The organism is Histidinibacterium aquaticum, from assembly GCF_008710275.1.
Taxonomy (GTDB): Bacteria; Pseudomonadota; Alphaproteobacteria; order Rhodobacterales; family Rhodobacteraceae; genus Oceanicola; species Oceanicola aquaticus.
Window position 1 is genome coordinate 447,704 of record NZ_VYQE01000004.1, and the last position, 53,993, is coordinate 501,696.

Here is a 53,993-nt window from a genome sequence, read left to right on the forward strand (position 1 = left end):
GCCGCCGCCTCGCCCGGCCGGACTCCGGGACGATCCTCATCGTCGGGGCGGGCACTGTCGGGCGCTCTCTCCGCCAGGCCTACGAAGCGGCCTTCCCCAAGGCGCGGTTCCTGGTCTGGAACCGGTCGCCGGACAAGGCCGAGCAGTTCTGCGACGAGTTTCCGCGAACCGAGGCGGTGACAGACCTCGAGGCAGGCGTGGCGGAGGCGGACATCGTTACCTGCGCGACCATGTCCAGCGAGCCGGTCATCAAGGGCGAATGGCTCCGGCCGGGACAGCACCTCGATCTCATCGGCGCCTACCGGCCCGACATGCGCGAGGCCGACGACGAGGCGCTGGCCCGGTCCCGCATATTCGTAGACAGCCGCGACACGACCATGGGTCATATCGGCGAGCTGAAGATACCGCTCGAAGCCGGGACGATCTCCCCGGATGCCGTGATCGCGGACTACTACGAGGGTCCGTTCACGCGCGCGAGCGACGACGAGATCACGCTCTTCAAGAATGGCGGCGGCGCTCACCTCGACCTGATGACCGCGCGCTACATCCTTCAGGCCTGGGAGAGGGGCTGACCTGAAGGCCGGCTCAGTACTCGACGCCCAGCTGTGCCTTCACGCCGGACCGGAAAGGGTGCTTCACCAGCTCCATCTCGGTGACCAGGTCGGCGATTTCGATCAGGTCCTCGTGCGCATTCCGGCCGGTCAGCACGACATGGGTCGAGTCCGGTTTCTCGGTCGCCAGGAACTCGACGACCTCCGCGATGGGCAGGTAATCGTAACGGATCGCGATGTTGATCTCGTCCAGAAGGACCATCCGGATCTCGGGGTCCCGGATCAGCTCCTTGGCCTTCTCCCAGGCGGCCCGCGCCATCTCGGTGTCGCGGCTGCGATCCTGGGTCTCCCAGGTGAAGCCCTCACCCATGGTGTGGAACTGGCACAGGTCGGAGAACCGTTCGAGGATCAGGTCGCGCTCGCCGGTCGACATGCCCCCCTTGATGAACTGGACGACGGCCGAAGGCATCCCGTGGGCGATGTGGCGGAAGATCATGCCGAAGGCGGCCGTGCTCTTGCCCTTGCCCTTGCCCGTATGGACGATGATCAGGCCCTTTTCCTCGGTCTTGGTGGCCATGATCTTGTCTCGCGCGGCCTTCTTCTTGGCCATCTTCTGCGCGTGGCGCTCGGCGTCGTCGGACATCTGCGCTGCTCCTTGCCTGGTGGGGCCGCCACTGTCGCGCGGGGCGGTCTCGCGGGCAAGGGCTCAGCCGATCCGAACCGAAGGGTGGAGCGCCTTGCCGATGTAGTAGCGAGTCAGTTGCGGATCGGGCATCTCGAGTCTGCCGAACACGGTGTAGCCGAGCTTTTCGTAGAACTTCGGCGCCTGGAAACCGTAGGAGTCGATGAAGATGCCGAGGATCCCCTCGGCCCGCGCCTTGTCTTCCGCCGCGCGGACCAGCTTGGCGCCGTGTCCGCGGCCGCGAGCCTCCGGGGCGACGGCGATCCACTGGACGAAGAGCCAGTCGTAGAGGCGGTAGCCCACGTATCCGGCGACAGTCTGTCCGTCCTCCGACAGCTGCAGCTGGAAGGGGCTGTTATCGAAGGGGTGACCGGCGTCGCGGGCATGTTCCGAGAGCCAGCCCGTGAGGCGCCGGCCGAAACTCTTCTCATCTTCCGTCGGCGCTCCGATCTCGATTGACATCGCGTCAAGCACTCCCTCGGCTGGTCGGCAGGTCAAACACGGTGCCGGTGGCGCTCCTGCCTCGTCCGGGACCCACGGAACAGCGATGCGCGGCTTCTGGCCGATCTGTGCCACATGTGCCCGGTATCACATTCTTGTGTGCAAGATGTGCCATCATCCTGTGGGAAACTCTTCCTGGCCCCGAAGGCCGCGAGCCGTCCGCGAAAGGAGTGCGAAGGTGAAACTCTCCCCCCGTTTGTCCATCGCACTCATCTGCGGTTTTCTGGCCATAGCCGGTCTTTCCGGGTTGATCGGGTGAAACCGGAAGGGGGTCAATCCGCTTATGCCTCCGAACGCGCACCGCGCGACACTCTTTCGGAGACCGGAAATGCAATATTTTACCCTTGGCCTACTCGTCTGCTACTTCGGCGTCGCGGCCCTCTCGGTTGTGTAAGCCAGCTGCAATAGACGTGATTCGCGACCGCGCCGAGTTCGAGCGCGGTCGCCACATCCCCCGGTCGATTGCTTCCTGAAGACGCTCCGCGATCTCCCGCAAGGCCGGCGCATTCACCTCTCCGATAAACTCCCGCACATCGTCATCTTCGAGATAGGCCGCTTCGACGAGATCGAAGTGGTGGTTCCGCACGGCACCGGTCGTGGCAGCGAAAGCGAAGAGATAGTCGACGGTCGCCGCGATTTCGAAGGCGCCCTTGTAGCCGTGGCGCGTCACTCCCTCGATCCATTTCGGGTTCACCACGCGTGAGCGCACCACCCGAGCGATCTCGTCCTCGAGCGTGCGGATGCGGGGGCTTTCGGGTCGCGAGTGGTCATTGTGATAAACAGGCCGGTCTCGTCCCTGAAGGGTCGCGACCGCTGCCGCCGCCCCGCCTTCGAACTGGTAGTAGTCGTCCGAGTCGAGCAAGTCGTGTTCCCGGTTGTCCTGGTTCTGGACGATCGCCTCGGCCTCGCCGAGCCTCGCCTCGAGGCCCTGCCTGTCGCGGCGGCCCTCCTGCCCGGCGGTGTAGGCGTATCCACCCCATTCGAGATAGGCCTCGGCCAGGTCAGACCGGTCCGACCAGAGCCGTTCGTCGATCATGGCCTGGAGCCCCGCACCGTATGCGCCGGGCTTCGAGCCGTAGACGCGCGGACCGGGGCCGGTCTCCTTCGCCCGGGCGGCCGCCGGGTTGAGATCCTCCGGCTCTTCGAGCTCTTGCACCGCGCGCGCGGCGCTGTCGAAGAGGTCGATAAGGGCGGGAAAGGCGTCCCGGAAAAAGCCCGAGATCCGCAGGGTCACGTCGACGCGTGGACGGTCGAGCACGGTGAGCGGCAGGATCTCGAAGCCGGTCACCCTCCGGTTCGCCGCGTCCCAGGTCGGCTTCACGCCCATGAGCGCAAGCGCCTGGGCGATGTCGTCCCCTCCGGTCCGCATGTTCGAGGTGCCCCAGGTCGTCAGGAGCAGCGAGCGTGGCCAGTCGCCTTCGCGTTGGAGGTGCGTATCGATCAGGAGGTTCGCGCTCTTCCACCCGAGCGCCCAGGCCGTCGGTGTCGGCACCGCGCGGCTGTCGACCGCGTAGAAGTTGCGCCCGGTCGGCAGCGTGTCGAGCCGACCGCGCGTCGGCGCGCCAGAGGAACCCGGCGCAATCGCGCGGCCGGAAATCGCGGCAAGGAAAGCGCGGCCTTCCTCCGGTCCGCAGTCCTGCACGATGGGAAGAATACGAACCCTGAGCTCGTCCAGGACCGCCTTGGTCGCGGGGCCGGGCACCTCCGGGCCGTCGTCGGAGATCAATCGCTGGGTGAGGACCTCCAGCCGCTCGACCGTGTCGCCGCAGGTCCGCCAGGTGTCTTGGGACACCTCCGCCAGCGCAATGGGCCTCTCGGTCACCGGCGCTGCCATGTCGCAGTCGAGCGGGTCGAACGACAGCCCGAGGTCCAACGCCATGGCGCGGAGCAGGGAGGCGTTCCGGTCCTTGCCGTCTCCCCGCGGAATCCGGGCCAGGGCGATAGCGAGATCGCGCGCCTGCTGGCCCTCCGGCGAGACGCCGAAGACGTGCAGCCCGTCGCGGATCTGAGCCTCTTTCAACTCGCAGAGCCAGGCGTCGAGCTTGGCGAGATCGCTGTCGGTGTCGCCGACGAAGCCCGCGTCGGAGGCGAGCCCCGTTGCCTCGGAGAGTGACAGGATCTCCTTCCGGAGGTGCTCGACCCGCCGCGGGTCCACGCCCGCCGCTTCGTAGTATTCGTCCACCAGCGCCTCGAGGTCCCGCATCGGGCCGTAGCTTTCGGCGCGCGTGAGCGGGGGCGTCAGGTGGTCGACGATCACGGCCTGCGCCCGGCGCTTGGCCTGGGTGCCCTCGCCGGGGTCGTTCACGATGAAGGGGTAGATGTGGGGCGTCGGCCCGAGGGCGATCTCTGGCCAGCAGGTCTCCGAGAGCGCGACCGCCTTGCCGGGAAGCCATTCGAGGTTGCCGTGCTTGCCCATGTGAACGACGGCCTGGGCGCGCCAGCGCTCGCGAAGCCAGAGGTAGAAGGCCAGGTAGTTGTGTGGCGGCACGAGGTCGGGGGCGTGGTACGTCGCCTCCGGGTCGACGTTGTAACCTCGGGCGGGCTGCAGTCCGACGACGGCGTTGCCGAAGCGGTGGATCGACAGCGCGAAGCCCTCGCCGTCGACGAAGGGATCGTCTTCCGGCGGGCCCCAGCGTTCGAGCACCTGCTGCTTGGCCTCCCAGGGCAGGCCGTCGAACCAGGCGCGATAGGTATCGAGCGGGAGACGTTCACCGCCCTGGCGGTCGGCCCTGTCGGTGAGCCAGTTCGTCGGCCCCGCCATGAGCCGCTCCATCAACGCGGCACCGTCCTCGGGCGGCGCGACGGCATAGCCCGACTCGGACATGAGCCGCAGGACGTGGGCCGTGCCGGCCGGCGTGTCGAGGCCGACGCCATTGGCGAGGCGGCCGTCCTTGTTGGGGTAGTTGGCGAGAACCAGGGCAACCCGGCGCTCGGCCTCCGGCGTGCGGCGCAGGCCCGCCCAGCGGGCGGCAAGTTCGGTCACGAAGTCGATCCGGTCGCCGCGCGGCTGGTAGGCCGCGATATGGCACTCGGTCGCCTCGTCGAAATAGGCGGCGTCCTTGAAGCTGATTGCACGCGAGAGCAGGCGGCCGTCGACCTCCGGCAGCGCCACGTTCATCGCGATGTCCCGGGCCGACAGCCCCGCGAGACCCTCCTGCCAGGCGTCCTCGGTCCCGCCCGAGAGAACCACCTGGAAGACCGGCGCGCCGTTCGCCGAGGGGGCTGAGAGCGGGTTCTCCGCCCCGCCCCCATCCGGCGTTCCGGTCGCGAAAGCCGTCGTGTTGAGGATCACCTCGGGTTTCGTTTCGGCAAAGAGACGGTCGAGCAGCGCACGGCTCAGATCGTCCTTCAGCGAGGCCACGAAGACCGGCATGGGGTTCAGCCCCGCGCGCAGGAGGCTGCGGGTCACACGATTGATCGGCGCCAGCCCCGCGCCCTGAACCAAGGCCCGGTAGAAGACGACCGGCACGACCGGCGCGCCTTCCGTCCAGGCGGCGCGGAGCGTGTCGAGGTCGGGGGCGGCGGCTCCGGGCCAGTAGAGCCCGGCGCGCAGCAGCGGGCGCGCGGCGGGCGGGCGCTCGCCCTCGTCCCTGACGATCGACCGGGCGGCGTGAAGGAAACGTTGCGCGTTCTCCGGTCCGCCTTCTACGAGGTAGGACCAGAGGGCGTCGTAGTCCGACCCGGAGACGGTCGAGAGGCTGCGCAGCTCGGGGTCCGGCTTGTCGTCGCCGGGCAGGAAGGCCACCGGGACCCCTGCCGCATGCAATCCGGCCGAATACTGCGCGAGCCCGTAGCGCCAATACCCCGCCCCCCCGAGCAGCCGGGCGACGACAAGGCCGCATTTCGAGGCGCAGGCCTCGAGGTGCAGGTCCACGCTCATCGGGTGGCGCAGGTGGGCGAGGTTGGCGAGACGCAGGTCCGGCGGGTCCTGCATCTCGGCCCGTGCCTCGGATAGGGCGGCAAGCTCTGTGTCGGCGGCGGAGAGGACGAGGACCTCGGCCGGGGTCTGGCCGAGGTCGACTGCGTCCTGCCCGTCGTCAATCTGTCCGGGGGTGGCGGCGAGTAGATGCATGAGGCTCCGGTCCGGGGCAGGTCGGGTCCGCGTTAAGGCAGCGGTTTCTCCATGAAGATGCTCGAGGTCTCCTCCGGATACTCCCCGAAGGCGCCGCAGGAGACGAAGCCCGCCCGCGCATAGAGCCGGTGGGCGGCGTCGAGCGTGTTGCCGGTTTCGAGCCGCATGAGGGGCAGGCCGAGCGCTCGCGCCTCCTCCGCCAGCTTGACGAGGATCATCGCGCCCACGCCGCGCCCGCGAGCGGCTTCGGCGGTGAACATCGACTTCACCTCGCCGTAGCCCTCTCGGATCGCGAGCGCGCCGGTGCCGAGTACGTCGTCCCCTTCCGTCGCGGCGAAGAAGCGGATGTCGTCACTCGTCAGCTCCTCGACCGAGAGGTAGTGGTTGTGCTCCGCCGGATAGAGGCTCTGCATCAGGGCGTGGCTCGCCTCCAGCAGCGCGCGCGGGCCGGGGTCCCGCGGGTCCGACGGGCCGACGCGGATCACGGCGCCAGCGCCGCCGAGATGGCGTCCCGGTCGAGGCCGGCCTCGCCGATCACTACGAGACGCGTTTCCCGGGCGGTCCCGGCGCTGCGGTCGAAGTAGGTCTCGATCCGGGGCCCGACCGCCTGGATGGTCAGGCGCATCGGCTTGCCCGCGACGGCGGCAAAGCCCTTGAGACGCAGGATGTCGTGCGTGCGGATCACCTCTGCGACCTTCTGCGCATAGGCATTGGGGTCGGCGATCTCTCCCAGCGTGACCACGAAACTCTCGAAATCGTCGTGGTCGTGATGGTGATGATCGTCATCCTCGTCGTCGTGATGATGGTGGTGCACCTCGCGCCGCGCCTCGAGGCTGGCCTCGGAGCCGACATTCTGGCCGAGCAGGATCTCGACCGGCAGGGCCCCCATGGCGGTGCGGATCACCTGGACCCCTGAACGCGCCTCGGACTTCAGCTTGCCGGTCAGGTCGTCGGCCTCCGGCTCTCCGAGCAGGTCGGACTTGTTCACGACGATCATGTCGGCACAGGCGATCTGGTCCTCGAAGAGCTCCGACAGCGGGGTCTCGTGGTCGAGGTTGTCGTCTGCCGCGCGGAGCCGGTCGACGGCGGCCTCGTCATGGGCGAAGCGGCCCTCCGCCACGGCCTTGCCGTCGACGACGGTGACCACGCCGTCGACGGTGACCTTCGTCGACAGCCCGGGCCAGTTGAAGGCGCGCACGAGCGGCTGAGGCAGGGCCAGGCCCGAGGTCTCGATCACGATGTGATCCGGCGGCAGGTCGCGCGCCAGCAGCTTCTCCATCGTCGGCACGAAGTCTTCGGCCACGGTGCAGCAAATGCAGCCGTTCGAGAGTTCCATGATGTCGTCGTCGGTACAGGTCTCGTCGCCGCAGCCCTTGAGGATGTCGCCGTCGACGCCGAGGTCGCCGAACTCGTTGATGATGAGCGCGATCCGCTTGCCGCCGGCGTTCTGCAGCATGTGGCGGATCAGGGTCGTCTTGCCGGCCCCGAGAAAGCCGGTGACGATGGTCGCTGGGATCTTGGCCATGAAGCCTCCTCAACGCGGGAGAGGCGACCCGAAGGCCGCCTGCCGCAAGTCATGGGTAATGGGTCAGGCGCCGGTGAGCGCCGCGACGATGGGACCTTCGAGCGTCTCGAGCGCGAGGAAGACCCCGACGCCTGCGACCGCCGCGCCGGCGAGGCGGGCATTCACGGAAGAGGCGTCGGTCGCGCCCAGAACCGTGCGCGCCACGAACTGCGCCCCAATGGCGATGGCGTACTGCGTGATCGCGAGGAAGATCAGGTAGCCGGCGAGGACCGAGGCCCCCGCGCCGCCTTCCTGCGCCGAGAGAGCGCCCGAGAAGGCCGCGCCGTGGAACAGTCCGAAGCCCGCGAAGAGCACAAGGGCCGGAGCCAGCGACAGCGCGCGGCCCGAGAGGATCACGCCGCCGATGGCGAGGATCGATACGACGATGACGGTTTCGACGGCGGGAAGGGCGAGGCCCGCGTAGGCCGCGGCACAGCCCAGGACCATGGCCGCCACATAGGCGAGCGGCGCCGTGAGCCGGGCGGAGGTGAAGAGGGCGGCGATGCCCATCGCGGCGATGAAGAAGAGATGGTCGAAGCCGAGGATCGGGTGGCCGACGCCCGAGAGCGCGCCATGGGCGAAGGTCTCCATCGGGAGACCGCCGAGCGGATGGTGGGCGAGGGCCGGCGTGGCGGTGAGCGTCGCGGCGGCGGCGAGAAGGTAGCGGTTCATGTCTGTCCCCTTCGGTTCCAAAGGGGGGTCTTACGCGGGCGGCCTCGGCGATCGGCTCTGGCAGACCCTACGGAACACCCCGTCCGTTTCTGTCTCCGGAGCTGTCCGGCTCCGGTGCATGGCAGGTCTCCTGGCTTGCGGGTCGTCGCGTCCTGCCGCCTTCCCGGGAGTGTCCCAGTGGCTGATTGGCAGGCCGCTCTCCGCCGACAGTCGCGGGGGCGGCTGCGGATTTGGGCCTCCGGCATGGATCGGCCCGGACCGCATTCCCTTTTGAGCCCCGACCGTATCCGGTCTTCGCGGGGCACCATGCTGAGCCATTGATGCGCAGCGGGACGCGCCTGCGTCAAGCGCGATTGCGACCGGGTGTCGCTCGGCTGCGGCGAGGTTAAGCGGCAGCAAGCGCAATATCTTGGGGATAAATCCGCCTGCTCGACCGCATGTGGTGGCGTCGCCGTTGACTCCGGACCTTCGCCTTCGCCAGTCTGGATTTCGAGCAGAATCGGAGAGTGCAGGTGAAGTTCACGCGGCTGAGGCTCAACGGCTTCAAGTCCTTCGTCGACCCCACGGACCTCGTCATCGCGGACGGGCTCACCGGGGTCGTCGGGCCGAACGGCTGCGGCAAGTCGAACCTGCTCGAGGCGCTGCGCTGGGTGATGGGCGAGAACCGCCCGACGGCGATGCGCGGCGGTGGGATGGAGGACGTGATCTTCGCCGGCGCCTCGTCGCGCCCGGCGCGGAACCACGCCGAGGTGTCGCTGGTGCTCGACAACACGGAGCGCACAGCGCCCGCCGGGTTCAACGACGCCGACATCCTGGAGATCACCCGCCGCATCACCCGCGACGTCGGCTCGGCCTACAAGCTGGCGGGCAAGGACGTGCGGGCGCGGGACGTCCAGATGCTCTTCGCCGACGCGTCGACGGGCGCGCATTCGCCGGCCCTGGTGCGCCAGGGCCAGATATCGGAGCTGATCAACGCCCGCCCCAAGGCGCGCCGCAAGGTTCTCGAGGACGCCGCCGGGATCGGCGGTCTCTATCAGCGGCGGCACGAGGCGGAACTGAAGCTCAAGTCGGCCGAGCAGAATCTCGCCCGGGTCGATGACGTGATCGAGCAACTGGCCAGCCAGCTCTCGCAGCTGGCCCGCCAGGCCAAGCAGGCGGCGCGCTACCGCGAGATCGGCACGGCGCTGCGCCAGTCCGAAGGCGCGCTGCTCTTCGTGCGCTGGCGCGAAGCCGACGAGGGCCGCGCGGCCGCCGAAAGCGCCCTGCGCGAGCTGACCACGGGCGCGGCTCAGGCGGAAAGCGATGCCCGCAAGGCGGCGACGGCCCGCGAGGCAGCCGAAGAAGCGCTGCCGCCGCTGCGCGAGGAAGAGGCCATCGCCGCCGCGGTCCTGCAGCGCCTCACAGTCGAGCGCGACGGCCTGGCCGACGAGGAGGCGCGGGCCCGCGAGACCATCGAGGCGCTCGATGCCCGCATCGCCCAGCTCAGCCGCGACATCGAGCGGGAGACGGGCCTCAACCACGACGCGGGCGAGACGATCGAGTCGCTCCGGACGGAGGCGGAGGAGCTCGAGGCGGCGGGCCAAGGCCACGCTGGCAAGCTGGAGGAGGCCGCGTCGCTCTCCGCCGAGGCGGCTGAGGTCCTTCAGGCCCGGGAAGGCGACCAGTCCCGCCTGACCGAAGACATGGCGCGCCTCTCGGCCCGTCACCAGGCGGCGCATCGGCTGGTCGAGGATCACCGCAAGACGCTCGCCCGCGCGGAGGGCGAATCGTCCAAGGCGCGGGCTGCCCGCGAATCCGCCGAACGGGCACTGGCCGAGGCCGAGAGGGCCATGGAACAGGCGACCGAGAAGGAGAGCGTCGCGCGCGGCACCGCCGAGAACGCGGAGAACACGCTGGCCGAGGCCGACGCCGCCCGCTCCGACGCGCAGGGACGCGAGGCCGAGGCGCGCGCCGCCCGCTCCGCCGCCGAGGGCGAGGCCTCGGCTCTGAGGGCCGAGGTTGCCGCGCTCGAAAAGCTGGTGAACCGCGACGGCCAAGACGGCCAGCAACTCCTGGACCGCGTGGAGGTCCGGAGCGGGTACGAGAAGGCACTCGGTGCCGCGCTCGCCGACGATCTGCGGGCTCCGGTGGTCGCCCCCGATGCCCTGTCCGGCTGGGTCCCGCTCCCCGGCTACTCCGACGCGGCCCCCCTTCCGGAGGGCGCACAGCCCCTGTCGGAGGTCGTCACGGTGCCGGAGGTGCTGGTCCGCCGTATCGGCCAGATCGGTCTTGTCGCGCCGGAGGACGGCCCCCGGCTGCAGGCAGCCCTTCGCCCGGGCCAGCGGCTGGTCTCGGTGGAAGGGGATCTCTGGCGGTGGGACGGCTACCGGGCGGGGGCCGCCGACGCCCCGACGGCCGCCGCGCTGCGCCTGCAGCAACTCAACCGCCTGACGGAGCTCAAGCGCGATCTGGAAGAGGTCAAGGCACGCGCTGACGGCGCGACCCGGGCGCACGAACACCTCTCTGCCCGCCTCGAAGAGCTCACGCGGGCCGACAAGGCGGCCCGCGAGGCGCGCCGGGACGCCGACCGGCTCGTGGCCGAGGCGGCACGCGCCCTCAGCCGCGCCGAGGCCGACCGCAACCTCTCGGCGGGCAAGCTGGAGACCGCCGGTCTCGCGCTGGAACGCTACGAGGCCGAAGCCGAGGAGAGCCGCCGGTCGCTGGCCGAGGCGGAACGCGCCATCGGCGACCTGCCCGACCTCGAGGGCGCCCGGCGCGAGGTCGAGCAGGTCCGCACCGCCGTCGAGGCCGCGCGGATCGCCATGATGTCCCGCCGGTCCGCCCACGACGAGTTGCGTCGCGAGGGCGAGGCGCGGGCCAAGCGCCTCCGCACCCTCGAAGCCGAGATCAAGACCTGGACGACCCGCCTCGAGACGGCGGGTCAGCGGTCTGCCGAGCTGGAGGCGCGGCGCCGGGATGCCGAAGCGGAGCTCGAAGGCGCCAAGGGCGCGCCGGAAGAGATTGCCGCGAAGCGCGAGAAACTCGCCGACTCGATCGGAGAGGCCGAGGCCCGCCGCAATACTGCGGGCGACCGGCTCGCCGCGGGCGAGACCGCCCTGCGCGAGGCCACGGTCGCAGAGCGCGAGGCAGAACGCGCGGCGTCGGAGGCGCGCGAGGCGCGGGCCCGGGGCGAAGCCCGGCTGGAGGCGGCGCGCGAGGCGGTGGCGTCGGCCGCCGCCCGCACCGCCGAGGCGCTGGAGATGCCGCCTCAGCAGCTGCCCGAGGCGCTGGGGCTCGAAACCGACAGCCTTGGAAGTCCGGATGCCATCGAGGCCGAGGTGAACCGCCTGAAACGCCAGCGCGATGCGCTGGGTGCGGTGAACCTGCGCGCCGAAGAGGACGCCCGCGAGGTTCAGCAGGAGCACGATACGCTGGTGGCGGACAAGGAGGACCTGGAAGAGGCGATCCGGACGCTTCGCTCGGGCATCGCCAGCCTGAACCGCGAAGGGCGCGAGCGTTTGCTGACCGCCTTCGAGGAGGTGAACCGCAACTTCGGCACGCTCTTCACCCACCTCTTCCGTGGCGGCGAGGCCAAGCTGGAACTGGTGGAAAGCGACGATCCCCTCGACGCGGGGCTGGAGATTCTCTGCCAGCCCCCGGGCAAGAAGCTCTCGACCCTGTCGCTTCTGTCAGGCGGCGAACAGACGCTCACCGCGCTGGCGCTGATCTTCGCGGTCTTCCTCGCCAACCCGGCGCCGATCTGCGTGCTCGACGAGGTCGACGCGCCCCTTGACGATGCCAACGTCACCCGCTTCTGCGACATGCTCGACGAGATGACCCGGCGGACCGAGACGCGCTTTCTGATCATCACACACCACGCGGTGACCATGAGCCGGATGGATCGCCTGTTCGGCGTCACGATGGGGGAGCAGGGCGTGTCCCAGCTCGTCTCGGTGGATCTCAAGAAGGCCGAGGCGATGGTGGCCTGAGGCGCCGATGCGCGCCGTCAGATCTGCTGACGAGCTACAGGCTGTCCCGCTTGGGCATGTCGACCGTCACGATGGTCCCGGTCGCGCCGCGGGCGACGGACAGGGAGCCATTCAGCGCCTCGACAAGCTGCTGAACGATGCGACCGCCGAGGCTGCCCTCGGAGGGCCAGTCCGTTTCCTCCGGGATGCCGATACCGTCATCGCTCACCTGGACCCGGACCGTTCCGTTGGAGAGCTCCTTCAGGCGCATCTCGACGATGCCCTGGTCGCGCCCGACGAAGGCGTGCTGCATGGCGTTGGTCATGATCTCGGAGGTGATAAGTCCCAGGCGCGTCGCATCCTCGAAGGGGATGGTGATGGCGTCCGCATCGATATTGACCCGCACGCCCCGGCGCCCGTCGAGATGGGCGATCGCGTTCGCCACCCGCGACAGGTAGGAGCCGAGCGACACCGGGTTGTCGTTCGACGCCCCGGACTTCACCGCTTCCGACATCTCCTCGTAGAGAAGCTGCAGGGCCTCGATCCGGTGGGACAGGGTCTCGAACTCCTCGCGCGCGCTCGATGTCCGTGCCTGCACGCGGATCATACCGACGATCATCGAAAGGTGGTTCTTCACCCGGTGCTGAATCTCGGAGAGGGCCGAATCAAGCTCGCGCGAGCGGATTGCCGGCGGCTTCTCGCCCGACTCCGGCAGGGCCATCTGGACGCCGAGGAAGTAGCGGACCTTGCCCCCGTCGTCGGTCAGCGGGGCGATCATCAGGCGGTTCCAGAACGGCGTCCCGTCCGCGCGGTAGTTGCGGATATCGGTCGTGATCTGATCACCGCGCCCGACCGCGTCACGGATATCCTGCAGAGCATCTTCCTGGGTTTCGGTGCCCTGGAGGAAGCGGCAGTTGCGCCCGATGGCGGCCGCGCGGGAATAGCCCGTCACGTCGGTGAAGGCATCGTTGACGTAGACGATGGGATTGTCGTCCCGGCTGGGGTCCGTGATGACCATGGCGAAGGGCGCCTTGGTCAAAGCGCTCATAGCGATTTCGCCCGCGTCGAGCGGAAACTGAAATTCGAGCGGAGTTGTCACCGGAGTCCTGGCCTCGTCACTGTCCTCGTCGGGTGTCAGCCGACATTCCGGAAGGTCCAACGCCTCATGCCAATCCGCGGTTCCGGCCGCAAGAACAAGAGTTGACCCTACGTTCAGAAAACGGTGAACAGGGTGACTGCTGCGAGGCCGAGCGCCCAGGCTGACCACAACTTGCGCACCGCTGCATCGATGGTGTCCGGTCCCGGGTCGCGGTTGCCCTCGGGGTGGACGAAGGGAAAGTCGCGCCGCTCGCCGTGGTAGCTGCGCGGTCCCGACAGCGTAGTGTCGAGCGCGCGCGCCATGGCAGCTTCGGGCCAGCCCGCATTCGGCGACCGGTGCAGGCGGGCGTCTCGCGCGAGCGAGGACCAACGGGGCGCGCCGCTTGCGAGCCAGAGCAGGAGCGCCGTCAGCCGAGCCGGAACCAGGTTGACGAGGTCGTCCGTGCGCGCGGCGGCCCAACCGAAGGCTTCGTGGCGCGGGGTCCGGTAGCCGATCATGCTGTCGGCGGTGTTGATCGCCTTGTAGGCCAGCATGCCCGGCAGCCCGGCCACGAGAAACCAGAAGGCCGGCGCGATGACGCCGTCGGAGAGGTTTTCCGCCGCGCTCTCGATCGCGGCCCGGGAGATGTCGGCTGACGTCATCCCGGTCGTGTCGCGCCCCACGATGAGCGCGACCGCGCGGCGGCCTTCGCCAACAGAGATCCGAAGATCGCGCGCGACGGCGGAGACGTGGTCGCAGAGCGATCGCTGCGCGAGGAGGACGGCGGCAACGAGGATTTCGGCGACCCGGCCGGGCAAAAGGGTCAGCAGCGCACCAGTGCCGACCGCCCCGCCAGCCAGCACGAGAAGAGCGAGACAGCCGCGAAGGCTCCGCGCCTCTCCCCGGTTCAGGCGGTCGTCCAGAAAGGCGACTGCCCGACCCATGAGCACCGCCGGATGCGGAAGACGGGACCAGAGCGCCCGCGGTTCTCCGAGGAGCGCGTCGAGCAGCATCGCCGCGGCGAGGGCGCCGCTCATGTCCGACCCGGGACGTCGGCAAGCGCCTCTTCGACGCGCGCCCATTCGGACGGGGCGGGCAGGCCGAGGCGCAGCAGTCGCCCGGACCACGGGAAGACCCGGGACCAGATGCGGTGGCGGGCAAGCGCATCCTGCCAGGCGCGGCCTTCGGCCGTCTCGATCAGGCGGAATAGCGATGTCCCGCCCATGACCGTTGCGCCGCGGTCCGCGGCCAGTTCGTCGAGCCGGCGGGCATCGTCTTCGAGCCTTTCCCGGGTCTCGTCCGCCCAACCGATATCCTCCAGCGCCCGCGCGCCGATCTCGAGCGCGGGACCGGAGACAGCCCAGGGCCCGAGGCGCTCCGCCAGGTCGGCCAGAGTCTCCGGGTGCCCGATGGCGAAACCCAGCCTGACCCCGGCGAGGCCCCAGAACTTCCCGAAGCTCTTGAGGACGATGGTGCCCGGCCGGTCGGTCAGCGCAACATGGCTCCGCGCAGGGAGCGTGTCGCAGAAACTCTCGTCGATGATCGTCAGCCTCTGCTCTGAAACCTCATCGAGGGACCAGAGGCGCCCGTCGGGGTTGTTCGGATGTACCAGAACGGCGACCGGGGCCGACCCCTCCTCGACCACCTCGCGCCCTTGCATGCAGAATGCCGCCGCGTGTTCGTTGTAGGTGGGCCCGGGAATAAGGACCCGCCCCGGGGGCGCAAGCTCGGGCAAACGCACGATCAGCGACGAGGCACCAGGCGCGGCCACGAGGCTCGCGGTGTCGGGAACCCCCCAGAACAGCCGCGCGGCGGCCTCAAGGCGGTGAAGCGCGGTCGCATCGGGCAACGCCGTCCAGCTCTCGGATCCGACGTGGCCGGACGGGTAGGGCACCCGGTTTATCCCGGTCGACAGGTCGATCCAGTCCGCGCGACGGCCGCCGTAGCGCGCGACCGCCGCGTCCAGCCCACCACCGTGGTCGCGGGCGGCTCCGCTCATCCCGGTGTCTCGTCGGGAAGCGGCGGGTGCCTGGTGACGAAGTGCCCCTTCACGGTCTGCGGCCAGGTCCGATAAGGCACCTGCCCGGTCTCGGAGGCAGCATGAAGCACCGCGTAGGAGACGATTCCGTCAGCAGAGTCCGGCGTGGGCTCGAACCGGCCGAGCGTGTAGCAGAGCTTGCCCGACGCCTGGATCGCAACGTTGCAGCCGTGGCTGCACCCCATGAGGCAGGAAACCCTCCGAACCGAGACCGTTTCCCCCTCGGCCCGCGCCTCGACGAGGGCGGCGAGCCGTTCGCCGTCGGTCTGCAGGGCGGCACCGGGCTGCCAGTCGTCGCGCTTGCATGTGTCGCAGACGGTGATCCAGGTGGTCGGCATGGGGCCTCCATTCGTTCCGCGGCTTGAAACCGCAAGCGACCGCCACTGACAAGCCCGTCAGTCGGCAGCGCGACCGGGCATAGCCAGCCCGGGAGGCCGGAGTTGGTAATCTTTCGTTAAGATTTTCGTGTCAATCGTTGAGGCGGGGCAGGATCGGACTTCGGACGAGAGTCGGAAACCACGGCCATTTGGCCACCTGCCTTGGAATCGCCGCCTTGAAACAAAAACCGATCCGCCTCCTGATCGTGGAGAGCGATCCGAGCCTGGCCTCCTTCTGGGCCCGGCACCTCTCCGCGCTCGGACACTCGGTCGAGGTCTGCGCCTCGGCCTGCGACGGCATCGCCTGGCTTTCGCGCCACCCGGCCGATGTCCTCGTCCTCGATGCCGAGCTCGAAGAAGCCTCCGGCCTCGCGGTCGCCGACTATGCGGCTGTCGCTCGGCCGGAGACCAGGGTCATCGTCGTCACCTCCGCCGGCGTCCTGTCCGACGGATCGATCTTTTCCCTCAGCACCAACACATGCGCACAGGTCAGCGCCGGCGCCCGGCTCGACGATCTCGTGGCACTGGTCGAGCACCACGGAAATCGGGCGTCGGCCTCTAGGCCGCTGCCTTGAGGCCCTCGCGACCGTGCGGCGTATCGTAGTCGATGTCCGGCCCCACCGGCACGACCCGATGCGGATTGATCGACTCGTGGCTGTAGTAATAGTGGTGCTTGATGTGGTCGAAGTTGACCGTGTCCGCGACGCGCCCGCCGTCCGGCGTCGGCCACTGGTACAGTTCCCGGGTATAGGCCCAGAGGTTGGGGTAATCGATCAGCCGGTGCCGGTTGCACTTGAAGTGGCCGTGGTAGACCGGATCGAACCGGACGAGCGTCGTGAACAGCCGCCAGTCGGCCTCCGTGATCCGCTCTCCCATCAGGTAGCGCCGGGTCGAAAGACGCTCCTCCAGCCAGTCCATGGTCTCGAAGAGCGGATTCACCGCCTCCTCGTAGGCCTGCTGCGTGGTGGCAAAGCCCGACTTGTAGACCCCGTTGTTCAGCGTGTCGTAGATCCGGGCGTTGACCGGCTCCATCTCCTCCCGAAGCTCTTGGGGCCAGTAGTCGTCGGTGTTGCCGGTGATCTCGTTGAAAGCTTCGTTCAGCATCCGGATCACTTCCGAGCTTTCGTTCGAGACGATGGTCTCGCGTTCCTTGTCCCAGAGGATCGGCACGGTCACGCGGCCGGTCACCTGCGGGTCGGCCTTGATGTAGAGGTCGCGCGCGAAGGGGAACCCGTAGACATCGTCGCCCGTCGCTCCGGGCCAGTCGTCACCGAAGGTCCAGCCATCGTCGAGCATCTCCGGGTGAACCACGGAAAGCCCGATATGGGGCTCGAGGTCCTTGAGCTTCCGCATCACCAGCGCCCGGTGGGCCCAGGGGCAGGCGTAGCTGACATAGAGATGGTAACGGCCGGATTCCGCCGGGAAGCCGCCCTCGCCGGAGGGTCCGGGCGACCCGTCCTTGGTGATCCAGTTGCGGAATTTCGAGGTGGCGCGCTTGAAGCTGCCGCCCTCGGCGAGCTTCTCGAGACCTTCCACCTTCCATTTGCCGTCGACGAGCTGGCCCATGCCGGCCTCCTTTCCTGCGTTGACCCGAAGATAAGACGTCCGACGCTTCTGCACACCCCGGCGGCCAGGCGCAGCCGCCTCGGCAGGAATGCACAGGTCCGGCCTGTCGGTGCTGTCCGCCGGGGCGTCGGGAATCGGGTGGCGTCCGGCAGCGGCGCCTAGTATCGGGAAGAGGACGACGCCCCGAACCGGGCCGGACAGGAGGCGCCGCGTCGGGTCGACCCATTCCGGGGGCCACCGCGGTGCATCGTCGAACGCGCAATGCGGGGCGGACTCCGGCCGAAGAGAGTGGAGACGCCGATGCGCGCCGTAATCCTGCCCCTGCTGTTCACCGCCGGAGCCGCGGAGGCCCATCCCGGACATATCGCCGAGGTCGCGGGCCACGGTCACTGGATCGCCGCTGGGGCCATCGGCATCGCCGTGGCGGTCGGCCTCTGGACCAAGTGGCGCGACCGCGACACTGATCCGGCGGACGAGGCCGAGGACGAATCCGCCGAGGAGCAGTCCGCATGACCACCGGTGTCCTGCTCTGCGGTCACGGCTCGCGGGCCCAGTCCGCCGTGGACGAATTCGCGACACTGGCCCGGAAGCTCCCGCCGCTGCTGCCGCCGGACTGGCTGACGGACTACGGCTACCTCGAGTTCGCCAACCCGGTTCTGCGCGACAGCCTCGACCGGCTGCGCGAGAAGGGCTGCGACCGGATCCTCGCCGTCCCCGGCATGCTCTTCGCCGCGATGCACGCCAAGAACGACATTCCGACGGTGCTGAATACCTACGCCGCCGAGCACGGGATCGAGGTGCAGTACGGCCGCGAGCTCGGCGTCGATCCCAAGATGATCGCCGCCGCGGCCGCCCGTATCGAGGAGGTGCTCGAGGACGACGTGCCGCGTCACGAGACCTGTCTCGTGGTGATCGGGCGAGGCGCCTCCGACCCGGACGCCAACGGCAACGTCGCCAAGATCGCCCGGATGCTGCACGAGGGTCTGGGCTTCGGCTGGTGCGAGGTGGGCTATTCCGGCGTGACCTTCCCACTGGTCGAGCCTTGCCTCTCCCACGTGGCGAAACTGGGCTACCGGCGCGTGGTCGTCTTCCCCTATTTCCTCTTCTCCGGCATCCTCATCGACCGGATCTACGGCTTCACCGACGAGGTCGCCGCCCGGCACCCCGAGATCGAGTTCCGCAAGGCACCCTACCTCGGCGACCATCCGCAGGTGCTCGAGACCTTCGCCGAGCGCGTGACCGAGCTGGTGGGCGAAACGCCGCCCCCGAACTGCGCGATGTGCAAGTACCGCACGCAGGTCCTCGGCTTCGAGCACGAGGTCGGCGCGGTCCAGGAGAGCCATCACCATCACGTCGAAGGCCAGGGCGCCGCGGCGCCGGGCTCGAACGTTGCGGACTGCGATCTCTGCGGCGACTTCTGCACCGGCCTCTGTCGCCTCGACCAGGCGCATGACCACCATCACCACGGCCACGATCACCACCACGACCACGGCGACCATCACCATCACCACCATGCGCCCTATCCCCATGCCGACCATCCGCATGGACCCGAAAGCGCGCGCCGGACGGCGAAGTCGCGATGATCCCTCTTCTGGGGCGAAATATCCCGGGGGGAGTCGGCCCCTGGCCGACGGGGGGCAGGCCCCCCATTGCCCGGCCATGAGGCCCTACCTTACCGATCCCGCGGCGATCTACGCCGAGAGCTTCGCGACCGTCCGTCGGGAAGCCCGGCTCGACCGCTTCCCGCCCGCGATGGAGCCCGTCGTCGTCCGCCTCATCCATGCCTGCGGCATGGTCGAGATTGCCGACCGCCTTGCCTTCTCCCCTCGCGCGGCCGAGGTCGGCCAGGCCGCCCTCGCTGCCGGGGCCCCGGTCCTCTGCGATTGCGAGATGGTGGCCTCCGGGCTCATCCGGCGGATATTGCCCGATGGCACAGAGGTCCGCGTCACCCTCAACGACCCCTCTGTCCCCGATCTCGCCCGGCAGCTGGGCACGACCCGGTCCGCCGCGGCCGTCGAGCTCTGGCGGGAGCATCTGGCCGGGGCGGTGGTCGCGATCGGCAACGCCCCGACGGCCCTTTTCCACTTGCTCGAGAGGCTGGACGAGGGCTGGCCCAAGCCCGCCCTCATCCTCGGGTTTCCCGTCGGCTTCGTGGGCGCCGCCGAATCCAAGGCCGAGCTCGCCTCGGACCCCAGGGGCTGCGAGTTCATCGCGCTTCGCGGCCGCCGCGGCGGCTCGGCCATGGCGAGTGCAGCCGTCAACGCCCTCGCCAGCGAGGTCGCGCGCCGCGCGGACGAGCGCCCGTGACCGCGCCCTGGCTCCATATCGTGGGCATCGGCGAGGAGGGTCTCGACGGCCTGACGCCCGCCACACTCGCCGTGGTCGAAAGCGCCGAGGTCATCCTTGGCGGCGATCGACACCATGATCTCTCACGGTCGGTCAAGGCGGAGCGTATCGCCTGGCCCTCCCCCTTCGACGCGATGATCGACACGATCCGCGGGTTGAAGGGCCGCCGCGCCGTGATCCTCGTTACCGGCGACCCGCTCTGGTTCTCTGTCGGCGCGCGTATCGGCCGTGCGATCGATCCGGACGAAATCGTCTACCACCCGCAGCTTTCGGCCTTCCAGCTCGCCGCCGCGCGCATGGGATGGAGCCTCGCCGACGTGGAGACGCTCACCGTTCACGGACGGCCGGTCGAGCAGATGATCGCCTTCATCCAGCCTGACGCGCGCCTGCTGATCCTCACGACAGGAGAGGACACGCCCGCCCGGATCGCCCGCTTCCTCGCAGAGCGCGGTTTCGGCGCATCCCGCCTGACGGTGCTCGCGAGCATGGGCGGGGCCGAGGAAGCGCGGTTCGACGGCCGGGCAGACAGCTGGGATCACGCGGTCCCCGCCTTCAACACGCTCGCCGTCGAATGCATCGCGGCTCCCGATGCGGCGCTTGTCCCTCGTGTGCCCGGTCTCGATGACACGCTCTTCCGTTCCGACGGCACCATGACGAAGCAGGAGGTCCGCGCGGCCACGCTCGCGAAGCTGATGCCCATGCGCGGGGCCCTGCTCTGGGACATCGGCAGCGGCAGCGGCTCGGTCGGCATCGAATGGATGCGCGCCGCCCGCTACGCCCGCGCCATCGGGATCGAGCCGCGCGCGGATCGCCGCGCCATGGCGGCGGAGAATGCCCTCGCGCTTGGCACGCCGCGGCTGGAGCTGGTCGACGGCGAGGCGCCAGCCGCCCTGGAGGGGCTCGATGCCCCCGACGCGATCTTCATCGGCGGCGGCCTCTCGCCGGAGGTCTTCGAGGCGTGCTGGTCCGCGCTCCGCCCTCTCGGTCGGCTCGTGGCCAATGCCGTGACCCTCGAATCCGAGGCCGAACTCGTCGCCCTGCACGCCCGCCACGGAGGCCAGCTCGCCCGGATCGCGGTGCACCGTGCCGAGCCCGTCGGACGGCTGACCGGCTGGCGGCCCTTCATGCCGGTCACCCAGTGGAGCCTGGTGAAGCGATGACCGGAACGCTCTACGGCGTCGGCCTCGGTCCCGGGGCCCCGGACCTTCTGACCCTGCGCGCTGCGCGGCTGGTCGAGCGCGCCCGCGTCGTGGCCTATCCCACGCTGGCGGGCGCGCCGAGTTTCGCCCGCTCCATCGTCGCTGACCTCCTGCCCGGGGGCATCCCAGAGATCGTCATCGACCTGCCGATGCGGGCCGGTGACCGCGCCCCCGCGCAGGCCGCCTACGACGCGGGCGCCGACCGGATCGCGCAGGAACTCGCGGCGGGGCGCGACGTCGTCTGCCTCTGCGAAGGCGACCCGTTTCTCTACGGCTCCTTCATGTACCTTCATGCCCGTCTCGCTCCGAGGTTCCCCGTCGAGATCGTGCCGGGAATCACCTCGGTGACCGCCGCTGCGGCGTCCGCAGCCCAACCACTGGCCGCCCGGAACGAGGTCTTCACCGTTCTCCCGGCTCCCCTGCCGGAAGAGCGGCTCGCCGAAGAGATCGATGCCTCGGACGCCCTCGCCATCCTCAAGCTGGGCCGGCACATGCCCAAGATTCGCGCCCTGCTGGAGGCGCGCGGCCTGACCGCCAAGGCGACCTACGTCGAGCGCGCGACCCTGGGTGAAGAGCGCATTTGCCCCCTGGCGGATGCGCCGGACAGCGCGCCCTACTTCTCGATGATCCTCGTTCTGAAAGGCGCCGACCCTTGGCTCTAGCTCCCGTCGTCATCGCGCTCTCCGCCTCCGGAGAGGCAACCGCCCACCGGATCGCCCGGGCACTCGGGGCCGAGGTGCACGGCCGGGCCGGACGCGTCTCGGACGCCGAGGCCTGGTTCGACAATGCCCTCGACGCTATACGGGACCTCTTCCTTGCTGGAAGGCCGATCATTGGGGTCTGCGCGAGTGGTATCTTGATACGGGCCATTGGGCCGCACCTTGCCGACAAGCGTTCTGAGCCGCCGGTCCTCTCGGTCTCCGACGACGGCTCGGTCGTCGTGCCTCTGCTCGGCGGCCATCGCGGCGCGAACCGTCTGGCCCGCGAGACCGCGCTGGCGCTGGAAGGGACCGCCGCCGTCACCACCGCCGGGGACGTGGCCCTCGGGCTCGCACTCGACGAACCTCCGCCCGGCTGGCATCTCGCTACGCCGGATCTCTCGAAGGAGGCCATGGCGCGCCTGCTTTCGGGTGCGCGGGCCCGTCTCGGCGGCGAAGCGGCGGCCGAAGCAGTCTGGCTTGCCGACCTTCCGCTGGCAGATCCGGACGAGCCGGACCCGGTGGAGATCGACCTGACCATCTCTCCTCCGCGCGAAGGTGTCCTGACTTTCCATCCGCAGCACCATGTCCTCGGCGTCGGCTGCGCCCGCGACTGCGCGCCCGGCGAGTTGGAACAACTCGCCCGCGAGGCGCTCAACGCCGCCGAAATCGCCCCCGGCGCTCTCGCCGCGATTGGTACGCTCGACCTGAAGGCCGACGAACCCGCCGTGCTCCAGCTTGCCCGGACGCTCGGTGTGCCGCTTCGGGTCTTCCCGGCTGAAGAGCTCGAGAATGAGACGCCCCGGCTCGCAACGCCCTCGGACCTCGTGTTCCAGGAGGTCGGCTGCCACGGAGTCTCCGAAGGCGCGGCGCTCGCTCTCGCTGGCCCTGACGGCACCCTCGTCCGGTCCAAGGCCAAGACGGCGAACGCCACCTGCGCCCTTGCCGCCGCGCCCACCCCCATCTCCACCCTGGCGGGCCGCGCCCGGGGCCGTCTCTCCGTCGTCGGGATCGGACCGGGCCAGTCGGCCTGGCGGACGCCCGAGGCCTCGCGCCTGATCGCCGAGGCGGACGAGCTGGTGGGCTATGGCCTCTACATCGACCTCCTGGGTCCGCTGGCGGCGGGCAAGCCGCGCACCGACTTTCCGCTCGGGGGCGAAGAGGACCGCTGCCGCCATGCCCTCGAGCGTGCCGGCGAGGGACGGAACGTCGCGCTGGTCTGCTCCGGCGATGCCGGGATCTACGCCATGGGCGCGCTCGTCTTCGAACTGCTGGACCGCGACGGCGAGACCGGCGTCAGCGCCGCCGCCCGTCGGGCGGAGGTGATCTGCAGCCCCGGCGTCTCCGCCCTCCAGGCCGCGGCGGCGCGGGCCGGCGCCCCTCTGGGTCACGACTTCTGCGCCATTTCGCTGTCGGATCTCCTCACCCGGCGCGAGGACATCCTCCGCCGGATCAGGGCGGCGGCCGAGGGCGACTTCGTCATCGCCTTCTACAATCCCGTCTCGCGCCGCCGTCGCACTCTGCTGGCCGAGGCCCGCGACATGCTCCTGAAGCACCGACCCGCCGACACGCCGGTCCTTCTGGCCCAAAGCCTCGGCCGCCCCGAGGAGACGCTGACCTACCGCCGTCTCGACGCCCTCGACGTGGACGAGGTGGACATGCTGACCGTCGTCCTCGTCGGCGCCTCGACCACCCGGCTCGCGCGGATGGGCGAAGGGCCCCGCATGTACACGCCTCGCGGCTACGCCCGGAAGATCGACGGCGACCTCGCCGGCACGAAGGAAACGACCGAATGACCGTCTATTTCATCGGCGCCGGCCCCGGCGACCCGGAACTCCTGACCCTGAAGGCCGCCCGCCTGATAGAGGCCTGCCCGGTCTGCCTCTATGCCGGGTCTCTCGTGCCCGAGGCGGTGATCGCCCGTGCGCCCGGCGACGCCCTCGTGCGTGACACCGCACCGATGACGCTGGATCAGACCCATGCCGAGATTGCGGCGGCTCACGCCAAGGGGCAGGACGTCGCCCGGGTCCATTCCGGTGATCCCTCCCTCTACGGCGCGATCGCCGAGCAGATCCGGCGGCTTAAGGCGGACGACATCCCCTACGAGATCGTCCCGGGGGTGCCTGCCTATGCCGCCGCCGCCGCGGTGCTGGGGCAGGAGCTCACCGTGCCGGAGGTGGCGCAGTCCATAGTCCTGACGCGCATGTCCATGAAGTCGACGTCGATGCCCGAAGGCGAGCGGCTCGAGGTCTTCGCCCGCAGTGGCGCCACGCTGGCCATCCACCTCGGCGTGCGGGCCCTGCGGGAGATCGAACGGCAACTCGTGCCCTACTACGGGGCCGACTGCCCGGTCGCCGTGGTCTACCGAGTCGGCTGGCCTGACCAGATGATTCTCCGTGGCACCTTGTCGGATATCCGCGAGGCCGTACGGGCTGCAAAAATCACGCGCACAGCGCTGATCCTCGTCGGGCCGGCGCTGTCAAATCAGAACGGATTTCCGGACTCCGCGCTATACGATGCGGCAAAACCGCATGTCCTTCGGCCGCGCGCCTCTACCCCGAAAGCGTGACGCCCGCGCCGCGCGCTGCGGTGCGGCGGAGCTTCGTTCTTGATTTGTGATCGCAGGCCGCCATCTTGCGTCGCAAGCGTAGGGGACACGACATGGAATACCTTCCCGAGAGCGTCCGGCTGGGGCTGGAACAGGCCCGCCGCACCAACGAAGCCCGCAAGTCCCGCCTCCAGGTGGAGGCCGGCGGCCGCCGCATCCGCGTGCTGCGCGCCTGGGACAAGGGATTCGCCGTCGAGGCGGGCGCGACGGAGATGCTGCGCGGCCTCGTCGACATCTACGAAGGCCAGCGCCACGTGTCCCGCGCCCTTATCGTCACCTCCCGCGAGGAAGAGGGCGAGCTGATCTACGAGTTCAAGCGCGAGACCCGCGCGTCGGACGCCCCGCCGGTGGACTTCGAGCGGCCCGACAACGCGCCTGCCGGGCTGCTTCCCCGCGACTGATCACTGCACGTCGGCGAAGGCCGCCTGGAGCCGGGACACGGCCTCTTCCACGCGCGCCCGCTGGGTCCCGAGGTTGAAGCGCATCGCGGTCTCGCCACCCGTCCCGAAGGCGGGCCCCGGAGAAGGGCCGAGCCGCGCCTCCTCGACCACCCGGCGGGAAACCTCCTCGGGCGACATCCCGAGCGGGGCGAAGTCCACCCAGGCGAGGTAGGTCGCCTGCATCGGCATCGCGGAAAGGCCCGGGATCTCCGCCACGCCCTCGCTGAAGACGCGAATGTTCTCGGCTAGGTAGGCGGTGAGCGAGTCGACCCAGCCGGCACCCTGGCGGTACGCCTCCCGCGTTATCTCCACGCCGAAGATGTTGGGCTGGATGTCCGAGGCCTTGAGCGCCGTCTGTAGCTTCTCGCGCAGGGTGTCGTCCGGCACGATAAGGCAGCCCGTCCGGGCGCCCGCGACATTGAAGGTCTTGGAGGCCGCCGCCATGACGACCAGCCGGTCAGTGACCTCGGGCACGGCGACCGGCATCGGGACGTGGGTCTGTCCGGGAAGGACGAGGTCGTGATGGATCTCGTCGGAGATCAGGATCATGTCGTGCCGTTCACAGACCTGCGCCATCCGCCGCTGCTCCTCGGGCGTCCAGATGCGGCCCGCGGGATTGTGGGGCGACGAGATCAGCATGATCCGCTCGTCACCTGTCAGGCCGGCCTCCAGCGCGTCGAAGTCGATCTCGAAGCGGCCGTCGGCGCCGACCTCTAGCGGGCATTCGTGGGGGCGCCGCCCGTTGCGGCGGATCTTCGTCGTGAACTCGTGGTAGACCGGGGTGAAGATCACGACGCCGTCGCCGGGCTCGCTCAGCGTCTGCAGGCAGACGGCGATGCCGTTGCCCAGCCCGTGCGTGTAGAGGACATGCGCCGGGTCCGCGTCCCAGCCGTGACGGGTGCGCATCCAGTTGGCGACCGCCTCCGAGCAGGCGTCCAGACCAGAGAAGTAGCCGAGGATCCCGCTCCGGGCGAGATCGACGACCGCGTCCTGCAGGAACTGTGGCGCGTCGAAATCCATGTCGGCGACCCACATCGGCAGCGGATCGTCGCCGCGCAGTCCGAGCGCCGCCTCCGCCGCCGACCACTTCACCTGGTGCGTGCCCGCCCGGACCGTGGGTCTGTCGAAATTCATGTCGTCTCCTGTTTCGTTTCGCGGGACGCTATTCTCCCATCCGCCGAGCGCAAGGGCCCCCTTGTTGCGCGGCGGTCCGGCTTCGCCTATCTGAGCCGCATGGCGAAGCGCACGATCCTCATTCACCCCGACCCGCGGCTCAAGGCGGTGGCAGACCCCGTGGCAGAGGTCACCGACGAGGTTCGCACGCTTGCCGAGGACATGCTCGAGACCATGTACGATGCGCCCGGCATCGGCCTCGCCGCGCCGCAGGTCGGCGTGATGAAGCGGCTTCTTGTGATGGACTGCGTCAAGGACGAGACCCTGCCGCCTCGCCCCATGGTCCTGATCAATCCCGAGGTGACCTGGAGCTCCGAAGAACTCGGCACCTACGAGGAGGGCTGCCTTTCCATCCCGGAACAATATGCCGAGGTGGAACGCCCCGCGGAGGTCGAGGTTTCATGGACCGACCTTGAGGGTGCGCAACAGTCCGAGCGTTTCGACGGGCTCTGGGCGACCTGCGTGCAGCACGAGATCGACCACCTGAACGGCAAGCTCTTCATCGACTACCTCAAGCCTCTTAAGCGGCAGATGATCACCCGCAAGATGGTCAAGATGAAGCGCGAGAAGGCGCGGGCCTGAGCCCGTGCCCCGCTCGTTCGTCCAATGGCCCGACAGGGCGCTGCGCACGTCGGCCAAGCCCGTCGAGGAAGTGGACGACGAGATACGGGCGATCTGGGACGAGATGGTCGAGGCCATGGAGGCGATGCCTGGCTATGGCCTGGCCGCGCCCCAGCTCGGTATCGGCCTGCGGCTCGCCGTCGTCGATGCGAGTACGGACCGCGGACAGGCGGTGCGGCTCGCGAACCCCGAGATCCTGCATGCCTCCGTCGAGTTCCGCGAGCATGAGGAGGCCTCTCCCAACCTGCCCGGCGTTTCCGCCGTCATTTCGCGGCCCCGGGCCGTCACGGTGCGCTTCCTGAACGTCGCGGGGGCGGTGGAGGAGAAGGACTTCGTCGGGCTCTGGGCGACCAGCGTGCAGCACCAGATCGACCATCTCGACGGCCGGATGTACATCGACCGGCTCTCGCGGCTGAGGCGGGAGCGACTGCTGAAACGGGCGGCCAAGATTGGCCGCTGAGGCCGCAACAAGGGAGAGAGCCATGCGCATCGCCTTCATGGGCACGCCCGATTTCTCGGTCCCCGCGCTGCAGGCGCTGGAGCGGGCGGGGCACGAGATCGCCTGCGTCTATACCCAGCCGCCAAGGCCCGCAGGGCGGGGCAAGGCGCCTCGTCCGACTGCCGTCCATGCGGCGGCGGAGGAATTGGGGCTGGAGGTCCGCCACCCGGTTTCGCTCAAGGGAGCGGAGGAGCAGGCGGCCTTCGCCGCGCTCGACCTCGATGCGGCGGTGGTCGCGGCCTATGGTCTGATCCTGCCGCAGGCGGTGCTCGACGCGCCGCACTACGGCTGTCTCAACATCCACGCCTCGCTGCTGCCGCGCTGGCGGGGGGCTGCGCCGATCCACCGGGCGGTGATGGCCGGAGACGCGGAGACCGGGGTCTGCATCATGCAGATGGAGGCGGGGCTCGACACCGGGCCGGTGCTGCTGCGCGAGGCGACGGGGATCGGGGCGGAGGACACGACCGGGGACCTGCACGACCGGCTGGCGGAACTGGGGGCGGCGCTCATCGTGCGGGCGCTGGCGGATATCGAGGACCTGGTACCAGAGCCGCAGCCGGAGGACGGGGTCACCTATGCGACGAAAATCGACAAGGCCGAGGCGCGGGTCGACTGGACCCGTCCGGAGGTGGAGGTCGACCGCCTGATCCGCGGGCTCTCGCCCTTCCCGGGCGCATGGTGCGAGGCGGGGGGAGAGCGGCTGAAACTGCTCCGCTCGCGGCTCGCGGAGGGGACCGGAGAGCCGGGGGAGGTCCTGGGCGGCCTCCGCATCGCCTGCGGCGAGGGCGCCGTTGAGCTGCTGGAGGGGCAACGGCCCGGAAGGCGGGCGATGGGGCAGGAGGAGCTACTGAGGGGGTGGCAGACGGCTCCGGAAAAGCTCTCCTGAGAAGTGTCCAAGGTTGGACAGGGTGCTAGACCCTTGAATAGGAAAGGAAATCCGGAAACAGTCGAGTTCCGTTAACCTTTTCTCCCGCTTGCCTAAAGCCGCGCCCGGTGCGAACCTGTTGCCGCCGAAAGACGGGTTGGTTCACCGCCGGGTCCGGGGGAGCGGACCGGCACGGTGACATGCTTTGGGAGGAGTGTGTCATGACATCCAAGAGCACGGAGTCCACGCCGCAGGAGGATCTGGCCCCGCGGCAGCCCTCGCCGCCGAGGGTCAACGCGGTGACCGCCGAGGACATCACCGCATCGCTGAAGGCGGGGTTCGCGGACTTCCTGTCCCGCCCCCTCATGAGCGGGTTTTTCGGACTGTTCTACGCGGTCTTCGGAATCCTGCTGATCTGGTGCCTTGTGTGGCTCGACATGCTCTGGATCGTCATTCCGGCGCTCGTGGCCTTTCCCCTGATCGCGCCCTTCGCCGCCGCCGGACTCTACGAGATGTCCCGCCGATTGCAGAGGAACGAGAGTTTCGGCTGGTCGGACATCCTCACGGTCATGGCCAATCAGCGGAAGCGCGAGATGGGCTGGATGGCCTTCGTCACGCTCTTCATCCTGTGGGTCTGGTTCTACCAGTTCCGAACCGTGCTGGTCATCGTCCTGCAGGATTCCTCCTTCTCCGACCTGGACGGTTTCCTGAACACCGTCTTCTTCACGCCGGAGGGCTGGACCTTTCTCCTGATCGGCACCGGGGTCGGGGCGCTCCTCTCGGCGGTCCTGTTCTCGGCGACGGTGGTCGCCATGCCGATGCTGCTCGACCGGGAGATGGACTTCATCACCGCAATGATCACCTCTTTCGGGGTCGTCAGGAAGAGTCCGGCCGTGATGCTCGGCTGGGCGGCGATCATCGCGGTCACGATGCTGCTGTCGATGGTCCCGGCCTTCCTCGGCCTCGTCTTCACCCTGCCGATCCTCGGCCACACGACCTGGCATCTCTACCAACGAGCGGTGGCGCCCGTGGAGGCGTAATCCGGGGGAAGCGACTCCTGGAGCGACGGATCACCGCTTGAACGGCGCCATCCCCTTCCGCGCGAGTTCGTCGGCGCGTTCGTTCTCGGGGTGGCCGGCGTGGCCCTTCACCCATTCCCAGCGGACCTGGTGGCGGGCGGCGGCCTCGTCGAGGCGGCGCCAGAGGTCCTCGTTCTTCACGGGCTTCTTCGTCGAGGTCTTCCAGCCCTTGCGCTTCCAGCCGGCGAGCCACTCGGTGATGCCGCCCTTCACGTAGGCGCTGTCGGTGATGACGGTGATCTTCGAGGGGCTGGTCAGGGTCTCGAGCGCGTTGATCGCGGCCAGGAGCTCCATCCGGTTGTTTGTGGTCCGGGCCTCTCCGCCCTTGAGCTCGCGCTCCCGGAGTACGGCGTCGCCCTCCTTGGCCTGCAGGAGCGCGCCCCAGCCGCCCGGGCCGGGGTTGCCGGAGCAGGCACCGTCGGTGAAGGCGAAGAGCTCAGGCATCGGACTTCACCGCGAGCAGGTCGATGCAGGGGTCGTCGGTCCCCGCGCAGCCGCGCCGGGTCGTGGTGCGGGAGTCGGCGAGGGTCAGGCCGGCGGCGGCGATCCAGTCGGTCAGCTCGGGCTCGGTGACGTAGGCGTAGTGGCGGCCGAGGGAGTCGCGCGCCTCGCCCTCGCCGAGCTTGAGGCCGAGGTAGAGCGGGCCGCCCGGGCGCAGGGCGCGGGCGAGTTGCGCGATGTGGCCGGGGATGTGGGCGCGCGGAGCATGGAGCAGGCTGTAGGCCGCCCAGACGCCGTCGTAGCTCTCTTCGCCGTAGTCGTCGTCGAAGGTGCCGAGGCGGGCGGGCAGGCCGAGGGTGTCGCGGGCGATGCCGACCATCTCGGGGCTCGCGTCCACCGGGTCCGGGCGGTGCCCCGCGACGGCCATGGCCGCCGAGGCCCGGCCCGGACCGCAGCCGAGGTCGAGGACACGGGCGGCGGGCGGCAGGCGGTCCATGAAGGCCGAGAGCTCGGGGCTCGCGTCGTCGCGGCCGAACTTGTCGGCGTAGCGGGTGGCGGCGTCGGCGTAGAAGGCGAGGGTGCGCTCGTCGGTCATCAGAGCATCACCGGCAGGAGGCAAAGGATGACGACGGCCGACAGTCCGGTCCGCAGGGTCATCCACCAGGGCGGCGCCAGGCCCCAGCGGGCGAACTGGGCGTCGAGCAGCAGGAGCGCCGCGAAGCCGGCGGCGAGGTAGGTGGCCGCCGAGGTCGGTCCGCCACCGGTGAAGATGAAGGCCCAGAGCGCGGGCAGCACCGAGAGCGCATATCCCGCGGCGGCGCGGGCGCCCGTCGTCTTCGTGGCGAAGCCCCAGAGCACGCCGGACATGAAGGCGAGGATGACCTGCCCGTAGGCGAGCTGGACATAGGGGCCGACGAAGCGGGCGGCGCCGGATCCGAAGCGCTCGACCGAGGCCATGCCGAGCTCGGGACGCAGCGTGGTGAGCGCGCCCCAGAGGAAGGGGATCAGCCCGGCGAGGCCGAGGAGGAGCGGGGCGAGGGGCGGTCTGGTCATGGTGGGGATGTGACGCGGAATGGGGGCGCGGGCAAGGGGGCCGCCGACCGGCGCTCGTCCCGGCCCGGGGCCGGGACATCGCCCCGCCCGCCGTCCCGCAGGGGGCTCCGCCCCCGTCCGCGGAGGGGCCGAGGACTCCCCCGAGGGTATTTGGAGCTAGATGAAGGAGGGGGTCAGGCGCGTTCCAGGGCGAGGCGCCCCGCGAGGGCGGCGAAGGCCGCGGCGAAGGTCCGGTTGAGCCAGGTCATCGCCCGGCGGCTCGCGAGGAGGCGGTCTCGGGCGAGGGCGGCGAAGGCGCCATAGAGCAGGAAGACGGCGAAGGTGAGCGCCATGAAGACGGCTCCGAGGCCGATCATCTCGGCGGTGGCCGTGGCGGGGTCGCCGGAGAGGAACGGCGGGAGAAGGGCGAGGAAGAAGATCGAGAGCTTGGGGTTCAGCACGTTGATCAGCGTGCCGCGGCGGGCGGTGCGCCAGCCCTCCTCGGCGGTCCGGTCCTCTTCCAGCGCCAGGGCGCCCCCGGACCGCAGGGCCTGGCTCGCGAGGTAGAGCAGGTAGGCGACGCCGGCCCATTTCAGCATGGTGAAGGCGAGGGCCGAGGTGTGCAGGAGCGCCGCGAGGCCGAGGATCGCCGCGGCGAGATGCGGCAGGATTCCCAGCGTGCAGCCGAGCGCGGCCCAGGCGGCGGCGCGGCGCCCCCGCCCGAGGCCGATCGCCAACGTGTAGAGCACCCCGGTGCCGGGAGCGAGGACGACGACGAGCGCCGTGACGAGGAACTGCGTGGAGATCATGGGCCGGGCCCTCGGAAAGCGACCCGGCCAGACTGCCGCCCGGGGGCGCCGCTGTCGAGAGCCGCGGTCAGGCGGGTTCGCGCAGGACCCGCGGCACCTTGAACTCGACGTGTTCCTCAGCGGTGGTCACCGGTTCGACGGTCACGTCGTAGCGGGCGCGGAAGGCGTCGAGGACCTCGTCGATGAGCACCTCGGGCGCCGAGGCGCCGGCGGTGACGCCGATGGAGCGCACCCCCTCGAGGGCGCGCCAGTCGATGTCCGCCGCGCGCTGCACGAGCTGGGCGTAGGGGCAGCCGGCGCGGCGGGCGACCTCGACCAGGCGGCGCGAGTTGGAGGAGTTGGGCGCGCCGACCACCAGCAGCGCCTCGGCCTTGGGGCCGATGGCCTTCACCGCCTCCTGGCGGTTGGTGGTGGCGTAGCAGATGTCTTCCTTGTGCGGCCCGACGATGGCGGGAAAGCGGTCGCGCAGGGCGGCCACGATCTCGATGGTGTCGTCGACCGAAAGCGTCGTTTGGGTGACGAAGGCGAGCTTTTCCGGGTCGCGGACCTCCAGGGTCGCCACGTCCGCGGGCGTCTCCACCAGGAGCACGTCGCCCTCGGGCAGCTGGCCCATGGTGCCCACCGTCTCGGGGTGGCCGGCATGGCCGATCATCACGATCTGCAGCCCGTTATCGGCGTGGCGCCCGGCCTCGATATGGACCTTGGAGACCAGCGGGCAGGTGGCGTCGACGTAGATCATCTCGCGCTTGGCGGCCTCGGCCGGGACGGCCTTGGGCACGCCATGCGCGGAGAAGATGACCGGGCGGTCGTCGGGGCACTCGTCGAGCTCCTCGACGAAGACGGCGCCCTTCTCGCGCAGGTCGTCCACGACGTAGCGGTTGTGCACGATCTCGTGACGCACGTAGACCGGGGCGCCCCATTTCTGCAGCGCCATCTCGACGATCTTGATCGCCCGGTCGACGCCCGCGCAGAAGCCGCGGGGGGCGGCGAGGTAGAGGGTCAGGGGAGGCTGGATCATGTCGGGCTCCTTCGCCCCCCGAGGTAGGGGTTTCGGGCGGCTCTGTCCATGCGGGGTCAGCCGACGAGGCCCGCGGTGGCGAGTGCCAGCAGGATGTAGCGACCGGTCTTGGCGATCGTCACCAGCACAAGGAAGACGGGCCACGGGGTTCGCAGGATGCCGGCGGCCAGGGCGATGGCGTCGCCGAAGGGCGCCCAGGTGAGCAGCAGCGACCAGAGACCCCAGCGATTGTACCAGCGCTGGGCGCGTTCGATCTGGGCCGGGGTGAATGGAAACCAGCGGCGGTCGCGGAAGCGCTCGATCCAGATCCCCATCAGGTAGGTGATGACCGAGCCCAGGGTGTTGCCGACGCTCGCGACGAGGACCAGCAGCCAGACGGGATAGTCGCCGCCGAGCTGCATGGCGGTGAAGACGACCTCGGACTGGAAAGGCAGGATCGTGGCGGCGCCGAGGGCGGCGAGAAAGAGGGTGACGAGCGCGGCGGCGGTCATCGGGCGCCGTCGCCGGCTCAGTCGCCGGCGTACTGTTCCTCGTCGGCCGCGCGGTCGCCTCGGGGCTCGCGCGGCGGCCGGCCGACCGTTTCGCGCAGCTCGTCGAGCTCGATGAAATTGTCGGCCTGGCGGCGCAGCTCGTCGGCGATCATCGGCGGCTGGCTGCGGATCGTCGAGCAGACCGAGACGCGCACGCCGCGGCGCTGGAGCGCTTCGACCAGCGGGCGGAAGTCGCCGTCGCCGGAAAAGAGCACGATATGGTCGACGTGGCGGGCGGTCTCCATGGCATCGACGGTCAGCTCGATGTCCATGTTGCCCTTCACCTTCCGGCGGCCCTGGCTGTCGGTGTATTCCTTGGCTGGCTTGGTCACCATGGTGAAGCCGTTGTAATGCAGCCAGTCGACGAGAGGGCGAATCGGCGAATATTCGTCGTTCTCCAGGAGCGCGGTGTAGTAGAAGGCGCGGAGGAGCTTGCCGCGGCGCATGAATTCCTGACGCAGCAGCTTGTAGTCGATGTCGAATCCCAAGGCCTTGGCGGCCGCGTAGAGGTTCGAGCCGTCGATGAAGAGCGCCAGGCGCTCATCCCGGTAGAACATCGAAATTCCTTTCTCGACACTGTCCCGATCCGACTGGTGCGACGGCAGAGGAACAGCGAAGTGACTGGCATGGTAAATGGTCAAAAGACATAATCAAGGCGTCCTTCTGGACGCGAGGCGGCTGGCGGTGGCGCGGGCGTCGGCTCCTTCAACCGACTTGCGGCCTTTAAAAAAGGGTCGCGACGCTGTCACACTGGCCACACAGACCGTCGTCCGCCGTGGTATCTGCCCCGGCGGAATAGGAAAAGGACTGCCGTCACGTGAGCGATGATGTGCCGCGCTTTCGCGCCCTGGTTGCGCTGGGGGCCAATTCCGGCGGACCCGGAGAGCCGGAACGGGTCGTTCGGGCGGCTATGGAATCGATTTCCGAGCTACTGGACGCCGAGGTGGAGGCCTCGGCGCTCTATGCCTCGCCCGCCTTTCCGGTGGGGTCTGGGCCGGACTTCGTGAACGCGGCCTGTCTATGTCGGACGACATTGCCGCCCGAGGCCGTTCTCGCGGCGCTCCACGAGGCGGAGGCCGAAGCGGGGCGGGTGCGTGATGTCCGCTGGGGGCCGCGGACGCTCGACCTGGACCTGATCGCCTGGGAGGACCGGGTCCTGCCCGATCCCGAGGGGCAGCGCCGCTGGCGCGAGCTCGGCCTCGACCGGCAGATGCGCGAGGCGCCGGGGGAACTGATCCTGCCGCACCCGAGGATGCAGGACCGGGCCTTCGTGCTCGTGCCGCTCGCCGAGGTGGCGCCGGAGTGGCGGCACCCGCTGCTCGGCCGGACGGTGCGGGAGATGCGGGACGCCCTGCCCGAAGAGGCCCTGCGGGAGGTGACGCCGCTCTAGGCCGCGGAACAGAGTGGAATCGACTTGTCAATCCCTTTTGGCTGCGTTAGGAGGCGGGTTCCGGCTCCCCCCAAGAGATTCCTGGAGGCTTCATGGCCCGCGTTACCGTCGAAGATTGCGTTGACAAGGTTCCGAACCGTTTCGAGCTCGTGATGCTCGCCGCCCATCGTGCGCGCGAGATCAGCTCCGGTGCTCCGCTGACCGTCGACCGCGATAACGACAAGAACCCCGTCGTGGCGCTCCGCGAGATCGCCGAAGAGACGCAGCAGGCCGACGGTCTGCGCGAGCGGATGATCGAGGCGCAGCAGACCCAGATCGAGGTCGACGAGCCCGAGGACGACGCGATGGCGCTGCTCATGGGCCAGTCAGAGCCCACGGACGCGCCGGAAGAGGACGACATGTCCGAAGAGAAACTGCTGCGCGCGCTGATGGAGGCGCAGGGGCAGCGCTAGGGCCGGAAGGCACGACGCCATGCTGGAAAAGACCGGGCTCACGCGAGGCTGCGCCGCGCTGATCGACCTGGTCCGGTCCTACAATCCGCATAGCGACGGCGATCTGATCGCCCGTGCCTACGCCTTCGGCGAGGACATGCACGAGGGCCAGTTCAGGCGCTCGGGCGAGCCGTATTTCACACATCCCGTCGCGGTGGCCGTCATCCTCGCAGAGATGCAGATGGATGACGCCACCATCGTCACGGCCCTCCTGCACGACACGATCGAGGACACGAAGGCGAGCTTCCAGAAGGTGGCGGAGCTCTTCGGGCGCGAGATCGCCGATCTCGTGGACGGGGTCACCAAGCTGACGAACCTGCAGCTCTCCTCGACCGAGACGAAGCAGGCCGAGAACTTCCGCAAGCTCTTCATGGCGACCTCGCGGGACCTTCGGGTCACGCTGGTGAAGCTCGCCGACCGGCTGCACAACATGCGCACGATCCGGTCGATGCAGCCCGAGAAGCAGGCCCAGAAGGCGCGGGAGACCATGGACATCTATGCGCCGCTGGCCGGCCGGATGGGTATGCAGTGGATGCGCGAGGAACTGGAGGACCTGGCCTTCCGCGTCCTCAACCCCGCGGGCCGGGAATCGATCATCCGGCGCTTCGTCACGCTCCAGAAGGAGACCGGCGACGTGGTCGAGAAGATCACCGCCGACATGAAGCTGGAGATGCAGAAGGCCGGCATCACCGCCGAGGTCTACGGCCGTGCCAAGAAGCCCTACTCGATCTGGCGCAAGATGCAGGCCAAGGAGCAGGGCTTCTCCCGGCTGTCGGACATCTACGGATTCCGGATCATCACCGACAGCGAAGAGGACTGCTACAAGGTCCTCGGCGCGATCCACCGGCGCTGGCGGGCGGTGCCGGGGCGGTTCAAGGACTACATCAGCCAGCCGAAGTCGAACGGCTACCGGTCGATCCACACCACGGTTTCTGGCCGTGACGGTAAGCGGGTGGAGGTGCAGATCCGCACCCGCCAGATGCACGAGGTCGCGGAGACCGGCGTCGCGGCGCACTGGTCCTACCGGGACGGCGAGCGGGTGGAGAACCCCTTTGCCGTCGACCCGGCGCGTTGGATCACCACCATCACCCAGCAGATCGACGAGGGGCACGGCCACGACGAGTTCCTCGATATGGTCAAGCTGGAGATGTACACCGACCAGGTGTTCTGCTTCACGCCCAAGGGGGACGTGGTGAAGCTGCCGCGCGGGGCGACGCCGATCGATTTCGCCTATGCCATCCACACCCGCATCGGACATGCGACGGTCGGCGCCAAGGTCGACGGGCTGCGCGTGCCCCTCTGGACCCGGCTGAAGAACGGCCAGTCGGTCGAGGTCATCACCGCCGAGGGCCAGTCACCGCAGGCCACCTGGGTGGATATCGCCGTCACCGGGCGGGCCAAGACCGCGATCCGCCGCAGCCTGCGCGAAGAGGACCGCGAGCGGTTCATCAAGCTGGGCGCCGAGCTCGCCCGGGTCGCTTTCGAGAACGTCGGCAAGAAGTCGACCGACAAGGCCCTGCGCACGGCCGCCAAGGCGCTGGCGATCGACAGCGTGGACGACCTGCTGGAGGGGCTCGGCTCGGCCGAGATCACCTCTCGCGAGGTCGTGGGCGCGCTCTACCCGGACCTGGCCCAGAAGGGCCGAGTCGAGGAGGTCGAGGAGGGCCGTGCGGTCGTCGGGCTCGAGCCGGGACGCCACTACATCCGCGCACGGTGCTGCCAGCCCGTGCCCGGAGAGCGGATCGTCGGCATCACGTCGCGCGGCAAGGGCGTGGTCGTCCATGCCATCGATTGCGAGGTGCTGGCGAAATACGAGGACGAGCTTGATCGCTGGGTCGACCTACACTGGCAGGAGGGCACGCACCCGCCGACCAACACTGTCACGCTCGATCTGGCGATCACGAACGATGCCGGCGTCCTGGGGCGGATTTGCACGTTGATCGGGGAGCAGTCCGCCAATATCTCCAACCTGGAGTTCATCGACCGGAAACCCGACTACTACAGGCTCCTGGTCGATGCGGATTTGCGGGACGCCGAGCACCTGCACCGGGTGATGACTGCGCTCGAGGCCGACAGCAATGTCGCCTTCATCGAGCGTCACCGCGACCCGAAGCAGGCCGAGGCGATCTAGGCGCGCGGACGAGCGGGGTCGAAGGGTGGTATTCAAGCGCCGGGAAAGGCGGCCGGTCTGGAAAGTCGTGCTCCGCTCCCTCTGGCCCAAGGGCGGCTGGGGCCGGGCGGCGCAGTACGTCAAGCACCGGCTGAACCGCCTTCCCGACACGCCAGAGAAGATCTGCCGCGGCATCTGGGCCGGGGTCTTCGTGACGTGGTCGCCCTTCTACGGTCTGCACTTCCTGATGTCGGCCTTCCTGGCCTACGTTCTCCGGGGCAACATGATCGCCGCGCTGCTGGCGACCTTCTTCGGCAATCCGCTGACCTACGTCCCCATCGGGATCGTCTCGCTGAACACCGGCTACTTCCTGCTCGGCACCCGGCCGGAGCAGGGCTTCGACGAGAACATCTTCCAGAAGTTCGGCGGCGCGTCAGAGGATCTCTGGCACAATTTCATGGCGATCTTCACGCACGAGACCGCAGAATGGGCGCGGCTGGGGCGGTTCTGGGAAGAGGTCTTCTGGCCCTACACGGTCGGGGGGATCGTGCCCGGTCTCATCGCCGCGAGCCTGATCTACTACCTCGCCCTGCCAGTGGTTCGCGCCTACCAGAACCGCCGCAAGAAGATGCTGCGGGCGAAGCTCGACAAGCTGCGCGCGCCGGGCGGCTGAGGCGATTGCATTCGCGGGGCGGGAGGATATCGTCCCGCCGCAGCAGCGGGAGAGCGGTATGGAGAGCCTCAGACTTGGCGTGAACATCGATCACGTCGCCACGGTACGCAACGCGCGCGGGTCGGCCTATCCGGATCCCGTCCGCGCGGCGAAGCTGGCCGAGGAGGCTGGGGCTGACGGAATCACGGCCCACCTGCGGGAAGACCGCAGGCATATCTCCGACGATGACATCGAGCGGCTCTCGGCCGAGCTGACCCTGCCGCTCAATTTCGAGATGGCCGCGACCGAGGAGATGCAGGCCATCGCCCTGCGGCATCGGCCCCACGCGGTGTGCATCGTGCCGGAAAAGCGCGAGGAGCGGACAACCGAGGGCGGGCTCGAGGTCGCACGGGACGAGAACCGGCTCGCGCATTTCATCGCGCCCCTCGCGGAGGCGGGCTCCCGGGTGTCGATCTTCATCGCCGCCGACCGGCCCCAGATCGAGGCAGCCGCCCGGATCGGGGCGGCTGTGGTCGAGCTGCATACCGGCGCCTATTGCGACCTGCATGCCGAGGGCCGGTTCGACGAGCGGGACGCCGAGCTGGAGCGGCTGCGGGAGATGGCGCAATTCGCTCATTCCCTCGGGCTGGAGGTCCACGCGGGCCACGGGCTGACCTACGACACGGTCGGGCCCATCGCGGCACTGCCCGAGGTGCGCGAACTCAACATCGGTCATTTCCTGATCGGCGAGGCGATCTTCCTGGGCCTCGGCCCGGCCATCGCCGAGATGCGGCGGCTCATGGAGGCGGCCCGATGACCGGCGGCGTCAATCTCGCGCGGTACGCGGGCATCTACATCCTCGTGCTGCTCGGCGTCGTGGTCATCGACGCGCTGCTGTCCTCCTTCCTGCCATTCGCGGTGCCGGCGGGAGCTGCGGCGATCGTCCCCCCGATGATCGCAGCCCTGGCCGAGGGCGGGCGCATGACGCGCGAGACGGAGGCCCCGCTCTCCGGCTCCGCCGCCTGGCGGGCGGCCCTGCTCATGACGATCGTGGTCGTGGCGGTGAACCTGGGCTTCGTGGCACTCGTCCTGGCGACCGGCGCCGTGGCTTTCGCCACGGAGGGCAACTTGGGGGCCATGGCGGGGCTTGCTGCGCTTCTCATCGTCGCGGTGCTCGTCGTGAACCGGTTGTTCCTCGCCATGGGCGTGCGCAATGAACTGCGGCTGATCGAGCGACGGCGCTGATCCGGCCCCCTTGCTCCGGAAGCGTCGAGCGGCTTTGTTGACGGCATGATGCGCCTTGCCCGCCCCCTGCGCCGTGCCGCATGTTCCGCCTCCCCGGAGACCCGTGCGCCGTGATCCTCGGCATCGGCACCGACCTCGCCAACATCGACCGGATCGAACGGACCCTCGCCCGGTTCGGCGACCGGTTCCGGAACCGCGTCTTCACCGACATCGAGCAGGCCAAGGCCGAGCGCCGGGCCGACGTCGCGGGCACCTACGCCAAGCGCTGGGCGGCGAAGGAGGCCTGCTCCAAGGCCCTCGGGACGGGACTGCGGATGGGGATCGCCTGGAAGGACATGGCGGTGAGCAACCTGCGGACCGGTCAGCCGGTCATGGAGGTGACCGGCTGGGCGGCGGATCGGCTGGCGGAGATGACGCCGTCGGGACACCGCGCCATCATCCACGTCACGTTGACGGACGATCATCCCTGGGCACAGGCCTTCGTGGTCATCGAAGCGCTGCCGGAGTGATCCGGTGAGGCTGGAAGTGCTGCGCCGCAACCGCGGCTTCGGACGGCTGATCGCGGGCCAGATCCCGTCGGACGCGGCCGACTGGCTGGCCTATGTCGCGATGACGACGCTGCTGGCCTTCGAGTGGCAGGCGCCCACGGTGGCCTTCGCCTGGTTCGCCGTGGCGCTCGGCGCGCCCTACCTGACCGTCGGGCTCGTGGCCGGGGCGCTGGTGGACCGGTTGCCGCTGAAGGCGGTCCTCGTCGGGAGCAACCTCGCCCGCGCTCTCGTCTTCGCGGCGATGACGCTGGCGCAGGACTGGGTGACGCTGCTCGTACTGCTGGCGGTCGGGCAATCGGTCGACAGCTTCTTCTCCCCGGCCAAGCAGGCCGCGCTCCAGGGTCTCGTCAGGCGTGAGGACCGGATGGGGGCGAACGGGATCAGCTACGCGATCAATCAGACGAGCAAGATCGCCGCCCCGGCGGCCGGCGGCGCGCTGCTGGCGGTGCTCGAGCCGGGGGCCGTGTTCTGGGTGACGGCCGCGGTGTCGCTTCTGGCCGTGCCGCCCTTGCTGGCGTTGCCGGGGCTGGAAAGGAAGGCTCCGAAGGGCGACGCTACGCTCGGCATCGCGCGCGACGTGGCGGAGGGGCTGCGGATCGTCGGGCGGTCCGTGCCGCTGCGGCTGGCGCTGGGGCTGACGGCGGCGGGATTCTTCTCGATCTTCCTCTACGACACGCTCATCGCTCCGCTCCTGAGGGACATCGGCTTCGACGAGGTCGTGATGGGCTGGACCATGGCTGCGGTGGGCGGAGGCGGCGTGCTCGGCGCGTTGCTGATGACGCGGCTGACGGCGCAGCCCTTCCGGCTCATCGCCTTCGGGGCGATCGGGTCGGGACTACTGCTGATGGCGCCGGCGCTGGCGGAACTCACGGGGCGCGGGATCGATCTCGCGGTGCTGCTGGGTGTCTTCGTTCTCGCCGGGATCACGAGTTCCGCGATGCTCGTGCCGCCGAGGGTGGTGATCCAGAACGAAACCGACGAGAGCGCCATCGCCCGCGTCAGCTCGGTCATGGAAGCGGCGAACATGCTGGCCCTGCTGACCGCGCCCTTCGTGGGCGCATGGCTGGCCGGGGCGATATCCTCCGGCGCGGCCTTCGTCGCCGGGGCGGCGCTGAAGTTGGTTCTCGGGGTGGTCGCGCTGCGCGCGGCGATGCGCCTCGGGGGCGGCCAGACGGCGGAAGGCTGACCGCCTTCCGCCTGCACTCCTTAGTGGGAGTGCGATTCCATCCAGGCGCGGTGGCGTTCCTCGTCAGCCTGGGCCGCCTCGAAGACACGCTTCATCTCCGGGTCGGCTTCGGAGTTCGACGCGGCCTGCCGGTAGGCCTGCACCGTGTCGTCTTCGTTGGTCTTCATGGCTTTCAGCACGGACTTGTCCCCGGCGAGATTGGCCATGGCGACCTTGCCGGTGGTCAGAAGCGATTTCATGTCGCTTTCGCTGGGCACGTCGATGCCGTGGCGGGTCGCGATGGACTTCAGCTCGTCCACATGGCGGGTGTGGTCGCCGCGGAAGTCCGCGATGGCCGATTTCGCGCCGTCGTCGTCGAGCCGCTCGAGCGTGGCGTCGTAGGCGGCGATGGCATCATATTCCAGCCGGAGCAGGTTCTGGACCAGATCGGCGGTGCCGGTTTCGTTTCCTACAGTCGTAACCATTTCAAAGTCTCCAAAAGAGGGCCGTCCCCTCCCTGCGCCAACAGGACGCGCCGGATTACGTTCCCCGGCATTTCTAGGCCGGGCGGCGGGCCGCCGGTCGGCTTGACTTGCCTCCGGCCGACCCCCATGAAGCGCCGGACCGCGAGGAAGGGACGAATACGGAATGGCCGAAAACCAAGGGGTGCTTCAGGGCATCTGGGAAACCGTCAAGACCGTTGTCTATGCGCTCCTGATCGCGGGGATCTTCCGGACCCTGTTCTTCCAGCCGTTCTGGATTCCTTCGGGCTCGATGAAAGACACGCTGCTGATCGGCGACTTCCTCTTCGTCAACAAGATGGCCTACGGGTATTCCTATGCCTCCTGTCCCTCGATCCGGATTCCCGCGCTGGGGATCGATATCGGGGCCGACGATTTCTGCGGTGTCTTCCAGGGCGACCGTGACGCGCCCGACTACGCGGGCGGCGACCGGCTTTTCGGAGGCGAGCCCGACCGGGGCGATGTCGTGGTCTTCCGCCATCCCGTTACGGGGCGCGACTTCATCAAGCGGCTGATCGGGCTTCCGGGCGACCAGATCCGGATGGAGGAAGGCCGCCTCATCATCAACGACGAGCCGGTCGGGCTTGAGCCCGACGGGCTGTTCGTCGAGGAGTTCGAGCCCCAGGGGCCCCAGGGCCTCCGCCCGCGCTGCTCCAACGGCGCCGTGGGCTTGGGCGCCGACTGCGAGAAGCGCAAGTTCGTGGAGACGCTGCCCAACGGGGTGAGCCACTCGGTCCTCGATATCGGACGCCAGAACTTCGACACCACCGGCACCTACACCGTCCCGGAAGGCTACTACTTCTTCATGGGCGACAACCGCGACAACTCGCGGGACAGCCGCGAGAGCCAGACCACCGGCGGCGTCGGCTTCGTGCCCTACGAGGATCTCGTGGGCCGCGCCGACCGCGTGATGTTCTCCTCCGCAGGCCGCTCGATGCTCTACTTCTGGACCTGGCGGGGCGACCGGTTCTTCGAGAAGATCGACTAGGCCGATGCGCGCGCTCCGGGGGTTCTTCGTCGGAGGGTTCGACTGGGACGGCTCGGCAGGCCGCGGCCCGGTCATCGTCGCACTCGTCACGCTGATCGCGATCGTCTTCGCCTCGCCGCTGATCTCCTCCGCCACCGGGGGGAGGCTCAGCCCCGCGCAGGTCGACTCCGTCCTCTCCGCGCTGGTGCTCGTCCAGCTCTTCGGCACCATCGTCCGGCGGCTCCATGATGCCGGCCGCAGCGGCTGGTGGCTGCTTCTGGCGATCCTTCCCTACATGCCGGCGCTCATGCTGCTGGCCCTCCTGGCCCTGCCGCGCAACACCGGCCCGGTCCGGCGCGAGACGAAGGTGGCCCGCCGGGTCGGGCTCGCGCTGACCTGCCTCCTGGCGCTGTTCCTGCTCAGCCGGTTCTTCTGGACCGACCATCTCGTGGAAGACGAGACCATGAGCCCGGCGCTGCAGAGCGGCGACTACGTCGCGGCGCTGACGCTCTTCCGCGCGCCCGAGCGCGGCGAGGTCGTGATCCACGACACGCCCGGCGCCCGCGACCAGGTGATGCGCGTGGTGGGGCTCCCGGGCGAACGGGTGACGCAGACGGACGAGGGGCTGGCGATCAACAACACGCCCGCCGGCTACGCCTCGTCCGGCGACGCGGTGACCGAAACGCTGCCCGGCGGCGCGTCGCACCAGATCCTCCCCTTCGCGGGCGGACCGGCCTCGCTCGTGGCCGAAGTGCCCGAAGGCTACGTCCTTCTGCTCGGCGACAACCGTCCTTTCGACGCGGCCTTCGCCAGCCAGGCCCGCCTCTCGGCGCGCATCGTGCCCGCCTCCGACCTGCGGGGCCGCGTGGTGAGGATCATCGCCTCTTCCGACAGCTGGCGCGGCGGCCTCCCTGCCTGGGTCGCCGGAATGCGCTGGGACCGGGTCTGGAGCGCGCCGTGGTGAAGCTCTCGAACGACCTCCGCGCCTTCTGCGACCGGCTGGGCCACGACTTCGAGCGGCCGGAGCTGCTGATCCGCGCGCTCACGCATCCCTCGATGAGCAGCTCCACCCGTGGCGACAACCAACGGCTGGAGTTCCTGGGCGACCGGGTGCTCGGGTTGGTGATGGCCGAGGCGCTCTACGACGCCGACAGCGCCGCGACGGAGGGGCAGATGGCCCCCCGGTTCAACGCGCTTGTCCGCAAGGAGACCTGCGCCGAAGTCGCCCGGGAGGTCGACCTCGGCACCGTCCTCAAGCTCGGACGTTCCGAGATGAAGTCCGGCGGCCGCCGCAAGGAGGCGCTGCTCGCCGACGCGATGGAGGCGGTGATCGCGGCCGTCTATCGCGATGCCGGGTTCGAGGCCGCCCGCGCCCTCGTCCTGCGGCTCTGGGGCACCCGCATCGCCATGGCCGATGCCGTGGGCCAAGACGCCAAGACCGCGCTGCAGGAATGGGCGCAGGGCCGCGGCGAACCGCCGCCGGTCTACGTCGAGCTCGCCCGCGAGGGCCCGGATCACCAGCCCGTCTTCACCATCGAGGTTCGTCTCGCGGGGAACCGCTCGGCCCGGGCGAGCGCGGGCTCGAAGCGCCAGGCGGAACACGCCGCGGCCCAGAGCCTGCTGTCGGAGCTTCAGGGCGGGACGTAGGAAGGTCATTCCAGCCCGGAGCGCCCCATTGACGGGTGGATGCTCGCCAGAGTCGTTTCCGCACCCCGCCAGGCTCGAATTGTCGGTATCGCCCGCCGGAGAAGGCCGGCCAGTCGAGCGCGAGCCCCTGTTTCACCAGCTCCTCGGAAAGGTCCCGACCGTCCGGAAGCGTGCAGACCGCCACGTGCCGGTCATAGGACAGTTCGCCGGTCACGGTCGCCGTGATTTCCTGTCCACGGCAGAGGTGGATCATCGCCCATTTCGATTTCTTCCCATAGGGATGATCCAGTTCGGGTGCATCGATGCCGAATAGCCGGATACGCTCCCGCCCGATCACTATCGTATCGCCATCGATGACGTGGCAGCGCCCTCTGATCACCTGCGGGTGCGACGTCGGTTGGACGACCTGAGGTTGCGGCGTCGGGCGCCAAGTTCTGGCCGGAGAGGGGTGGGCCGGGCGCGGACTGGCTGTAGCAAGGTTCGGCGGTGGCCTACGCCGCCGTCCCTTCGGCGGTATACGCGCGATGACGACGAGGAACAGCCCGCCGAGAATAAACAGAATCTCCAACTCGTCCTCCGCGAATAACGGTTAATGCTGAGTATACGGCAGCAGAAGAGAATTGACCGAGTCCTTTCTGATGAATGCCGAATTTGGGGCGCCGGGCCTTGGACGATTCCCCGGCTTGCTGGGCATCACAGCGGGGGCAGAAACACTGCCCGCTACGTCTCCGCTCTGGCGCCGCGCGACGACTGGCGAAGGGCGCCGGAATCTTTTAAGAGATCGTGTCCCGACGCCCTTCCGGGCGTCCTCTATTGGAACGCATGATGACCACACGCGCGGGCTTCGTCGCCCTGATCGGAGAGCCGAACGCCGGCAAGTCGACGCTGACCAACCGGCTCGTCGGGGCCAAGGTCTCGATCGTCACGCACAAGGTGCAGACCACGCGGGCGCGGCTGCGGGGCGTGGCCATCGACGGCGATGCCCAGATCGTGCTGGTCGATACGCCCGGGCTCTTCAAGCCGAAGCGCGGGCTCGACCGGGCCATGGTCGCGGCGGCCTGGAGCGGGGCGGCGGATGCCGACATCGTCGTCCTGCTGATCGAGGCGCACCGGGGCATCACCGATGGTGTCGAGGAGATCCTCGAACGGCTCGCCCAGTTCCCGGCAGAGACGCCGGTCGCGCTGGCGATCAACAAGATCGACCGGGTGAAGGCCGAGAGCCTGCTCGCCCTCGCCAAGGAGATGAACGACCGCCGACCCTTCGCCGAGACCTTCATGATCTCCGCCGAGAAGGGCCGCGGGACCGACGATCTCAAGCGCTGGCTGGGCGAGAGCCTGCCCGAGGGGCCCTGGCTCTACCCCGAGGACCAGATCGCCGATCTGCCGATGCGGATGATCGCGGCCGAGGTCACGCGCGAGAAGCTGACCCTCCGGCTCCACCAAGAGCTGCCCTACCAGCTCACCGTGGAGACCGAGTCCTGGGAAGAGCGCAAGGACGGCTCGGCCCGGATCGACCAGATCGTCTACGTCGCGCGCGAGGGACACAAGGGGATCGTCCTCGGCCACCGGGGCGAGACGGTGAAGGCCGTCTCCAAGGCCGCGCGGGAGGAGCTCGAGGAGTTTCTCGGCCGCAAGGTGCATCTCTTTCTGCAGGTGAAGGTCCGGCCTTCGTGGCTGGAAGAGGCCGAACGCTATGCCGAGATGGGACTCGACATCCGGGACGCCACGTGACGGCGCGGCTGGCCTCCGGTCTCTGGGTGTCGGCCTACCTTCAGCGCCTGCAGATGGAGGGCATCGCGGTCTACATCGCGGCGCGCGGCGACACCACTGCCGGGGCGGTCATGGTCAAATGCGCGACGATGGACGGGCGCGCGGCCTGCCACGAGCGGGTGCTCGATCTCTCCACCGGGGGACGCCGCTGGGAGAAGGTGGCCGAGGGATCGGAGGAGGAGATCGACGGGCTGCTGGCCCGCTCCCGCTCGCGCGATCCCGATCTCTGGGTGGTCGAGGTCGAGGATCGGATGGGCCGCCACCTGCTCGACGACCCCTCCTTGCAGGACTAGGCCCGGAGCCGCGCGATGCCGAGCAGCGCCGCACCGAGGAGCGCGAAGAGCAGGCCGATCCCGCCGATCCAGGCCAGGGTCAGGCCCCAGCCCTGCTCGGTGACGTCGAGAAACGGATAGGGATACCATCCGGTATGCGGCGCACGGATCAGCACATAGGCGGCATAGGCCATCGGATAGGCCAGCCAGGGCAGGAGCGTCCCGGCCCGCAGGCCGTCCTTGGGCGCGAAGACCAGCCAGTGGAGCGCCGCCAGCGCCGGAACAACGGTGTGCAGCAGCCAGTCCGTGACCAGGGAGAGGCCCTCGTACTCCCCGAGGTCCCGCAGCAGGACGTGGTAGACCCCGCCCGTCACGATGATCGCGACGGTGAGGCCGGCATGCACCGGCGCCGAGGCGGCCCGGCCGCGAAGCGCGGTCGTGGCGAAGAGCGCGCCGATGGCGGCATTGGTCAGGATCGTGAAGAAATAGACGAGGTCCCAGATCGCGGCCCAGAGACCGAGGTCGTCCTCGGTCATCGTCAGGGGAATCCGCAGGGCCACGGCCCCGAGCGCCAGGAGGGCGATCAGGGCGGAGAGGGCGCGGTCGGCGTCGGTCTGTCTCATGGGGCCTCGGGTCGACGGGTCGCCGGTCACCTAGCGCACCCGCGTCCCGGGGACACCTCGGTTTCAGATCCTGCTCCGGGCGTTGTGTTTGCCGGGCGACGCCCCAGCCCGGGAGGCCGTCATGGAGTGGCGTGACACCGGCGTCCTGCTCCTGCGGCGGCCCCACGGCGAGACCTCCGTCATCGTCGAGGTCTTCACCGAGGCGCATGGCCGGCACGCGGGCCTTGTGCGCGGAGGGGTGTCCTCCAAGCTCTCGGCGGTCCTGCAGCCTGGTGCGCAGGTCGAGGCGACCTGGACCGCGCGGCTCGAGGATCACCTCGGCACCTACAAGGTGGAGCCACTCCGCTCCCGCGCGGCGCTCGTCATGGGCGACCGGCTGGCGCTCGCCGGGCTCAACGCCGTCTGCGGCCTTCTGGCCTTCACCCTGCCGGAGCGGGAGGTGCATCCCTCGCTCTACCAAAGCTCCGTCACCCTGCTCGACCTTCTGGGCCGGACAGAGGCCTGGCCGCTGGCCTACCTGCGATGGGAGCTCGAGCTGCTGGAGGAACTGGGCTTCGCGCTCGACCTTTCCCGCTGCGCGGTCACCGGTGCGGAGGAGGACCTGGCCTTCGTCTCGCCCCGGACCGGACGAGCCGTCAGCCGTGCGGGCGCGGGGGAATGGGCCGACAGGCTCCTGCCCCTGCCTCCGGCTCTCCGGGGAGAAGGTCCCGCGCCGGACGAGGAGATCGTCGCGGGGCTGGCGACCACGGGGCATTTTCTCGAGAGCTGGGTCGCCCCCTCGCTGGGAGACCGGCCCCTGCCGCCCGCCAGGGCGCGTCTCGTCGCGGCGCTCTCCCGGCGGCTGGAGACCTGAGGGCCGGCCGCTTCAGGCGGCCGACTTCTGCCCTTCTTCGTCGGAGAGCCGGTCGATGAACCGCGCGCTGCGGAGAAGCGCCTCTTCCGAGCTGATGAATGGCCGGCCAAGCACCGGGATCGAGGCGGAGTTGTCGATCGCGACGTGCCGGCCGACCTGGGGCAGGATCCCCTTCAGCGCGCCGTCCACGAGCGCGATGGCCCGAAGCAGGAACTTCGGCGCGGTCCGGGTCGCGATCTTGCGGTCGGGGAAGTGTCGCGCGAGGAGCTCGGCGATTTGCGGCAGGCGGCGGACGTCGTCCGCCGCGATGATCCGCTGCCCCACGGTTCCTTCCTGCTCCAGCGCCGCGATGTGAAGGGCGCTCACGTCCTCAATGTCCACCACCGGCAGGGAGATGTCGGGCTGCATCGGGTCGCGTCCGGAGAGAACGCGTTCGACCAGCTGCAGCGAGGTGCCGTAGTGGCGGTCCATCGGCTGGCCGGTCACCAGGCCCGGGTGGATCGTGGTGAGTTTGATCTCCGGATGCTCCTTCACGAAGTCCCATGCGGCCTTCTCCGCGAGCGTCTTGGACTTCACGTAGGGCGAGGCGGTCGGATGGTCGGTGTCGGTCCAGTCCTCGGGCCCGAAGTCGTGGTTCGGCGGCCGGTCGACGTGCATGATCGAGACCATGGAGGAGGTCAGCACCACGCGGTGCACCCCTGCCTCGAGGGCCGCCTTCAACGCGCGCTGGGTGCCCTCGACCGCCGGGCGGATCGTCTCCATCTCGTCCTTCGGCTGGGTCATCGGGAAGGGCGACGCAGTATGCAGCAGGGCGTCGACTCCCTCCATCGCGTCCGCCCAGCCGGCATCGCGGGTGAGGTCCAGCGTCGCGAATTCCAGCCGGTCCAGCCCGTTCGGGCCGAGCGCCTTGCGGACCTCGTCGGCCTTGCGGGCGGTGCGGATCGTGCCGCGCACGCGGTAGCCCTTGTCCAGCAGGTCGCGGGCGATGCGCTTGGCGATGAATCCGGAGATCCCGGTGAGCAGAACGGTCTGGGTCATGCGAAATTCTCCGCTGAAAAAGGGCCTCCGCCTGATGTGGGCGCGCCCGAGGCTCGGTCAACCCGGGATTGTGCGCTCTTCAGACGCCGGAGGTCAGCGGCCGGAAGCGGAGCTCGACGCCCGAACCCGTCGTCAGGATGAGCGTGCTGCCGCCCTCGGTCACGTCCTGGGCACGGACGTCCGTGAGGTAGGCGAGGTAGGTGCGTTCCGCGGCAAGTGCCGGGCAGGCGGCCTCTCCGGTTTCCGGGACCCCGAAGGCGAGACGCGCGACCTCCCGCGCGAGCTGCCCAGAGTAGGCGTTGCAGGGCCCGCGCCCGGCATAGCGGTCGGTTCCGAGACCCAGCGTCGCGGGGGCGGGGTAGGGCACGCCGCCGATGCTGACCAGCGCCCAACTCTCCCTTGGCGGGACGGGGCCGCCCCGGCCGCAGGCAGACAGAAGGAGGAGGACGATCAGAGGAAGCAGCCGGGTCATGCGCCGACGATGACAGGGGGAGCCGCCCCCCGCCACTGTCTTTCGACGGGATCGCCTAGTCCAGAAGCCGCCGCGCGATCACCTGTGCCTGAATTTCCGCCGCTCCCTCGAAGATGTTGAGAATCCGGGCATCGCAGAGCAGACGGCTCGCCCGGTACTCCAGGGCGAAGCCGTTGCCGCCGTGGATCTGCAAGCCGTTGTCCGCCGCCGCCCAGGCCACGCGCGCGCCCAGCAGCTTGGCCATGCCGGCCTCCAGGTCGCAGCGGTCGCCGGCGTCCTTGCGACGGGCGGAGTGGTAGGTGAGCTGGCGGGCGACCATGATCTCCACCGCCATCATGGCGAGCTTCCCGGCGACGCGCGGGAAGGCGATCAGCGGCTTCCCGAACTGGCGCCGGTCCTCTGCATAGCTCATTGCGGTGTCGAGCGCCGACTGAGCGACACCGATGGCCCGGGCGGCGGTCTGGATGCGGGCGCTCTCGAAGGTCCGCATGAGCTGCTTGAAGCCTTGCCCCTCGGCCTCGCCGAGGAGGTTTTCGCCCGAGACGCGGAAGTCGTCGAAGCCGAGCGTGTATTCCTTCATGCCGCGATAGCCGAGCACCTCGATCTCGCCGCCAGAGAGACCCTCGTCGGGAAAGGGCGTCTCGTCGGTGCCGGGGGTCTTCTCCGCGAGGAACATCGAGAGGCCGCGATAGTCGTCGGTCCCCTCCACGCTGCGGGCGAGCACCGTCATGAGACCGGCCCGTGCGGCGTGTGTGATCCAGGTCTTGGCGCCGGTGATGCGCCAGTCGTCGCCGTCGCGCCGGGCGCGTGTCCGCAGCGCGCCGAGGTCCGATCCGGTGTCGGGCTCGGTGAAGACCGCCGTGGGCAGGACCTCTCCGCTCGCGATGGCGGGCAGCCAGCGGGCCTTCTGCGCCTCAGTCCCGCCGCCGAGGATCAGCTCCGCCGCGATCTCGGACCGGGTGCCGAGGGAGCCCACGCCGATGTAGCCGCGCGAGAGTTCCTCCGAGACGACGCACATCGAGGCCTTCGAGAGCCCGAGACCGCCGTGCTCCTCGGGGATCGTGAGGCCGAAGACCCCGAGGTCGGCAAGTTCGGCGACGGTCTCCATCGGGATCAGCTCGTCCTTCAGGTGCCAGTCGTGGGCGCGGGTCTCGATCCTTTCTACGGCGTAGCGGCGGAATTGCTCCCGGATCATCTCGAGCTCGTCGTCGAGCCCGGTGCGGCCGACGGTGATCTCCGCCCGGCGTTCGCGCATCAGCTCGACGAGACGTGCGCGGGCGGCGGGCGTGTTGCCCTCGCGGATCAGGCGGTCCGCGGCGGCAGAGGGTGAGGCGTCGAGCCGGAGGTCCGCGGGCCGCGCGATCTCCCCCTGGCTCATGGGGATACCGCCGTACACCTGGGCGAGATACTCTCCGAAGGCGATCTGGTGCAGCAGCGCCTCGACCTCGCCGAAGGTCCCTTCCTGCTCCATCCGTTCGGCCCAGGCCTGCATCCGGCGCAGCGCCTCGGTGTAGGTGGCGAGCCAGGCGAGGGCATGGGCGGCATCCTGATGCAGCTCCAGCCGCTCCGGCGCGATGCGGCCTTCGGAGACGACCTTGCCTCGGACCGATTGGATCGCCTCGGCGAGCAGTGCCTCTACCGATGGAAGCGCCTCCGCCGTCAGGGCGGTCAGGCTGTCGAGGAGCGCGGCGTCGGGCGGTTGCGAGGCACCGTCATGGGGCATGGAGGTCTCCCTTGATCCTGCCGAGGAGATAGGACCTTTGCAGTCGCAGCGCAATAATAATTCACGGAGATGCGTTGAAAGGACCTAAAGTGACCCTCGCGATTTCCGATGCGGCCAGTCACGCCGCGGGGTAAAGGGCGGGAATGAACGCTCTAACCTCGCTGCTCTCACCCGACCTCCTCCTCTTCGCCTGCGCGGTGACCCTCGTCTCCGGGATCGTGAAGGGTGCGGTCGGCTTCGCCATGCCGCTCATCATGATCTCCGGCATGGGCATCCTGCTCGATCCGAAGCTCGTCGTGGCCGGGATCATCCTGCCCATCGTCCTGTCGAACCTGCTGCAGGTGCTGAGGGCGGGGCTGGGGGACGCCTGGACGGCGATCAAGGACTTCGCGGTCTACATCGTGATCGTCTGCGTGATGATCCTGATCTCGGCCCAGTTCATCACGGTCATCCCCTCGGACGTCATGTTCCTGGTGCTCGGCATCCCCGTGACGGTGCTCTGCGCGATCCAGCTTGCGGGGCTGCGCATCGTCATCGCGCCGCAATGGCGGCGGACGGCCTCACTGGTGGCGGGTTTTCTCTCCGGCACGCTGGGCGGCCTGGCGGGGACCTGGGGCCCGACGACCGTACTCTACCTCGTGGCGCTCGATACGCCGAAAGCGCGGCAGATCGTGGTGCAGGGCGTGATCTACGGTCTGGGCTCGGTGATGCTCCTGCTGGGGCACCTGCAGTCCGGAGTCCTGAACGGGCGCACCGTCTGGTTCTCCGCCCTTCTCCTGATCCCGGCGACCCTCGGCATGTGGGTGGGCTTCCGCATCCAGGACCGGATCGACCAGGAGACCTTTCGCAAGGCCACGCTGGCGGTGCTTCTCGTGGCCGGGCTCAACCTCGTGCGCCGGGGGCTGATGGGCTGACCCGCCCATGAAAAAGGGCGCCCCGAAGGGCGCCCCAGTTACCGGTCTTAGAATGCCGGCTCTTATTGCACGCGGATGCGCGTATCGTCGGCAACGCTGTCGTCGGAGCTGTACTCGTAGTCCTCGACCATCTGCATCGCCTGGTCATCGAGCTCTTCGATGCGCAGCTCGTCCTCGGCATAGAGAACATACTCGAGCGGGATGCCCGGGTTCTCCTTGTCGATGTCGAGGAAGCCGGCTTCTTCAAGGATCAGCATCAGCGTGCCGTCGGCGTCGACGAAGTCGGTCGGCTGACCGACGCTCTCGCCGCTCGGGCTCATGACGTCCATGGACTTCAGGTCGCCCACGGAGACGATGATCGCGTCAGAGCCCTCGGCGCTCTCGCCTTCGCTCTGCGCCATGTCGGAGCCGGACTGCTGGTCCTGCTCGGACGCGCCGCCCGTCGAAGCCGCCATCTCGCTGGAGCCTTCGGAGTCCTGGCCTTCGGAAGAGCCGCTCTGCGCGTTCGCTTCCTCCTGCTGGCGCTGTTCGCGCTGCTCGGGGGATTCGAACTGCACCGTCGGCTCACCCAAGGTCGTGATCTCGACCGTCGGCTGATCGGTGAAGGTCACGTTGACGTTCGGCTCGGCGCTCTCGTAGCTGATTTCCGGATCGGCGTTGCTGATCTGGATGTTCGGCTCGCCTTCGGCCTGGGTGATGTTCACCTGCGGCTCTTCGGTCTGGGCGCCTTCGGCGTCGCCGGAGACGACCTCGGTGGACCCGTCGCCGCCTTCGGTGTCGGAGGCTTCGGCATCGGCCATCTGCTGCTCGCCGTCTTCGGCTTCGTCGACGCCAAGATCGACCGCGAGTTCGGGCTCGGGCTGCGTGACGGAGACTTCCGGCTCACCCTGGCGAACCTCGACCTGCGGATCGGCGGAGGACACGTCGACCGTCGGATCGGTGGTCTGGACGTAAATCGTCGGAGCCGGGATCTCGACGCGGACGACGACCTCGGGGATCTCGACCTCGACGTTCGGCTGCTCCTGGCGGACCTCGATCTGCGTCGGCTGCTCGCTGACGTTCACGTCGGGCTGCGCCGTCGTCACGTCGACTTCCGGAGCGGGGACCTGCACGTCGACTTCCGGATCCGGAACGCGGACCATCGCCTGGCCCTCGATCGTGGCTTCCTCGGTCACCTCGACCTGCTCGGTCACTTCGGCGGACTCGGTCTCGGTCTCGGTTTCCGTGTCGGAGGCCGTTTCGGTCTCGCTATCGGTTTCCGTCTCGCTGTCGGAGGCCTCGGCCTGCTCGGTGTCCTGAGCGTCTTCCGAGGTCTCGTCGGACTGGGCCTGCTCGGTGTCCTGACCGTCTTCCGAAGTCTCGTCGGCCTGGGCCTGCTCGGTGTCCTGGCCGTCTTCCGAAGCCTGGTCGGACTGAGCCTGCTCGGACTCGCCGCCGCCTTCGACGACCATCTGGCCGCTGTCGGCTTGCTCGGACTGCTGGCCATCCTCGGTGGAAGTCTCACCGGCCTGGGCCTGCTCGGTATCCTGGCCGTCCTCGCTGGACGTCTCGCCGGAGGCCTGCTCGGAGCCGCCTTCGGCACCCTCTTCCATGGTCACCGCCAGTTCGGCGCAGGCATTGGCGTCGTCGGCGTTCAGCGCGTCGACAACGAGCTGGGCGTCTTCATCGGGGACGAGGTTATCGGCTTCCCGGATGTTTTCGATCAGGGTCTGGCAATCCTGGTTCAGGTTCGCCGCTTGATCGTCGTTGATCTGAATGCGCGTGTCCTGAGCTGCTGCCGCGCTTGCGAGGCTCAGCGTCAGGGCAGTCCCCATGAGGACGCGCAGGCCGTTAGGCTTGCGGATCATATCGATCTCCACTTCGTGATGGCATGTGACAGCCGAACGGAGTCTCGGGACGGATGTTCCGACGGATCTTGCGATTTTGCACAAGCTTCGTGCAAAAAATGACCCGGCGCGGGGGTCCGGCCGGGTCATTCTTTCAAGCTGTGCGGCGTCTTAGCCGATCGCGACCGCTTTTACGTCTTCATCGATATAGGGGACGTACTGGGCGAAGTTTTCGGCGAACATCTCGACCAGCTTCCGGGCCTGTTCGTCGTAGGCGGCGGGATCGTCCCAGGTCTGCTTGGGATCCAGCAGGGTATCGTCCACGCCCGAGCAGGACACCGGCACGTCGAAGCCGAAGTGCGGGTCCTTGCGGAACTGCCCCTCGGCCAGCGACCCGTCGAGCGCGTGGGTCAGCAGGGTGCGCGTCGCCTTGATCGGCATCCGCTGCCCGGTGCCGTAGGCGCCGCCGGTCCAGCCGGTGTTCACCAGCCAGCAGGTGGTGCCGTGGCGGGCGATCTTGTCGCGCAGCAGGTTGCCGTAGACCTCCGGCCGGCGCGGCATGAAGGGCGCGCCGAAGCAGGTCGAGAAGGTGGGCTCGGGCTCGGTCACGCCGCGCTCGGTTCCGGCCACCTTGGAGGTGAAGCCCGACAGGAAGTGGTACATGGCCTGCGCGGGCGTCAGCCGCGCGATCGGCGGCAGGACCCCGAAGGCGTCGCAGGTGAGCATGATGATGTTCTTCGGATGCCCGCCGAGACCGGTCTCGCTGGCGTTGGGGATGTAGTCCAGCGGGTAGGCGCAGCGCATGTTCGGCGTCAGGCTGTCGTCCTCGAAGTCGAGCTCCTTGGTCTCCGGGTGGTAGACCATGTTCTCGATCACCGTGTTCGGCATCGTGCAGGTCGCGTAGATCTCCGGCTCAGCCTCGGGCGACAGGCTGATAGTCTTGGCGTAGCAGCCGCCCTCGAAGTTGAAGATGCCGCGCTCGGACCAGCCGTGCTCGTCGTCGCCGATGAGCGTGCGGGCCGGATCGGCGGAGAGCGTCGTCTTGCCGGTGCCCGAGAGCCCGAAGAAGATCGCCGCGTCGACCGGGTTGCCCTTGGCGTGGTTGGCCGAGCAGTGCATCGCCATCACGTTCTTCTCGGGCAGGATGTAGTTCAGAAGGGTAAAGACGGCCTTCTTGTTCTCGCCGGCATATTCCGTGCCCCCGACGAGGATCAGCTTCTCGTCGAAGTTCAGCGCGATCACCGTTTCGGTGCGGCAGTCATGCCGCTCCGGGTCGGCGAAGAACGAGGGGCAGTTCACGATGGTCCAGTCCGGCGCGAAGCCGTCGAGCTCGTCGGGCTCGGGGCGGCGCAGCATGTGC

At 69.0% G+C, this 53,993-nt stretch carries 57 protein-coding genes and 1 riboswitch (2 of these 58 running past the window's edge); of the genes, 30 read left to right on the top strand and 27 right to left on the bottom strand.

Features of this window, described 5'->3' with window-relative positions; translation table 11 throughout:
* Positions 1–572 carry the 3' portion of an ornithine cyclodeaminase family protein gene (locus F3S47_RS14825; RefSeq protein ID WP_150446054.1) on the top strand. The gene continues 331 nt to the left of window position 1, outside the view, so only the last 572 of its 903 coding nucleotides appear in the window; its start codon lies off the left edge, out of view; its stop codon occupies positions 570–572.
* A 13-nt stretch (positions 573–585) separates the two neighbouring features.
* Here the strand turns inward: F3S47_RS14825 and cobO are convergent, their stop codons facing one another.
* From cobO to F3S47_RS14855, 6 genes are all read right to left on the bottom strand, one after another.
* Positions 586–1,194 carry a cob(I)yrinic acid a,c-diamide adenosyltransferase gene (gene cobO / locus F3S47_RS14830; protein ID WP_150446055.1) on the bottom strand — a complete coding sequence of 203 codons (609 nt, stop codon included), beginning with the start codon at positions 1,192–1,194 and terminating at the stop codon, positions 586–588.
* A 63-nt stretch (positions 1,195–1,257) separates the two neighbouring features.
* Positions 1,258–1,695 carry a GNAT family N-acetyltransferase gene (locus F3S47_RS14835; protein ID WP_150446056.1) on the bottom strand — a complete coding sequence of 146 codons (438 nt, stop codon included), beginning with the start codon at positions 1,693–1,695 and terminating at the stop codon, positions 1,258–1,260.
* Between the two features lie 388 nt (positions 1,696–2,083).
* A complete protein-coding gene (gene cobN / locus F3S47_RS14840; RefSeq protein WP_150446057.1) occupies positions 2,084–5,806 on the bottom strand; it encodes a cobaltochelatase subunit CobN in 3,723 nt (1,240 codons plus the stop codon).
* A 32-nt stretch (positions 5,807–5,838) separates the two neighbouring features.
* Complete coding sequence (locus F3S47_RS14845) at positions 5,839–6,291, bottom strand: GNAT family N-acetyltransferase (protein WP_150446058.1); 453 nt, start codon at positions 6,289–6,291, stop codon at positions 5,839–5,841.
* Entirely contained in the window at positions 6,288–7,331 is a 1,044-nt protein-coding gene (gene cobW, locus F3S47_RS14850; RefSeq protein ID WP_150446059.1) for a cobalamin biosynthesis protein CobW, read from the bottom strand. The genes F3S47_RS14845 and cobW overlap by 4 nt, the downstream gene beginning before the upstream one ends.
* A gap of 63 nt (positions 7,332–7,394) precedes the next feature.
* Positions 7,395–8,042: a HupE/UreJ family protein gene (locus F3S47_RS14855; protein ID WP_150446060.1), complete on the bottom strand. Its 648-nt coding sequence runs from the start codon at positions 8,040–8,042 to the stop codon at positions 7,395–7,397.
* Between the two features lie 103 nt (positions 8,043–8,145).
* Positions 8,146–8,366, bottom strand: a riboswitch (cobalamin riboswitch).
* A gap of 188 nt (positions 8,367–8,554) precedes the next feature.
* On the opposite strand from F3S47_RS14855, the gene smc reads away from it, so the two are divergent.
* On the top strand, positions 8,555–12,010 hold the full coding sequence (smc, locus tag F3S47_RS14860) for a chromosome segregation protein SMC (protein ID WP_150446061.1): 3,456 nt from the start codon (positions 8,555–8,557) through the stop codon (positions 12,008–12,010).
* Positions 12,011–12,044: 34 nt separating this feature from the next.
* Here smc and F3S47_RS14865 read toward each other — a convergent pair whose 3' ends face one another.
* The 4 genes from F3S47_RS14865 to F3S47_RS14880 form a co-directional block, all read right to left on the bottom strand.
* Positions 12,045–13,037, bottom strand: a complete 993-nt coding sequence (locus tag F3S47_RS14865; protein ID WP_150446062.1) for a PAS domain-containing protein — start codon at positions 13,035–13,037, stop codon at positions 12,045–12,047.
* 164 nt (positions 13,038–13,201) lie between these two features.
* A complete protein-coding gene (cbiB, locus tag F3S47_RS14870; RefSeq protein ID WP_150446063.1) occupies positions 13,202–14,104 on the bottom strand; it encodes an adenosylcobinamide-phosphate synthase CbiB in 903 nt (300 codons plus the stop codon).
* Positions 14,101–15,066, bottom strand: coding sequence for a threonine-phosphate decarboxylase (locus F3S47_RS14875; RefSeq protein ID WP_150446064.1), 966 nt, complete (start codon positions 15,064–15,066; stop codon positions 14,101–14,103). The genes cbiB and F3S47_RS14875 overlap by 4 nt, the downstream gene beginning before the upstream one ends.
* Complete coding sequence (locus tag F3S47_RS14880; RefSeq protein WP_150446065.1) at positions 15,063–15,443, bottom strand: DUF1636 family protein; 381 nt, start codon at positions 15,441–15,443, stop codon at positions 15,063–15,065. The genes F3S47_RS14875 and F3S47_RS14880 overlap by 4 nt, the downstream gene beginning before the upstream one ends.
* Before the next feature lie 215 nt (positions 15,444–15,658).
* On the opposite strand from F3S47_RS14880, the gene F3S47_RS14885 reads away from it, so the two are divergent.
* Entirely contained in the window at positions 15,659–16,057 is a 399-nt protein-coding gene (locus F3S47_RS14885; RefSeq protein ID WP_191090207.1) for a response regulator, read from the top strand.
* Here the strand turns inward: F3S47_RS14885 and F3S47_RS14890 are convergent.
* Positions 16,041–17,048: a glutathione S-transferase family protein gene (locus tag F3S47_RS14890; RefSeq protein ID WP_150446067.1), complete on the bottom strand. Its 1,008-nt coding sequence runs from the start codon at positions 17,046–17,048 to the stop codon at positions 16,041–16,043. The genes F3S47_RS14885 and F3S47_RS14890 overlap by 17 nt on opposite strands.
* Positions 17,049–17,348: 300 nt before the next feature.
* On the opposite strand from F3S47_RS14890, the gene F3S47_RS14895 reads away from it, so the two are divergent.
* The 8 genes from F3S47_RS14895 to F3S47_RS14930 all read left to right on the top strand — a co-directional run bounded on the left by F3S47_RS14895 (position 17,349) and on the right by F3S47_RS14930 (position 24,300).
* Positions 17,349–17,561, top strand: coding sequence for a DUF6732 family protein (locus F3S47_RS14895; protein ID WP_150446068.1), 213 nt, complete (start codon positions 17,349–17,351; stop codon positions 17,559–17,561).
* Entirely contained in the window at positions 17,558–18,631 is a 1,074-nt protein-coding gene (locus F3S47_RS14900) for a sirohydrochlorin chelatase (protein ID WP_150446069.1), read from the top strand. Before F3S47_RS14895 ends, F3S47_RS14900 begins: the two co-directional genes overlap by 4 nt.
* A gap of 76 nt (positions 18,632–18,707) precedes the next feature.
* Positions 18,708–19,355 carry a precorrin-8X methylmutase gene (locus F3S47_RS14905; protein ID WP_150446070.1) on the top strand — a complete coding sequence of 216 codons (648 nt, stop codon included), beginning with the start codon at positions 18,708–18,710 and terminating at the stop codon, positions 19,353–19,355.
* Positions 19,352–20,554 (top strand): precorrin-6y C5,15-methyltransferase (decarboxylating) subunit CbiE, encoded by a 1,203-nt coding sequence (gene cbiE, locus F3S47_RS14910; protein WP_150446071.1) that lies wholly within the window; start codon positions 19,352–19,354, stop codon positions 20,552–20,554. Before F3S47_RS14905 ends, cbiE begins: the two co-directional genes overlap by 4 nt.
* Positions 20,551–21,255: a precorrin-2 C(20)-methyltransferase gene (cobI, locus tag F3S47_RS14915; RefSeq protein ID WP_150446072.1), complete on the top strand. Its 705-nt coding sequence runs from the start codon at positions 20,551–20,553 to the stop codon at positions 21,253–21,255. The genes cbiE and cobI overlap by 4 nt, the downstream gene beginning before the upstream one ends.
* Positions 21,246–23,087, top strand: coding sequence for a precorrin-3B C(17)-methyltransferase (gene cobJ / locus F3S47_RS14920; RefSeq protein ID WP_150446073.1), 1,842 nt, complete (start codon positions 21,246–21,248; stop codon positions 23,085–23,087). The genes cobI and cobJ overlap by 10 nt, the downstream gene beginning before the upstream one ends.
* Positions 23,084–23,860 (top strand): precorrin-4 C(11)-methyltransferase, encoded by a 777-nt coding sequence (gene cobM, locus F3S47_RS14925; RefSeq protein WP_150446074.1) that lies wholly within the window; start codon positions 23,084–23,086, stop codon positions 23,858–23,860. The genes cobJ and cobM overlap by 4 nt, the downstream gene beginning before the upstream one ends.
* A 92-nt stretch (positions 23,861–23,952) precedes the next feature.
* Positions 23,953–24,300: a hypothetical protein gene (locus F3S47_RS14930; RefSeq protein ID WP_150446075.1), complete on the top strand. Its 348-nt coding sequence runs from the start codon at positions 23,953–23,955 to the stop codon at positions 24,298–24,300.
* Here F3S47_RS14930 and F3S47_RS14935 read toward each other — a convergent pair whose 3' ends face one another.
* Complete coding sequence (locus F3S47_RS14935) at positions 24,301–25,473, bottom strand: MalY/PatB family protein (protein WP_150446076.1); 1,173 nt, start codon at positions 25,471–25,473, stop codon at positions 24,301–24,303.
* 99 nt (positions 25,474–25,572) lie between these two features.
* Here F3S47_RS14935 and def (F3S47_RS14940) point away from each other — a divergent pair, with 99 nt between their 5' ends.
* The 4 genes from def (F3S47_RS14940) (at position 25,573) to F3S47_RS14955 (ending at position 28,537) form a co-directional block, all read left to right on the top strand.
* The gene (gene def / locus F3S47_RS14940) at positions 25,573–26,094 is read left to right on the top strand and encodes a peptide deformylase (RefSeq protein ID WP_150446077.1); all 522 of its coding nucleotides are present in this window, start codon (positions 25,573–25,575) and stop codon (positions 26,092–26,094) included.
* Between the two features lie 4 nt (positions 26,095–26,098).
* Entirely contained in the window at positions 26,099–26,593 is a 495-nt protein-coding gene (def, locus tag F3S47_RS14945; RefSeq protein ID WP_150446078.1) for a peptide deformylase, read from the top strand.
* 22 nt (positions 26,594–26,615) lie between these two features.
* A complete protein-coding gene (gene fmt / locus F3S47_RS14950) occupies positions 26,616–27,518 on the top strand; it encodes a methionyl-tRNA formyltransferase (protein WP_150446079.1) in 903 nt (300 codons plus the stop codon).
* Between the two features lie 200 nt (positions 27,519–27,718).
* Entirely contained in the window at positions 27,719–28,537 is an 819-nt protein-coding gene (locus F3S47_RS14955) for a DUF2189 domain-containing protein (protein ID WP_150446080.1), read from the top strand.
* A gap of 30 nt (positions 28,538–28,567) precedes the next feature.
* Here the strand turns inward: F3S47_RS14955 and rnhA are convergent, their stop codons facing one another.
* The 7 genes from rnhA to F3S47_RS14990 all read right to left on the bottom strand — a co-directional run bounded on the left by rnhA (position 28,568) and on the right by F3S47_RS14990 (position 32,963).
* A complete protein-coding gene (rnhA, locus tag F3S47_RS14960; RefSeq protein WP_150446081.1) occupies positions 28,568–29,020 on the bottom strand; it encodes a ribonuclease HI in 453 nt (150 codons plus the stop codon).
* Positions 29,013–29,612, bottom strand: coding sequence for a class I SAM-dependent methyltransferase (locus F3S47_RS14965; protein ID WP_150446082.1), 600 nt, complete (start codon positions 29,610–29,612; stop codon positions 29,013–29,015). Before F3S47_RS14965 ends, rnhA begins: the two co-directional genes overlap by 8 nt.
* Positions 29,612–30,070, bottom strand: a complete 459-nt coding sequence (locus F3S47_RS14970; protein WP_150446083.1) for a DUF3429 domain-containing protein — start codon at positions 30,068–30,070, stop codon at positions 29,612–29,614. Before F3S47_RS14970 ends, F3S47_RS14965 begins: the two co-directional genes overlap by 1 nt.
* Positions 30,071–30,243: 173 nt before the next feature.
* The gene (locus tag F3S47_RS14975; protein ID WP_150446084.1) at positions 30,244–30,858 is read right to left on the bottom strand and encodes a LysE family translocator; all 615 of its coding nucleotides are present in this window, start codon (positions 30,856–30,858) and stop codon (positions 30,244–30,246) included.
* 67 nt (positions 30,859–30,925) lie between these two features.
* Entirely contained in the window at positions 30,926–31,876 is a 951-nt protein-coding gene (ispH, locus tag F3S47_RS14980; protein ID WP_150446085.1) for a 4-hydroxy-3-methylbut-2-enyl diphosphate reductase, read from the bottom strand.
* Positions 31,877–31,932: 56 nt separating this feature from the next.
* On the bottom strand, positions 31,933–32,367 hold the full coding sequence (locus F3S47_RS14985) for a YqaA family protein (RefSeq protein WP_150446086.1): 435 nt from the start codon (positions 32,365–32,367) through the stop codon (positions 31,933–31,935).
* Positions 32,368–32,384: 17 nt separating this feature from the next.
* Positions 32,385–32,963, bottom strand: a complete 579-nt coding sequence (locus F3S47_RS14990) for a LabA-like NYN domain-containing protein (RefSeq protein WP_150446087.1) — start codon at positions 32,961–32,963, stop codon at positions 32,385–32,387.
* Between the two features lie 260 nt (positions 32,964–33,223).
* On the opposite strand from F3S47_RS14990, the gene folK reads away from it, so the two are divergent.
* The 8 genes from folK (at position 33,224) to F3S47_RS15030 (ending at position 40,028) form a co-directional block, all read left to right on the top strand.
* On the top strand, positions 33,224–33,796 hold the full coding sequence (gene folK, locus F3S47_RS14995; protein WP_150446088.1) for a 2-amino-4-hydroxy-6-hydroxymethyldihydropteridine diphosphokinase: 573 nt from the start codon (positions 33,224–33,226) through the stop codon (positions 33,794–33,796).
* Positions 33,797–33,888: 92 nt separating this feature from the next.
* Positions 33,889–34,248: a DNA-directed RNA polymerase subunit omega gene (rpoZ, locus tag F3S47_RS15000; protein WP_150446089.1), complete on the top strand. Its 360-nt coding sequence runs from the start codon at positions 33,889–33,891 to the stop codon at positions 34,246–34,248.
* Positions 34,249–34,267: 19 nt separating this feature from the next.
* A complete protein-coding gene (locus F3S47_RS15005) occupies positions 34,268–36,418 on the top strand; it encodes a RelA/SpoT family protein (RefSeq protein ID WP_150446090.1) in 2,151 nt (716 codons plus the stop codon).
* Between the two features lie 67 nt (positions 36,419–36,485).
* The gene (locus F3S47_RS15010) at positions 36,486–37,070 is read left to right on the top strand and encodes a DUF2062 domain-containing protein (RefSeq protein ID WP_317978262.1); all 585 of its coding nucleotides are present in this window, start codon (positions 36,486–36,488) and stop codon (positions 37,068–37,070) included.
* A gap of 58 nt (positions 37,071–37,128) precedes the next feature.
* Entirely contained in the window at positions 37,129–37,866 is a 738-nt protein-coding gene (locus tag F3S47_RS15015; protein WP_150446092.1) for a pyridoxine 5'-phosphate synthase, read from the top strand.
* Positions 37,863–38,294 (top strand): ABZJ_00895 family protein, encoded by a 432-nt coding sequence (locus F3S47_RS15020; protein ID WP_150446093.1) that lies wholly within the window; start codon positions 37,863–37,865, stop codon positions 38,292–38,294. Before F3S47_RS15015 ends, F3S47_RS15020 begins: the two co-directional genes overlap by 4 nt.
* A 110-nt stretch (positions 38,295–38,404) precedes the next feature.
* Entirely contained in the window at positions 38,405–38,803 is a 399-nt protein-coding gene (acpS, locus tag F3S47_RS15025; RefSeq protein WP_150446094.1) for a holo-ACP synthase, read from the top strand.
* Between the two features lie 4 nt (positions 38,804–38,807).
* Entirely contained in the window at positions 38,808–40,028 is a 1,221-nt protein-coding gene (locus tag F3S47_RS15030; protein ID WP_191090208.1) for an MFS transporter, read from the top strand.
* Between the two features lie 20 nt (positions 40,029–40,048).
* Here the strand turns inward: F3S47_RS15030 and F3S47_RS15035 are convergent, their stop codons facing one another.
* Positions 40,049–40,492 (bottom strand): DUF892 family protein, encoded by a 444-nt coding sequence (locus F3S47_RS15035; protein ID WP_150446096.1) that lies wholly within the window; start codon positions 40,490–40,492, stop codon positions 40,049–40,051.
* A 163-nt stretch (positions 40,493–40,655) separates the two neighbouring features.
* Here F3S47_RS15035 and lepB (F3S47_RS15040) point away from each other — a divergent pair, with 163 nt between their 5' ends.
* Genes lepB (F3S47_RS15040) through rnc form a run of 3 tightly spaced genes read left to right on the top strand, consistent with a single transcriptional unit; the run spans position 40,656 to position 43,142 of the window.
* Positions 40,656–41,516, top strand: coding sequence for a signal peptidase I (lepB, locus tag F3S47_RS15040; RefSeq protein ID WP_150446097.1), 861 nt, complete (start codon positions 40,656–40,658; stop codon positions 41,514–41,516).
* Positions 41,517–41,520: 4 nt separating this feature from the next.
* Positions 41,521–42,459 carry a signal peptidase I gene (gene lepB, locus F3S47_RS15045; RefSeq protein ID WP_150446098.1) on the top strand — a complete coding sequence of 313 codons (939 nt, stop codon included), beginning with the start codon at positions 41,521–41,523 and terminating at the stop codon, positions 42,457–42,459.
* On the top strand, positions 42,456–43,142 hold the full coding sequence (rnc, locus tag F3S47_RS15050) for a ribonuclease III (protein WP_150446181.1): 687 nt from the start codon (positions 42,456–42,458) through the stop codon (positions 43,140–43,142). Before lepB (F3S47_RS15045) ends, rnc begins: the two co-directional genes overlap by 4 nt.
* Here rnc and F3S47_RS15055 read toward each other — a convergent pair.
* Positions 43,024–43,521: a thermonuclease family protein gene (locus F3S47_RS15055; RefSeq protein WP_317978264.1), complete on the bottom strand. Its 498-nt coding sequence runs from the start codon at positions 43,519–43,521 to the stop codon at positions 43,024–43,026. The two genes, rnc and F3S47_RS15055, sit on opposite strands and share 119 nt — an antisense overlap.
* Positions 43,522–43,967: 446 nt before the next feature.
* On the opposite strand from F3S47_RS15055, the gene era reads away from it, so the two are divergent.
* Complete coding sequence (era, locus tag F3S47_RS15060; RefSeq protein WP_150446099.1) at positions 43,968–44,873, top strand: GTPase Era; 906 nt, start codon at positions 43,968–43,970, stop codon at positions 44,871–44,873.
* On the top strand, positions 44,870–45,205 hold the full coding sequence (locus tag F3S47_RS15065; protein ID WP_150446100.1) for a DUF1491 family protein: 336 nt from the start codon (positions 44,870–44,872) through the stop codon (positions 45,203–45,205). The genes era and F3S47_RS15065 overlap by 4 nt, the downstream gene beginning before the upstream one ends.
* Here F3S47_RS15065 and F3S47_RS15070 read toward each other — a convergent pair.
* Positions 45,202–45,807 carry a Pr6Pr family membrane protein gene (locus tag F3S47_RS15070; protein ID WP_150446101.1) on the bottom strand — a complete coding sequence of 202 codons (606 nt, stop codon included), beginning with the start codon at positions 45,805–45,807 and terminating at the stop codon, positions 45,202–45,204. The genes F3S47_RS15065 and F3S47_RS15070 overlap by 4 nt on opposite strands.
* A gap of 121 nt (positions 45,808–45,928) precedes the next feature.
* Here F3S47_RS15070 and recO point away from each other — a divergent pair, with 121 nt between their 5' ends.
* A complete protein-coding gene (gene recO / locus F3S47_RS15075; RefSeq protein WP_150446102.1) occupies positions 45,929–46,660 on the top strand; it encodes a DNA repair protein RecO in 732 nt (243 codons plus the stop codon).
* A gap of 12 nt (positions 46,661–46,672) precedes the next feature.
* On the opposite strand, the gene F3S47_RS15080 is transcribed toward recO, so the two are convergent.
* The 3 genes from F3S47_RS15080 to F3S47_RS15090 all read right to left on the bottom strand — a co-directional run bounded on the left by F3S47_RS15080 (position 46,673) and on the right by F3S47_RS15090 (position 49,893).
* Positions 46,673–47,698 carry an NAD-dependent epimerase/dehydratase family protein gene (locus F3S47_RS15080; RefSeq protein WP_150446103.1) on the bottom strand — a complete coding sequence of 342 codons (1,026 nt, stop codon included), beginning with the start codon at positions 47,696–47,698 and terminating at the stop codon, positions 46,673–46,675.
* A gap of 79 nt (positions 47,699–47,777) precedes the next feature.
* Positions 47,778–48,170: an META domain-containing protein gene (locus tag F3S47_RS15085; RefSeq protein WP_150446104.1), complete on the bottom strand. Its 393-nt coding sequence runs from the start codon at positions 48,168–48,170 to the stop codon at positions 47,778–47,780.
* A 55-nt stretch (positions 48,171–48,225) separates the two neighbouring features.
* Positions 48,226–49,893, bottom strand: a complete 1,668-nt coding sequence (locus F3S47_RS15090; RefSeq protein WP_150446105.1) for an acyl-CoA dehydrogenase family protein — start codon at positions 49,891–49,893, stop codon at positions 48,226–48,228.
* Positions 49,894–50,036: 143 nt separating this feature from the next.
* On the opposite strand from F3S47_RS15090, the gene F3S47_RS15095 reads away from it, so the two are divergent.
* Positions 50,037–50,807, top strand: a complete 771-nt coding sequence (locus tag F3S47_RS15095; protein ID WP_150446106.1) for a sulfite exporter TauE/SafE family protein — start codon at positions 50,037–50,039, stop codon at positions 50,805–50,807.
* A 62-nt stretch (positions 50,808–50,869) separates the two neighbouring features.
* Here the strand turns inward: F3S47_RS15095 and F3S47_RS19460 are convergent, their stop codons facing one another.
* Positions 50,870–52,654, bottom strand: a complete 1,785-nt coding sequence (locus F3S47_RS19460; protein ID WP_191090209.1) for a putative sodium/potassium/calcium exchanger — start codon at positions 52,652–52,654, stop codon at positions 50,870–50,872.
* Positions 52,655–52,804: 150 nt separating this feature from the next.
* Positions 52,805–53,993 carry the 3' portion of a phosphoenolpyruvate carboxykinase gene (locus F3S47_RS15105; protein ID WP_150446107.1) on the bottom strand. It continues 410 nt past the right edge of the window, so 1,189 of the gene's 1,599 nt are visible here — the last part of the coding sequence; its start codon lies off the right edge, out of view; its stop codon occupies positions 52,805–52,807.

What these genes read in the sequence shown, in the direction of transcription:
- F3S47_RS14905 (WP_150446070.1), top strand. Translation starts at nt 18,708, where the DNA reads ATGAGGCCCTACCTTACCGATCCCGCGGCGATCTACGCCGAGAGCTTC.
- F3S47_RS14955 (WP_150446080.1), top strand. Translation starts at nt 27,719, where the DNA reads ATGACATCCAAGAGCACGGAGTCCACGCCGCAGGAGGATCTGGCCCCG.
- F3S47_RS19460 (WP_191090209.1), bottom strand. Translation starts at nt 52,654, where the DNA reads ATGATCCGCAAGCCTAACGGCCTGCGCGTCCTCATGGGGACTGCCCTG.
- cbiB (WP_150446063.1), bottom strand. Translation starts at nt 14,104, where the DNA reads ATGAGCGGCGCCCTCGCCGCGGCGATGCTGCTCGACGCGCTCCTCGGA.
- F3S47_RS14970 (WP_150446083.1), bottom strand. Translation starts at nt 30,070, where the DNA reads ATGACCAGACCGCCCCTCGCCCCGCTCCTCCTCGGCCTCGCCGGGCTG.
- F3S47_RS15085 (WP_150446104.1), bottom strand. Translation starts at nt 48,170, where the DNA reads ATGACCCGGCTGCTTCCTCTGATCGTCCTCCTCCTTCTGTCTGCCTGC.
- cobO (WP_150446055.1), bottom strand. Translation starts at nt 1,194, where the DNA reads ATGTCCGACGACGCCGAGCGCCACGCGCAGAAGATGGCCAAGAAGAAG.
- F3S47_RS15035 (WP_150446096.1), bottom strand. Translation starts at nt 40,492, where the DNA reads ATGGTTACGACTGTAGGAAACGAAACCGGCACCGCCGATCTGGTCCAG.
- F3S47_RS14890 (WP_150446067.1), bottom strand. Translation starts at nt 17,048, where the DNA reads ATGGGCCAGCTCGTCGACGGCAAATGGAAGGTGGAAGGTCTCGAGAAG.
- F3S47_RS14965 (WP_150446082.1), bottom strand. Translation starts at nt 29,612, where the DNA reads ATGACCGACGAGCGCACCCTCGCCTTCTACGCCGACGCCGCCACCCGC.
- F3S47_RS14990 (WP_150446087.1), bottom strand. Translation starts at nt 32,963, where the DNA reads ATGTTCTACCGGGATGAGCGCCTGGCGCTCTTCATCGACGGCTCGAAC.
- F3S47_RS14880 (WP_150446065.1), bottom strand. Translation starts at nt 15,443, where the DNA reads ATGCCGACCACCTGGATCACCGTCTGCGACACATGCAAGCGCGACGAC.
- rnhA (WP_150446081.1), bottom strand. Translation starts at nt 29,020, where the DNA reads ATGCCTGAGCTCTTCGCCTTCACCGACGGTGCCTGCTCCGGCAACCCC.
- F3S47_RS15090 (WP_150446105.1), bottom strand. Translation starts at nt 49,893, where the DNA reads ATGCCCCATGACGGTGCCTCGCAACCGCCCGACGCCGCGCTCCTCGAC.
- recO (WP_150446102.1), top strand. Translation starts at nt 45,929, where the DNA reads ATGGAGTGGCGTGACACCGGCGTCCTGCTCCTGCGGCGGCCCCACGGC.
- ispH (WP_150446085.1), bottom strand. Translation starts at nt 31,876, where the DNA reads ATGATCCAGCCTCCCCTGACCCTCTACCTCGCCGCCCCCCGCGGCTTC.
- F3S47_RS14865 (WP_150446062.1), bottom strand. Translation starts at nt 13,037, where the DNA reads ATGAGCGCTTTGACCAAGGCGCCCTTCGCCATGGTCATCACGGACCCC.
- F3S47_RS15095 (WP_150446106.1), top strand. Translation starts at nt 50,037, where the DNA reads ATGAACGCTCTAACCTCGCTGCTCTCACCCGACCTCCTCCTCTTCGCC.
- def (WP_150446077.1), top strand. Translation starts at nt 25,573, where the DNA reads ATGGCGAAGCGCACGATCCTCATTCACCCCGACCCGCGGCTCAAGGCG.
- F3S47_RS15020 (WP_150446093.1), top strand. Translation starts at nt 37,863, where the DNA reads ATGACCGGCGGCGTCAATCTCGCGCGGTACGCGGGCATCTACATCCTC.
- F3S47_RS15080 (WP_150446103.1), bottom strand. Translation starts at nt 47,698, where the DNA reads ATGACCCAGACCGTTCTGCTCACCGGGATCTCCGGATTCATCGCCAAG.
- F3S47_RS15070 (WP_150446101.1), bottom strand. Translation starts at nt 45,807, where the DNA reads ATGAGACAGACCGACGCCGACCGCGCCCTCTCCGCCCTGATCGCCCTC.
- F3S47_RS15015 (WP_150446092.1), top strand. Translation starts at nt 37,129, where the DNA reads ATGGAGAGCCTCAGACTTGGCGTGAACATCGATCACGTCGCCACGGTA.
- F3S47_RS14895 (WP_150446068.1), top strand. Translation starts at nt 17,349, where the DNA reads ATGCGCGCCGTAATCCTGCCCCTGCTGTTCACCGCCGGAGCCGCGGAG.
- F3S47_RS14875 (WP_150446064.1), bottom strand. Translation starts at nt 15,066, where the DNA reads ATGAGCGGAGCCGCCCGCGACCACGGTGGTGGGCTGGACGCGGCGGTC.
- cobM (WP_150446074.1), top strand. Translation starts at nt 23,084, where the DNA reads ATGACCGTCTATTTCATCGGCGCCGGCCCCGGCGACCCGGAACTCCTG.
- rpoZ (WP_150446089.1), top strand. Translation starts at nt 33,889, where the DNA reads ATGGCCCGCGTTACCGTCGAAGATTGCGTTGACAAGGTTCCGAACCGT.
- F3S47_RS14900 (WP_150446069.1), top strand. Translation starts at nt 17,558, where the DNA reads ATGACCACCGGTGTCCTGCTCTGCGGTCACGGCTCGCGGGCCCAGTCC.
- F3S47_RS14975 (WP_150446084.1), bottom strand. Translation starts at nt 30,858, where the DNA reads ATGATCTCCACGCAGTTCCTCGTCACGGCGCTCGTCGTCGTCCTCGCT.
- lepB (WP_150446097.1), top strand. Translation starts at nt 40,656, where the DNA reads ATGGCCGAAAACCAAGGGGTGCTTCAGGGCATCTGGGAAACCGTCAAG.
- F3S47_RS14855 (WP_150446060.1), bottom strand. Translation starts at nt 8,042, where the DNA reads ATGAACCGCTACCTTCTCGCCGCCGCCGCGACGCTCACCGCCACGCCG.
- era (WP_150446099.1), top strand. Translation starts at nt 43,968, where the DNA reads ATGACCACACGCGCGGGCTTCGTCGCCCTGATCGGAGAGCCGAACGCC.
- lepB (WP_150446098.1), top strand. Translation starts at nt 41,521, where the DNA reads ATGCGCGCGCTCCGGGGGTTCTTCGTCGGAGGGTTCGACTGGGACGGC.
- fmt (WP_150446079.1), top strand. Translation starts at nt 26,616, where the DNA reads ATGCGCATCGCCTTCATGGGCACGCCCGATTTCTCGGTCCCCGCGCTG.
- F3S47_RS14985 (WP_150446086.1), bottom strand. Translation starts at nt 32,367, where the DNA reads ATGACCGCCGCCGCGCTCGTCACCCTCTTTCTCGCCGCCCTCGGCGCC.
- F3S47_RS14835 (WP_150446056.1), bottom strand. Translation starts at nt 1,695, where the DNA reads ATGTCAATCGAGATCGGAGCGCCGACGGAAGATGAGAAGAGTTTCGGC.
- F3S47_RS14930 (WP_150446075.1), top strand. Translation starts at nt 23,953, where the DNA reads ATGGAATACCTTCCCGAGAGCGTCCGGCTGGGGCTGGAACAGGCCCGC.
- cobN (WP_150446057.1), bottom strand. Translation starts at nt 5,806, where the DNA reads ATGCATCTACTCGCCGCCACCCCCGGACAGATTGACGACGGGCAGGAC.
- F3S47_RS14935 (WP_150446076.1), bottom strand. Translation starts at nt 25,473, where the DNA reads ATGAATTTCGACAGACCCACGGTCCGGGCGGGCACGCACCAGGTGAAG.
- cobW (WP_150446059.1), bottom strand. Translation starts at nt 7,331, where the DNA reads ATGGCCAAGATCCCAGCGACCATCGTCACCGGCTTTCTCGGGGCCGGC.
- F3S47_RS15005 (WP_150446090.1), top strand. Translation starts at nt 34,268, where the DNA reads ATGCTGGAAAAGACCGGGCTCACGCGAGGCTGCGCCGCGCTGATCGAC.
- cobI (WP_150446072.1), top strand. Translation starts at nt 20,551, where the DNA reads ATGACCGGAACGCTCTACGGCGTCGGCCTCGGTCCCGGGGCCCCGGAC.